Origin of the sequence: Variovorax sp. CCNWLW186, from assembly GCF_037203865.1 — a bacterium.
In the GTDB taxonomy this organism is placed as follows: domain Bacteria; phylum Pseudomonadota; class Gammaproteobacteria; order Burkholderiales; family Burkholderiaceae_C; genus Variovorax.
Genome location: NZ_JBBCBO010000032.1, coordinates 1 through 48,610, shown reverse-complemented (window position 1 = coordinate 48,610; position 48,610 = coordinate 1). Strand labels below are relative to the sequence as shown.

The window sequence follows — 48,610 nt, the reverse complement described above, 5'->3', positions numbered from 1 at the left end:
GCGCAGCGAAATAAAGGAGGAGGCCGCAGGCCGGGGGACATTCGCGGAGAAAGGTACCCCGTCGGCGGGTGCGCCCCTCGAACAAGGCAACCCACGCACAGCACCGCGACTGAAAAAACAAGTTCTCATCACGGTGCCTAGGCCACGGCCTTGGTGCCGCCAAAGGTCGTCTGCTTCACGAACTTGGAGGTCAGGTGGTCGCCCGATGAAATGGGTGCGTACTTCGGCTGCTCGCCCGGCGCAAGGCAGCTTGACAGGCACTCGACCATCGCGTCGTAATTGGGCTGGTGAAAGAACACCAGCGACTGCCGGCGGTTGGTGCTGGCCACTTCGAACGGCGGATTGACCACGCGGTGCAGCGTGGACACCCACTGGTCGTTGGTCCACTGCATCATCAGGTCGGCAATGTTGACCACCAAGCCGCCTTCCACCTGCGGTACGTCGACCCACTGACCCGCCTTGTTGAACACCTGCAGGCCCTTGTCATCGGGCAGCACGATGGTGAGGCTGCCGTAGTCGCTGTGCGCGCCGGCGCGCAACTGGCCCGGCAGCGGCGCTTCACGCTGCGGCGGATAGCTCAGCACGCGGAACATGCTGATGTGCTTGTCGATCTTGTCGTCGAAGAACGTCTCGGGCAGCGCAAGGCCGAGCGCGAAGATGCGCATCAGCGAGCGGGAGAGATCGCTCATGGCCTCGAAGTAGGCTTCGTACGCTTCGCGAAAGCCGTCGATCGGCGGCCAGCTGTTGGGTTCGAAATGCGGGCCGGCGGCGGGGCCGCGGTGGTAGTCGTCGGCGGGCACGTTCGAGGGGCCGACCGAGAACGACTCCTTCAGGTCGCCGGGCGCGGCCTCTTCCAGGCTGTACGAAAGCCCTTCTTCACCCACTGCGCTGTAGCCGCGCACCGCGTCTTCGCGCGGCCGGTCGACCTTGCGCTTCTCGGCCAGCGGCATGTCGAAGAACGCGCGCGAGAGCTTCGACACGCGCGCGATCAGTTCGGCCGGAATGCCGTGGTTGGTAATGACGAGAAAGCCGATGCTGCGGCAGGCCTCGTCGACTTTCTTCGCGACCTGTTCCTTGCCTTCGGCCGTGCCGGCGAAGTAGGGCGCGAGATCGATGATGGGTACGGACAGCAGGGTTGTCATGTGTCGGTCCTCTTGCTTGGCATGCCTTTCGCCATGCAACGTCTGTGCCAGTTGGACCAAATGGACAAAACGCATTTGTCGCGTCAGCATGGTGCGCACTGCGCGTGCTGGAAGGCCCGCCCGGCGCAACGCGATGCACCGCGGCCTTACAGTGGTGCGCGTTGAAAAAAGAGTTCGTAATCGAGAAGCGAGGGAAGATGCCGAAGACCAAGGCGCTGGCCGCAGCCAGCAGCACAAAGAAGACCCCAGCCAAGAGCGCTGTGAAGGGCGCCGTGAAGGGCCTGGTGCGCAAGTCCGCGAAGCCCCCGGTGCGCAGCGCCTCGGCGGTGAGCCGCAGACTGCGCCAGATCGAGGACAAGCGCAGCGCCATCCTCGGTGCGGCGCTGGGCCTGTTCTCGCGCTTCGGATTGCATGGCACCTCGATCGACCAGGTGGCGGCGCGCGCTGATGTGTCCAAGAGCAATCTGCTCTATTACTTTGCCAACAAGGAAGAGCTGTATGTGAACGTGCTGCGCGACCTGCTCGCGCTGTGGCTTGAGCCGCTGCGCGGCTTCAGCGCCGAGCAGGACCCGGGCGAGGCCATCGGCGGCTACATCCGCCGCAAGCTCGTGGTCTCGCGCGACCGGCCCGATGCGTCGCGCCTGTTCTGCCTTGAAATGATCCAGGGCGCGCCGCTGCTGCGCGACGAGCTCGACCGCGAACTGCGCACCTTGGTGGAGCGCAAGTCGGAGGTCATCCGTTCATGGGTCGCGTCGGGCAAGCTCGCGCCGGTCGATCCGCATCACCTGATTTTTGCGCTCTGGGCCGTCACGCAGCACTACGCGGATTTCGGCGTGCAGGTGCAGGCGCTGACGGGGCATACGCTGGAGGACCCGGTGTTTTTTGAGCAGACGGTGGAGAACGTGCAGCGGATCGTGCTGCAGGGGATTGCGCCGCGCTGATCGGTTTTTCTCCCTCTCCCAGAGGGAGAGGGGACACGACCAGGTCAATGCGGCGGCGCCGCGATCTCGTGATACCGCCGATCGAAATAGATCAGGCTCTGCGCCGCCCCGCCAATCGCAATCGCCAACGCCTCGCAGAACAGCACGTCATGCGTACCCGCAATCGTGGCCTGTACCACGCGGCAATCGAACGAGGCCGCGGCGTCCTCCAGCACCGGCGAGCCCGTGGCCTTGCGGCCCCAGCGGGCCGCGGCAAAGCGCTCGTCCATCGGCGTCTTGCCGCCGAACAGGCCCGAGAGCGCCTGGTGGCCCGCCGCGAGCACGTTCACGCACAGCACGCCATTGGCCGTGAACGCGGGATACACCGATGCCGACCGGTTCAGGCACACCAGCAGCATCGGCGGCTCGTCGGTCACGCTGCACACGGCCGATGCGGTGAACCCGGCACGGCCCGCAGGCCCGTCAGTGGTGATGATGTTGACCGCCGCGCCCAGCCGCGCCATGGCATTGCGGTAGTCGGCCTTGGGCAGCGCGTGGGGCAGGCCGCTCGGCGTGACGTGGTGGGAGGCCATTGCGTTCAGCAGCATGGGAGAGATTTCCGGAATGGTTTCAGGCGAGGACGCAGGCTTCTTCGAAGCTGAGCCGCGGCAGGCGGCCGAACACCTTGGCCGCATCTCCGTGGCCGAGGTTGATCAGGAAGTTGGTGCTCCAGTCGGTGCCCTCGAAGAACGCGGCATCCACCTTCGCCTTGTCGAAGCCCGACATCGGGCCTGCATCGAGCCCCACCGCGCGCGCGGCGAGCAGCAGGTAGCCCGCCTGCAGGCTGGCGTTGCGAAAGGCGGTTTCGTGCGCGGCCTCGGGGCTGCCGGTGAACCAGCTGCGCGCATCGGTATGCGGAAACAGCGTGGGCAGCTTGTCGTAGAACTTGCGGTCCCACGCTGCGATGACCGTGACCGGTGCGGCCATGGTCTTGTCGAGGTTGCCCTTGGAAAGCGCAGGCCCAAGGCGCTGCTTGCCCTCGGGCGTGCGAACGAACACGAAGCGTGCGGGCGAGCAGTTGGCCGATGTCGGGCCCATGCGGGCTAGCGCATAGACCTGACGGAGTTGCGCATCCGTCACGGGCTCCGCGGTCCAGCCGTTGTGGCTGCGTGCTTCGGTAAAGAGAAGTGCCAGTGCGGCGTCGTCGAGGGCTGAGGTGGTGGTCATGCGGGAACGCCGGGTGCGCTGACCCGGGAAAGAAAGTCGAGCAGGCTGCGGTTGAAGGCGTCGGCCTCGGTCACGCTATGCGCATGGCCGCCGTGCGGCATGAAGTGCAGCGTCACGTCGTGCAGGCCGTCGGCCAGGTGCTGGGAGCAGGTCCACGGCACCAGCGCGTCGTCCATGGCGGCGGCCACCAGCGTGGGCGCGGTGATGTCGCCAAGGTGCGCGTCGATGTCGAAGGCGCGCAGCGCGCCGATGCGCGCACGCATGTTGGCCTCGCCGGGAAAGTGCGCAAACGCATGGTCGACCTCGTCGGCCACGCGCTGCGCATGTTCCGCGCACCAGGCCGCGGGGTACAAGAAGATCGGCTGCGCTTCCACATACGCGCGCGGGCCGCAGGCGCCAAGCAGCGCAAGCCGCGCATCGAAGCAGCGCGCAGAGTGCGCATTGGGCCTGGACCACGCATTGACCAGCACCAGACTCGCCACGCGCGAGGGCTCGTCGAGTGCCAGCTGCAGCCCGACGAGCCCGCCGAGCGCATGCCCCACCAGGTGGCAGCGCGGCGTCGACGTGGCGTCCAGAATCTGCACCACGTCGCGCGCCATGTCAGCAATGGCGTAGTCCGCGCTCAGTGCGGCGGGGCTGCGGCCCGTGCCGCGCTGGTCGTACGCAATCACGCGATGGCCCGCTGCCACGAGTGCGCCGATCTGCGGTTGCCAGAAGACGGCCGAACCGCCGAGGCCCGACGACAGCAGCACCGCCTCGCCGTCGGCCGGCCCATGCACTTCGTAGTGCAGCGGCATGCTCAGGCCTTGTTGCCGACGTGGGCGATGGAGGCGATTTCGACCAGTGCATCAGGCTTTACCAGGCCGCACTGGATGCAGTAGCGCGCAGGCTTGGTGCCCGGAAAGAACTCTGCGTACACCGCGTTCACCTTCGCGTAGTCGGCCCAATCCTTGATCATGATCATGTTGAAGGTCACGTCGTCCATGGTGCCGCCGGCCGTTTTGATCACGTTCTGGATCGTCTCGAGCACGTGGCGCGTTTGCGCGGAGGCATCGCCCACGTGCACCACGTTGTTGTCCTTGTCGAAGGGCAGCGTGCCCGACACGTAGACCACGCCGTCGGCCATGGTGCCGGGCACGAACGGGGCGATGGGCGTGGTGGTTCCGGCGGGGATGATGGCTTGCTTGGGCATGAGGACGGGCTCCTTTAAAAAAATCAGGCAATGGCCGCTTCAGCCGCTACAGGCTGCGCGGCGGGCTCGGGGGCAAAGGTGGCGCAGAACTGGTCCACTGTCGAAACCCAGCCGAAGAAGGTCTCGACGTTGTAGACGGAGGCCTTTTGTATGGCCGCACCGCCAAGCTCGTGCGTGGCGTCTTCGAGCATCACGGCGAAGTATTCGAGGTGAAAGGCATCGCGCAGCGTCGACTCCACGCACACATTGGTGGCAATGCCGGTGAACACCAGGTGGCGGATGCCGCGTGCGCGCAAGGTGCTGTCGAGCGTGCTGTTGAAGAAGCCGCTGTAGCGGGTCTTGGGCACCACGATGTCGCCGGGCTGCGGCTTCATCTCTGCGATGAGTTCGTAGTCCCAGCCGCCCTTGGCGAGGAACTTGCCTGCGAGTTCGGGCTTGGCGCGCATGGTCTTGAGCGCGTTCGACTTGTGCCAGTTGGGCGAGCCCGGTCCGCCGGCCTCGACGTAGGCGGCGTCCCAGCCGTTCTGCAGAAACACGACCAGCATGCCGGCCGCGCGCGCCGCCGCAATCGTGCGCGCGATGTTGGCGATGGTGCCTTGCGCGCCCGAAATATCGAAGCCCGCCGAATCGACATAGCCGCCGATGGAGGCATAGGCGTTCTGCATGTCGACCACGATCAGGGCCGAATCGGTGGCATGCAGCGCCACCGGTTCCGGGCGCGCGGGCAGCACGAGCGGCGCGGGTGCGCCGGGCAGGCGTGGCGCGCCGACGGGCGTGGTCGAGGTGAGCGTGGTGTTGCGTGCGGGCGTGGCCATGCGCGTCTCCCTTCAGGCCACGAGCCGCTCGGGTTCGGCCTGCGAGGCCACAGGGCTCTGCACATGCGCGCGGCTCTTCATCAGCGGTTGGATGCGTTCGCCAAAGGCCGCAACACCCTGCAGGAAGTCGTCGAAAGTGAGCAGCACGCCTTCGGTGCCCGGCACCTCGGCCATCTCGTCGAGCAGGCGCGCAACGGTGGCGTAAGAGCCCACCAGCGTGCCCATGTTGATGTTGACGGCCGAGGTCGGGTCGGCCATCTGGCGCACATTGGTGTCGGCGCCCGACTTGGTGTCGGCCGCGCCCTGTTGGCCCAGCCAGGCAATGGCTTCGTGGTCGGCGCCCGCCTTGTAGTGCTCCCACTTGGCGCGCGCGGCTTCGTCGGTTTCGTCGGCAATCACCATCATCAGCACGTAGGTGGTCACGTGGCGGCCGGTCTTGCCCGTGGCCTCGATGAGCTTTTCGGCCGCGGGTGCAAAGGCCTTGGGCGTGTTCACGCCTTTGCCGAAGCAGAAGTTGTAGTCGGCGTATTTCGCGGAAAAGTCCATGCCGGCGTCGCTCTGGCCCGCGCAGATCACCTTCATGTCCGCTTGCGGCCGGGGGCTCAGGCGGCAGTCGTCCATCTGGAAGTGCGCGCCCTTGAAATCCGATTGGCCGGTGCCCCACAGGTCGCGCAGCACCTGGATGTATTCGGACAGGTATTGGTAGCGCGTGCCGAAGAACTGGTCGCCGGGCCACATGCCCATCTGTGAGTATTCGGGGCGCTGCCAGCCGGTGACAAGGTTCAGGCCAAAGCGCCCGTTGGAAATCGAATCGATGGTCGATGCCATGCGCGCCACGATGGCCGGCGGCATCACCAGCGAGGCCGCGGTGGCAAAGAGCTTGATCTTGGTGGTAACGGCCGCGAGCCCGGCCATGAGCGTGAACGACTCGAGGTTGTGGTCCCAGAACTCGGTCTTGCCGCCAAAGCCGCGCAGCTTGATCATCGACAGCACGAAGTCGACGCCGTAGCGCTCGGCCGTGAGCGTGATCTCCTTGTTGAGTTCGAAACTCGGCTTGTACTGCGGTGCGTTTTCGGAGAGCAGCCAGCCGTTGTTGCCGATGGGGATGAAGATGCCGACGTTCATGCAGAAGCTCCAGTTGCAGGGTCGCAAAGCCCTATGCATGGCCCGTGCCAGTTAAAAAATCCCTTTCAAATCAACGCGTTGAATGTTTTTTAATGTTTCGTTTTGACCATTTGGTCCAAAGTGGAGCAGATGAACCGCCCGGCTTGCGGCAGCACGGTGCGCGTCAAGGCCAAACCGGTGCAGCGCCGGCGTCATGGATCGCGCGGCAAAATCACCCCATGCCCAAGACCCCACTCCGTGCCGCCGCTGCCGTCGGCGGTACTGCAGACGACATCGAGGCCGCGTTTTATGAAGCGCTGCAGCGCGGCGACATCGAAGCGCTGATGGCGTGCTGGGCCGACGAGGACGAGGTGTTCTGCGTACACCCGGGCGGCCCCCGCCTGGTGGGCGCCACGGCGATTCGCGCGGCTTTCGAGCAGATGTTCGGCAACGGCGCCATTCACGCCATGCCCGCACGCGTGCGCAAGATCGAGTCGCTCGCAAGCGCGGTGCACAACGTGCTCGAACGCATCGAGGTGCTCACGGCCGAGGGCCCGAAGCACGCCTTTGTGCTGGCCACCAACGTCTATCACAAGACCGCCGAAGGCTGGCGCATGGTGGCGCACCATGCGAGCCCCGGCAGCGCGCGGGAACCCGTCGACGCGAACGACCCGCCCCAGATCCTGCACTGAGAAATGCCTGGCGACGTTTCTTCCCTGCACTCATCGATGGGCTACGCGGCGCCGCGCTGGCTGCCCGGCGGCAACCTGCAGACCATCTGGGCGGCGCTGTATGCGCGCCGCTTCACCGGCCTGGCGCCGGTGTACCGCCGCGAGCGCTGGAACACGCCCGACGGGGATTTCATCGACGTCGATTTCGCCGATTCGGTCCTGCAGGGCACAAGCGCCGGACCGCGTCCGCTGCTGGTGCTGTTCCACGGTCTGGAGGGGTCGTCCCGCAGCCACTACGCCGAAGCCTTCGCCGCCTTCGCGGCCGAGCGTGGCATGGACTTCGCGGTGCCGCATTTCAGGGGCTGCAGCGGCGAGCTCAACCTGGCGCCGCGCGCCTACCACTCAGGCGACTACGAAGAAATCGACTGGATCTTGCGGCGCATGCGCGACCTGCAGGCGCTCCATGGCGGCGGCCCGGTGCTGGCCGCGGGCGTGTCGCTGGGCGGCAATGCGCTGCTGCGCTGGGCCTGCGAGGCCGGCGACTCGGCCCATGCCTCGGTGGCCGCGGTGGCCTCGGTGTGCGCGCCGCTCGATCTTGCGGCCGGCGGCGAGGCCATCGGCCGCGGCTTCAACCGGCTGGTCTACACGCGCATGTTCCTGGCCACCATGAAGCCCAAGGCGCTGGCCAAGCTGGCCCAGTTTCCGGGGCTGTTCGACCGCGAGCGGCTGCTGGCGGCGCGAGACCTCTATACCTTCGACGACGTGTTCACGGCGCCGCTGCACGGCTTTCGCAACACCGACGACTACTGGGCGCGGGGCTCGTCCAAGCCGCACCTGAGCGCGATTCGCGTGCCCACGCTGGTGGTGAACGCGCTGAACGATCCGTTCATTCCGGCCCGCAGCCTGCCGGGGCCGGGCGAGGTGGGCCGGCACGTCACGCTGTGGCAGCCCGCGCACGGCGGCCATGTGGGCTTTCCGCTCGGCGTGCCGCCGGGTCATGTGCGCGGCATGCCGGAGAGCGTCGGTAGCTGGCTCGGGCAATTCGCCTAGGCCCGGTTGCCGCGCGGGCGCGCAGAATAGCTTTCATGGACGACATCGTTAAACAAGCGCTCGCCAAGTGGCCCAACGTGCCGCATTGCTACGGCTGGCTTGGCCTGGACGCGCGCGGCAACTGGTACATGCGCGACGACCGCACCCAGGCCCAGGGGCCGTTTCCGGCCGCCAAGGGCTCGATGCTGCGGCACGAGAAGCTCATCGACTTCATCCACCGCAACTACGACCACGACGGCGAAGGCCAGTGGTTCTTCCAGAACGGGCCCCAGCGCGTTTATGTCGAACTGGAGGCGGCGCCTTTTGTCTGGCGCATTGCCGACGACAAGGGCTTTGCCGTCACCGCCCATACCGGGCAGGCGGTGAACGTTTCCGGGTGCCTACTCGACGAGGAGGGCCGGCTCTACCTGGCCGCTCCCATCGGGCTGGGGCTGGTTCACACGCAGGACGTGGGCCTGGCCGCAGAGGCCATCGACCAGGGGCTGTGGACGCCCGAGCCGGTGCGCTCGGCCGACCTGCCGCAGCGCTTCGGCCATGTGCTGAGCCCCGCGGCGCGGCAACCAGCGACGCTATCAAAACAATAGCTGTTCAGGTCACGCGCATGAAAAAGCCGGCTCGAGGCCGGCTTTTTTATTGGGGCGAAGCCCTGGGTTACTTGCTGGCGGTGGGCGCCGCCGGTGCGGCGGCCGAAGCAGCGCCTTCAGCGGGTGCCGCTGCCGCGGCGGGACGCTCGGGCACCGGGAACTTGGCGCCACCGGCGTTGGCCAGGTAGACCACGGCACGGCCGATTTCGAGGTCTTCGAAGTCGCCGCCGCCCTGTGCCGGCATGGCACCCTTGCCATGCAGCGCATGGTCGAGCAGCGTTGCGTAGCCCTGGCCGATGCGCGGGCCCCAGGCTGCGGCGTCGTTCAGGTGCGGCGCGCCAGGAATGCCGGGCGGCGCATGGCAGGCAGCGCACTGGGCTTTGAACACGGTCTCGCCAGCTGCCAGGGGGCGGTTGGCATCGCGGATTTCGATGGTGCCGACCTTCTTGAGCCGCTCGGCCACTTCGCGGTTGCGCGCGTCTTGCGACACGCCGTAGAGCGCCATGTTGTCGCCCTCGGCCGTGCCCGCGGGCTTGTTGCCCGAAACCACATAGGCCACAAGGCCCACGATGATCAGGATGGGGGCAAGAAAAGAGAAAAATACCGCGAGCAGCAGTTGCTTCGGGTTCTTGATCGGGCCGGTGTGGGCTTCTTCTGTGGCCTGGTAGTGCGGGTCTGCGCTCATGGCGTCCTCAATAACGGGGGCTCGTCGGGGGGCTTTTTCGAATCAACCGGCGATTATAGAGAGGCCCTCCGCCCAAAGGACGGAAGGCCTCTCCGCGATGCTTCAATGCAACGAGCTCATTCCAGTGCACCCGCGGAACCGGCTTTGCCGGGCCGCCGGGTGCGCCCCCCAGTGGGGGGAGGCGCCGAAGGCGCTTCGGGGGGGCGTCAACCAGCCTTTGCCCAACCGCCACCCAGCGTCTTGTACAGGGTGACCTGGTTCTGCAGCTGCAGGAGCCGCGTGGTCACGGCCGATTGCTGCGCCGTGTACAGCGAGCGCTGCGCGTCCAGCAGGTCGAGCGCGCTGGCAATGCCGTTGCGGTAGCGCATGTCGGAGAGCTTGAAGCGCACCGCTTCGGCGTCGGCCTGCGCGCGTTGCGCCCGCACCTGCTCGCCCAGCGTGGCGCGGCCGGCCAGCGCGTCCGCCACTTCGCGGAAGGCGGTCTGGATCGACTTTTCGTACTGCGCCACGGCAATCTCGCGCCCGGCCTTGGCCGAGTCGAGCCCCGCAATATTGCGCCCCGCATCGAAGATGGGCAGCGTGATCTGCGGCGAAAAGGCCCAGGCCTTCGATCCGCTGTCGAACAGGCCCGAGAACTCGCTGCTGGCGGTACCGATCGAGGTGGTGAGCGATACGCGCGGAAAGAAAGCCGCACGCGCCGCGCCGATGTTGGCATTGGCCGCAATCAGCTGCTGCTCGGCCGAGCGGATGTCCGGCCGCTCGGTCAGCAGGTCCGAAGGCAGGCCCGCGGGCACCTCGGGCATCGGCTTGATGCCGTCCAGCCCCATGGCGCCGCCGGCCGTGGCTTCCGCCGGCACCGGCGCGCCGAGCAGCAGAGCCAGCGCGTTCTCGTCCTGCTGGCGCGTGCGCAGCTGCTGCGCATAAGAAGCGCGCGCGGTTTCGGCCAGCGAGTTCGCGGCCTGGAAGTCGAGCTCCGACGACACGCCGTTGTCGAAGCGCAGCTTGGTCAGGCGCACCGATTCTTCGCGCGTGACCATCGTCTGGCGCGTGAGCTCCAGCAGTTCGTCGTCCGCAATCAGCGTGAGCCAGCCCGTGGCCACGGCCGCGATCAGGCTGATTTGCGCGGCCTTGCGCGTTTCTTCGGTGGCGAGGTATTGCGCCAGCGCCTGGTCCTTCAGGCTGCGGATGCGGCCGAAGAAGTCGATCTCCCAGGCGGTAATGCCCAGGTTCACGCTGTACTGCGACGACACGCTCCCCGCGCTGCTGTCGAAGGCCTGGAGCTGGTTGGGGCTCGAACGCGACCCGCTGCCCGTGAGGCCCAGCGCCGGGAACAAAGCCGAGCGCTCGATCTGAAATTGCGCACGCGCCTGCTCGATGTTGAGCACCGACACGCGCAGGTCGCGGTTGTTGGCCAGCGCGGTCTGAATGAGCCCGGTCAGCCGCGGATCGGTGAAGAAGTCCTGCCAGGGCAGGGCGGCCGCGGCCTGGCCCGCCGGCTGCGCCGGGTCGCCCGGAAAGGTGGTGGGCACCGGCGCGGCGGGGCGCTCGTAGGTCGGAATCAGCGAGCAGCCGGCCAGCAGCATGGCCGCGGCCAGTGCCGTGGGAATCAGTTTCTTAGTCATGTGTCTTTTCCTCCGTGATGCCGGCGGCTTCGGCATGCCGCTTGTCGGCTTCATGTTGGCGCGCGCTGCCCTTGAACAGCGTGCGCACCACCACGAAGAACACCGGCACGAAGATCACGGCCAGGATCGTGCCCGTGACCATGCCGCCGAGCACGCCGGTGCCAATGGCGCGCTGGCTTGCCGAGCCGGCGCCGGAGGCAATGGCCAGCGGCACCACGCCCAGGCCGAAGGCCAGCGAGGTCATGATGATCGGGCGGAACCGCAGGTGGGCGGCGGCCAGCGCCGATTCGACGATGCCCTTGCCCTGCGCCTGCAGGTCCTTCGCAAACTCGATGATCAGAATTGCGTTCTTCGCCGACAGGCCGATGATGGTGATCAGCCCCACCTGGAAGTACACGTCGTTCGAGTAGGCGCGCAGCATGGTTGCCAGCAGCACCCCCAGTACGCCGAGCGGCACCACCAGAATGACCGACAGCGGGATCGACCAGCTCTCGTACAGCGCGGCCAGGCACAGGAACACCGCAAGAATGGCGAAGCCGTAAAGGATGATGGCCTGCGAACCCGCCAGCTTTTCTTCGCGCGACTGGCCCGTCCATTCAAAGCCGAAGCCTTGCGGCAACTGGCTCGCGAGCTTTTCCATCTCGGCCATGGCCGCACCCGTGCTGAAGCCCGGCGCCGCGTCGCCGCTGATGCGGATGGCGGGGTAGCCGTTGTAGCGCACCGTTTGCGTGGCGCCCGTCACCCACTTGGTGGTGGCAAAGGCCGACAGCGGCACCGGCTGGCCCTGCGAGTTGCTGGCGTTCAGCCGCAGCAGGTCGTCCGGCTGCATGCGGGCCGGCGCATCGGCTTGCACCACCACGCGCTGCAGGCGGCCGCGGTTCGGAAAGTCGTTGATGTAGCTCGAACCCAGGCCGGTCGACAGCGTGGCGTTGATCGCATCGAAGGTCACGCCCAGGGCGTTGGCCTTGTCGCGGTCGATGTCGATCTGCAGCTGCGGCGCGTCTTCCAGGCCGTCAGGGCGCACCTGCGTCAGCACCTTGCTCTGGCTGGCCATGCCCAGCAACTGGTTGCGCGCGTTGATGAGCGCGTCGTGGCCCGCGCCCGAACGGTCTTGCAGCCGGAAGCTGAAGCCGCTGGCGTTGCCCAGTTCAGGAATGGGCGGCGGGCTCAGCGGGTAGATGAACGCGTCGCGAATGCCCGAGAGCGCACCGAAGGCGCGGCCCGCGAGGGCGCTGGCCGAGTGGGCCGGGTCCTTGCGCTCTTCCCAGTCTTTCAGCGTGACGAAGGCGAGGCCGGCGTTCTGGCCCTGGCCAGAGAAGCTGAAGCCCATCACGCCCACCATGCTCTGCACTTCAGGCTGCTTCAGGATGAAGCCTTCGACCTGCTGCATGACCGACAGCGCACGCTCTTGCGTGGCGCCCGGCGGCAGCTGCACGTTCACGATGATGTTGCCCTGGTCTTCTTGCGGCAGGAACGAGCTTGGCAGGCGCATGTACGTGAACACCACCGCGCCGATGATCACGGCGTAGATGATCAGGTAGCGCGCGGCGCGGCGCAGAATGCGCGCGACCATGCTTTCGTAGCCCTTGGCCGTGCGCGTGAAGCCGCGGTTGAACCAGCCGAAGAAGCCGCGCTTCTCGTGGTGGTGGCCGGCTTCGACCGGCTTGAGCAGCGTGGCGCACAGCGCTGGCGTGAGCGACAGCGCCATGAAGGCCGAGAAGGCGATCGACGTCACCATCACCGCCGAAAACTGGCGGTAGATGTTGCCGGTGGAGCCCGCAAAGAACGCCAGCGGCACAAACACCGAGATCAGCACCACCGTCACGCCGATGATGGCGCCCGAGATCTGCCGCATGGCCTTGCGCGTGGCTTCGAGCGGCGACAGCCCCTCTTCGCTCATGATGCGCTCGACGTTTTCGACCACCACAATGGCGTCGTCCACCACGATACCGATCACCAGCACCATGCCGAACATGGTCAGCACGTTGATCGAGAAGCCCAGCGCCAGCAGCGAGGCAAACGTGCCCAGCAGCGCAATTGGCACCACGATGGTCGGGATGATCGTGTAGCGCCAGTTCTGCAAGAACAGGAACATCACCACGAACACCAGCGCAATGGCTTCGAGCAGCGTCTTCACCACTTCGGTGATGGAAATCTGCACGAAGCGCGAGCTGTCGTACGGAATGTTCCACTTCACGCCCTGCGGGAAGAAGCGCTCGAGCTCCGCCATCTTGGCGCGGATGGCCTTGGCCGATTCCAGCGCGTTGCCGTTGGGCGTGGGCTGCACGCCGACACCCACCGCCGGCACGCCGTTCAGGCGGGCAGAGGTGGCATACGACTGGCCGCCCAGCTCAACGCGGGCCACGTCCTTCAGCCGCACGGTCGAGCCGTCGGGGTTGGCGCGCAGCACAATTTCCTTGAACTGCTCCACGTTGGCCAGCTGGCCGTTCACCACCACAGTGGCCGCAATGGCCTGGCCGGGAACGTTGGGCAGGTCGCCAAGAGTGCCCGAAGACACCTGTGCGTTTTGCGCGCGAATCGCGTTGTTCACGTCGGTGGCCGACAGGTTGAAGCCCTGCAGCTTGGCCGGGTCGATCCAGATGCGCATTGCGTTTTCAGAGCCGAACAGCTGGGCCTGGCCCACGCCCACCACGCGCTGCAGCTCGGGCACCACGTTGCGCGCGGCGTAGTCGCCAAGCGCAATGGGGTCGAAAGCCGGGTTGTCCGAAGACAGCATCACGAACATCAGGAAGTTGTCGCGCGACTTGTCCACGCGCACGCCCTGCTGCGTTACGGCTGCCGGCAGGCGCGGCGTGGCGCGCGAGAGCCGGTTCTGCACGTCCACCTGTGCAAGGTCGTCGTTGGTGCCGGCCTCGAAGCTGATGGTGATGGTGCCGGTGCCGTCGGCCTGGGCCACCGATTCCATGTAGATCAGGCCCGGCGAGCCGTTCATTTCACGCTCGATGACGGACAGCACGCTGTCCTCGAGCGTCTGGGCCGAGGCGCCGGGGTACGCCACGTTGATCACGATGGCCGGCGGTGCCACCGGCGGGTATTGCGAGATCGGCAGCTGCGTAATTGCCACGCCGCCCATCACCAGGACGAACAGGGCAATCACCCAGGCGAAGATCGGGCGGTCGATAAAGAATTTGGCCATGCGGGCGCGCTCCTGCTATTACTTCTTCTCGGCCGGCGCAGCCGCCGCACCGCTGGCTGGCGCCGCCGCGGCAGACGCCGCCGGCGCTGCCGGTTGTGCCGCACCGTTAGGCGCGGACTTTTGCCAAGGCACCGCCTTCACCGGCGTGCCGGGCGGCATCATCTGCAGCTTCTGGAAGCCGTCGACCATCACCTGCTCGCCCGCCTTCAGGCCGTCGAGCACCACCCACTGGTTGTCCTTGGCGGCGCTGATCTTCACCGTGCGCTGGCTGATCTTGCCGTCGGCACTGACCACCGACACCGTGTCGCCCTGCTGCGTGCGCGTAACCGCCTGCTGGGGAATGGTGATTGCGTTGGTGGCCTGCGCCTGCTCGAGCTTTACGCGCACATACAGGCCGGGCAGCAGCTCGCCCTTCGGGTTGGGCACCTCGGCGCGCAGCGTGACCTGGCCCGTGGCCTGGTCGACCGTCAGGTCGGAGAACAGCAGCTTGCCCGGCAGCGTGTAGTCGGTGCCGTCTTCGAGCACCACCGTGACGCTGGCGGCCTCTTCGCCGCTTGCGCGCTTGTACTGGCCGGCGGCCAGCGCGCGGCGCAGCTTCAGCACGTCGGAGGCCGATTGCGTGAAGTTCACGTACATCGGGTTGATCTGCTGCACCACGGCCAGCTCGGTGGCGTCGCCCTGGCCTACCAGCGCGCCTTCGGTTACCAGCGCGCGGCCAATGCGGCCGGCAATGGGCGAGGTTACGTCGGCATAGCCCAGGTTGATCTTCGCGGTTTGCACCGCGGCGCGGCCTGCGGCCACGTCGGCCTCGGCCGTTTTTTGCGCGGCCACGGCGTTTGCATATTCTTGCTTGCTGACCGCATTGGCCTCGACCAGCGGCTTGTAGCGGTCGGCCAGTGCCTTGGCCTGCACGGCGTTGGCTTCGGCGCGCGCCAGCGTGGCTTGCGCGTTTTGCGATGCGGCCACCAGCGGCGCCGGGTCGATGCGGAACAGCAGCTGGCCGGCCTTTACATCGCTGCCTTCGCGGAATTCGCGCTTCAGCAGGATGCCCGATGCGCGGGCGCGAACCTGCGCCACGCGCGAGGCTTCGAGCCGGCCCGGCAGCTCGGTAACCAGGCCCACGTCCGTCGGCGTTGCAACCACCACGCCCACTTCAGGCGCCGGCGGGGCACCGCCACCGGCTGCACCTCCCTTGCCGGCGGGCGCATCGCCCTTGGAGCAGGCCGCAAGCGCCAGCACCACGGCAGCGGCCACGATCGCGAGGCGCGGCGAGAACGAAGATTGACGCGAAACATGCAGGAGAGGCATGCGAATCCTTTGAAGCAAAGACGGGAGATGGCGCGTTCGCAGAAAGCGAACAGAAAGCCAGCATAAACAGCCGGGCCATCGGGGAAGCCCGCTAGTTTACATACATTCATGGATGTATAGTGACAACATCGAATGGCCCCACGATGCGGAAAGGGCTTGGCTTTACAAATCAGGAGACTTGGTGGCACGTCGTACGAAGGAAGAAGCATTGGCCACGCGGCATCGCTTGCTCGATGCCGCGGAGCTGCTGTTTCAGGCGCAGGGCGTTTCGCAGACCTCGCTGCAGCAGATTGCACAGCAGGCCGGCGCGACCCGTGGCGCCATTTATTGGCACTTCAAGGACAAGGCCGACCTCTTCAACGCCATGATGGAGCGCGTCATCCTGCCGCTGGAGGCCGGCCCCCGGGCCGCCGCGGCGGCCGGCAACGACGACCCCCTGGCCGAGATCGAAGAGGGCATGGTGCATGCGCTTACCCTCATGACCACCGACCCCCAGGTGCGCCGCGTGTTCGACGTGGCCACCCACAAGGTCGAATACACGCACGACATGGCCTCGGTGCAGCAGCGGCACCTGGACGCACGCAACGCCTGCGTGACCGATTTTGAAAAAGCCCTGCGCCTGGCCGCCCGCCGCGCCAACATCAAGCTGCCCGTGCCCGGCCACGTGGCCGCGCAGGGGCTGCATGCGCTAATCAGCGGACTCATCCAGAACTGGCTGCTCGACCCGACCGCCTTCGACCTTGTGCCCAGCGGCCGGCGCACTTTCCGCGTTTACCTGGCCGGCCTGGGCTTTGTTCGGAACTCGGCCGCGGGTGCGAAGAACGAAGCTGAAGAAGTCGCCGCCTGATAGGCGATAATGCGGGGCTCCGGTTCTGCCGGAACCCAGATTCCTCGCTGTATTTCAACGGATAGAATTCGGCCCTCCGAAGGCTGAGATCCAGGTTCGATTCCTGGCGGCGGGACCAGATATGAAGCCGGACACTTGCAAGAGTGGCCGGCTTTTTTGTTTGCCAACTGGGGGGCGCTTTTTCAACCGCCTCTCTTCATTTTTTGATGCAGTGTCGGACGTGCGCGAAGCACGGCCCGCACATCAGCGCCTACTACGACAAATGAGGGTGGGGAACAGCGGCAATCAGTGAATCAGCACCTTCAAAGTGGTAGAGCAAAACGTCCCATCCTCATCGTTCCAGTTGTACTGGATGGACTGCGGGCCGAACACACCATACCAGTTGGTGGCCTTAATATCGAAGGAGTGAGCCGAGTCAAGACGGGCGACCGGCGTGATCTGGTCAATATCCTCGTCTTCCAGTAGAGCATTCCCGTCCTCGTTCTTTGCGCACCTCACTGTGACCGCGTACGCGGCGCCCTGGCCGACGTTCGTGGTTCGAAGGATCCAGTTCTGCGGCGTCTCTTTGATCAGTTCGGCTCGGAGACTCACTACCCTGCGTTCTGCCTGTTCGCGTTCCTTTTCCGCAACCAAGATCTTGTTGAGTTTGTGCTGGGTGCGCGCGAAGAAGACCGTATAGCCGAGGCTCGTCAAGGCGATGAGGGCAGAGCCCGAAGCGATCCAATCACTGGTGTCCACATGCCCTCCGGCACCTGAAAGACGTGGGCAATCAAAAAAGGGGGGCAGATTGCTCTGCCCCCCACCTCATGCTGACCTTTACTTGCGTCGAGTTGGAGGAGGCGACGGCTTTCTCACCGGCGAAGGCCGGGGGATCGTTTCGATCACAGTGGTCGCAGGGCGCCGGAGCGCCTCGCGAACTGGGATGAACTCGCCTGTACGGGCATCTCGCCCACGCTGATTGCTCATGATTACCTCCTGGGAATGAGCACTAACCCGCTGTCGCCCGGATGGCATTCATGGCAAAATTGCTGTGCTGCAACAAGTTTTGTTGGAACGCCCCTGACAGCGATGGAAGGGCGAGAGGGGCCAGGTCTGACCACCTGGCCCTTTTCGTTTCCGGGCATAGCCAATATATCTGGCGCTGGCTCTTCAGTCAAGCTAAACTAAATTCGATGTATAGTTTGTCAAACTGGAGATCTCCATGGAAAAGCCTACGGGACTGGGGCGATGGCCCAACGCGCCGCTCGCCTATCTGACTGCCGAGATCAAGTTCCAACGCGTCTTGGATTTCGAGGTTCAGTTGCCGGCATTGACGGCGCATCTGTCGGATCGTTACCCACTTGAGGAGAGTTCGTCGGCTCTGGAGATCGGTGGCCCTGGATCCTCGCCGTCCATGGAGCCGTTGCGCGACTTCAAGAACTTCACCTCAACAATGGGCGTCAGGCTGGCTCGGGGTAGCCTTTCCCTGCATTGCACGGACTATGCGGGATCGGGCAGTTTCCAATCCCAGTGGTTCCAGTTGCTGGACTTGCTGGCTGATTTGCTGAAACCCCGCGTGTTGCTTCGCAGTAGCCTTCGATGCGTCGACCTTCTGGTGCCGCAGGGTGACGAGTTGCCTGACCACTATCTGGTGCCGAGTCTGAGACCGTGGCGCGAAGGCAGCAAAGTGCTTGGCGATTTCGAGCAGGGCAATACGGTCTCGCGCTTCAAGTATCAAGATATATCAACCACGGTCTTGATCTTGGCTCGGATCAAAGGACAGTTCGTGCTTCCCCCAACTTTGGCCGCAATGTCGCTCGCCTTTTCCCCTGTCCAGGCCAAGGCGCTGCAGTTTCACCAAAGCACCGGTCGTCCGTTCGCGATTATGGATACTGACGTTGCTCATGAGGCTGCGAGGCCGTTTGACCTAGAGGCGCTGAAAGCACAGTTCAAGCAGATTCATCAGCTGGCCTCGGCGAGTTTCAGGGCCGCGACGACCGAAGAGGCTCAACGGTTTTGGCAGACGCCATGAGCAACGCTCTCTCCATTTACACCTCAGGTCATTTGTCAATCGATTTGACTGAACAAGCGAACGAGCTCACTCTGCTTGCAAAGCTGCGCGGGCGTGTCCAGTGCGCCATGCCGGACGCGCTGATCGAGCTTGATAAGCTGATCACTAGCACGTCGACACTGTCCGACATGACGGCTCGCTACATGGAGACCTATCGATTCCATTCTGCGCCCATCGTGCAAGTCGGTGAAGAATTTCTAGGATATGAGTGCCAGAGGAATGCTGGTCTGTCCAAGTTTGCAGGTGGCGATCTGACGCTCTATTCGAGTCACCTGGATCATCAAAGTTTGAAGGCCGCCGACTCAGGCCGTCTTCTGCTTGATTGGTACAAATCAATCGGTCGATATAACTCTGATGAACTCCTAGATGCAGTGTTGGTCGACGTGTCGAGGGTGGACAGGTTTGACGTGTTGCCAGAAGTGAACGTCGTCGGCATCGCGAAGCCCGACGTGCTCCCACGAACGACTAGCTCAAGCAATGCGCTTGATGAGAGGGCCGTGGCAGTCCTAAGGTCCCGACAGCAGCGTGATGCCATCTTGCTGGCGAAAGACTTTCGCAATGCATTGGAAACACTAGTCGAGGAAGAGCAGCTTAGCTACTACGACTTAACTCGCATCATCGGCGTTACACGAGCAATGTTGAGCCAGTGGCGCGAACGCCCCCTCGAGAAGATACGGTCGGCGAGTCATGAACGAATGGGGCGGCTTCTGTTCGCGTGGAAATACTGGCTTCACGTTACTGAAGGCGACATGTTGGGGCGCTACCTTCGACATGTGCCTGAAGGCAGCACCGTGTCCTTGATGGATTTGCTTTCTGACGAGGACCCTTCCGACGAAGAAATCACCAATCTCGTTGATCGACTGGCTCGATATGCAGTTGAGGATCGCAAAGCCGGGACGCAACGCCGCCGCGACGTCGGTGGATTGCCCTACGGAACTCATAGGTCAGACCTCGCATTCGACTGACAATGTCAGACCCAACCGAGCACGATCAGCAAATCGCTGTAGCCATTCATCACGCGGGATGGCGCACCGGCAGCGCGTGTTCGACAGAGTGCTTGGATTGGCATCGTCAACGGATGCCGCAATGGGTAAGCGAGGAACTCGACGCAAGGCCTAGCGAAATTTGGGTTCCGTTTGTGTCCTCGCAGGCTTGCGACATCGTGCACGGCAGTCTGGTAGACGAACCGCACGCCGAGTTTATTCTTGGGCGCCTTGGCGTTCCCGAGAACACAGGTATCGCGTTGAAGAAGTCATATCGCCGGCTTCAACTACGGCATCCTACTAAGCAATTCGCTGAGTTCCGCGTGCACGATCGTTGGCTAGTCGGTCGCGCCGATTTGGTCGGCTTGCCCCGTGCCGTGGACTTGGACCTCGCCTGGAACGATGGAATTGACTTGGCGAAGTGGATCGGCGGTAGGTATTCGCGCTACCCACTGCCAAACAGTCTCGCTGAAAGAATGCAGTACAACGCAGGAAAGCAGCGTGAATGGCTCAAGCGGTTGACCGCTGAGGTAGAGGAAATCCGCGTTCTCGTCTCGCCGCCGGAACGTGAACTGGAAGACCATGAGACATACAACGTCGTTCTTTATGTCATTGCGCGACGGCCGTTGAGCGAGAAGGCAAAAGTAGCCTATGACAGTTTCAAGGCATGGATAAGTGGGCTCAAGGGGGTAACTGCGCAAGTCCACCTAGAAACTGCTGATAAGTTCTCCTATGCGACATTCAAGGGCACGCAGCGCTTGGACCTTGACGCGCTGACATTCGGCTACCTTGGTGGTCCCAATGGTGCAGTGCCAGTTGGCGAGTAGGCGCTAAGAAGAGCGGAAAAGCCAGATCAATCATGTTCATTGATTGTTAGATTGGTCTCGCAAGAACTCAGCGAATCGTAGAAGCTGACCAGTGAACTTCTTTTTGGCGCTCTGCTATGGGGGCGGAGCCCAACGCTCGTGCGGTCGGCCGCAATCCCGATCGTCTGCCATCCCCAATGAAGAGGTCGATTAGTCAGGCGTCGCTGAAGGTCGGCTTCGCCGTGCATCGTCGCGGCTGCAGCAGAAACGAGGTATCAAAATTTGTTCAGACAACGGCCGGACTGCTCTCGGGGCCGGATTGTGGACCGCTAGATCTGTGTCCCTATTAATTTGTCCAAGGTTTTGCCCGGCTTGACCCCGCAGGCCGAACACCACCGGGCAAACAGCAGCACGTCGACAAAGTTCTCGCCACGTTCAAGCTTGGAGACGTAGGACTGGCCCACACCCAGAGCTTCGGCCATCTGCACTTGCGTTAGGCCGGCCTTCACCCGAACGTCGTGCATCAGGTTGCGCAGCGCCTCGTATTCGGCGTGATAAAGAGAAACGGACATGCGTTCATCGTCTAGTCCGATACGGAATAGTCGTAACGCGACTTTTCAAGATACGATCCAGCACGCAACGGCGAAGACCGAGCGGTGTAAAAAAATCAGTCAGGGATCGGATCGAAATGAAAAGCGGGATGTTTCTCGCAGGCGCAGCCTTTGTGCTGGCGGCCTGCATTGCAAGCGGCGGAGTCGATGGACCAGCGACGGGGGTCAGAAGGCCGTTCCCATGAAGCGACCCGAAGGCTGCCTCAGGCGGCTCCCTTGCTTCTCTTTAGCTACAACCTCCTACAGGGCTTACACGGAATGCCAGACCTTGGCGCAATTGGCGGACTGGTATGACCGCACCATGCCATCCAGTCGCCGGATGTCAGGCGATGAGTTGGGTTCTCTCGTCGAGCGTGTCTCCAGCCTCCGGGCCAGAGACAGGGCGGCACGGAGCAAACGAGCCGCGGAGAAGAAAGCCGATGAGTTCGCTGAATTCTTCTACGGCCGGGACCATCGCAACTTCGGTGCAATCCGCGGAAGGCAGATCGCGATCAAAGAGGCGCGGTGCGACGAGGTTCCGCGCCACACGGTGTGGACGCTCGGCTCCAGGCTTTGGTGTCTGCGGGTGCCGAAGGAAAGTACCGCAACTGCATCTACCCACACACTGAAGCTCATGGAGCTTGGCGGCCAACTGATCCGCGGCAGCTTGGGGAGTACCGAGCACGCGGAGCCGCTGATCTTGGCATTCGCGCAAGGGGTGGTCCTGGGGTTCTCTCTGCTCGCGAATATCGACATTACCAATGCGTTGGAAGGCCTGGATTTCTGGCGACGATGCGAGTTGGCCAGCATCTACGACGTAGGCGTCGATCGCGGCCAGCGGCTTCGCTCGATGGATGATCGAGATAGGAGCCGCTGATTTGCGAGGCGCTATACCCCGGTCGCTCCCGCATGCGACCCCCTCCATCGAAAGCAGGCCTCCCGAACCTCATCGGCCAGAGCCGATAGGGCTTCAGGCGCGGTGCCGCTCCCACCGCGCTGAATCACAAACCGCGCCGGCGGTAGCGCCGGCAAAAAGCTCCCCGCCGGAATCGCCTTCAGCCCCGGCGACATGCCCGAAGGCGTCAGCACGGTAATAGCCAGGCCGGTGACGGCTGCCGCCGTCAACGCGCTCGAGCCCTGCGCGGTCAACACGATCTGCCAGTTGGCCGCGCCATGGCCCGCCAGCGATGACAGTGCGGCTTCGCGAAAAGGGCAGGGCTCCGAAAGAAAGGCGAGCGGAATCGGCCCCTCGGGGTCGAGCAGCGACTTTTCTGAAAACGCCCAGACGAGCGGTTCCATCCACAGGGTTTCGGTGTCGCTGCCGGCATCGCAGACGGTGCCGACCATCAGGTCCAGCGAGCGTTCGCGCACCTGCCTGGCAAGCATGGTGCTGATGCCGCAGGTCACTTCCACATGCACGCTCGGCCTGCGGCTGCGAAAGCTCGCGAGCGCGGCAAACAGCCATTCGCTCGGGAACCCTTCGGAGCACCCTAGGTGCAGCGTGGTCGGCGCATGCCGCGGCGCCGCAACTCTGGAGACGGCCTGCTGCTGCAGGCTGAGAATGCTCCTGGCATAACTCAGCAGCACGCTGCCTTGCGCCGTGAGCTGCAGCGAGCGGGTGGTGCGGTCGAACACGCGGCAACCCAGCTGCTCTTCCAGCCGCTTGATCTGCGCGCTCACGGCCGATTGGGTCAGGTGCATGGCGTCGGCCGCGCGCGTCACGCTGGCGTGGTCGGCAACCGAGACAAAAGCGCGCAGCTGTTGGGAGTCGAGCATGGGTTTCAGTGCGATTGGTTCTGAATCGGTGCAAATTATGTTGCTTGTGTGCATTGCGTGCGATGCCTAGCCTCGGCTTTCCTGAACCATTCACTCACCGCATGCCATGAAAGAACTTCTGTACATCGAGACGTCGCCGAGGGCTGCGCGCTCCGCCAGCATCGAGGTCGCCGGGGCATTCATCGACGAGGTGACGCGCGTCCACCCCGGCTGCCGCGTAACCACCCTGAACCCCTGGAGGATGGAGCTTCCGGAGCTGTCGCAAGACATGCTCGATGCCAAGTACGCCGGCATCAACGGCGTGCCGCTTACCGCCGCGCAGCAAACGGCGTGGGACGAAGTGCGGCGCATTGCCGCGCCCTTTCACGCGGCGGACCACATCGTGCTTGCCGTGCCGCTCTGGAACTTTGGCATTCCCTACAAGCTGAAGCACCTGATCGACCTGGTCTCGCACAAAGACGTGCTGTTCCGCTTCGACGAATCGGGCCTCTCGGGCATGCTGCAGACGCGCATGGCAACGGTGGTCTGCGCGCGGGGGCTCGACTATCCGCTGGGCGAAAACGGCTCCGCGCATGAACTCGACTTTCAGCTGCCGTACATTGAGACTTGGCTGCGCTTTATCGGCGTGCGCGAGGTGCGCTCGGTCGTCGTCGAAAAGACGCTGATGGGGCCGGAGGTCGACGCCGGCGCAAGAGCCGATGCAAAGCGCAGGGCCACAGAGCTTGCCGAGGGGCTCTAAGGGGCTAAGCGCAGGGCGGTTGCAGGGCCGCGCGGACCCTGACACCATGACCGCATGACCTACCAACTTCACTACTGGCCCACCATCCAGGGCCGAGGCGAATTCGTGCGGCTCGCGCTCGAGGCGGCCGGTGCAGACTATGTCGACGTGGCGCGGCTGCCCGAGTCGAAGGGCGGCGGCGAATCTGCATTGGGCGAGCGGCTCGATGACCCGGAGATCGTGCGCCCCGCCTTCGCACCGCCGTTCCTCATCGACGGCGACATCGTCGTCGGGCAGACCGCCGCCATCCTGCTGTACCTGGGGCCACGGTTGGGGCTCGCGGGCGTCGGCGAATCGGACGGGCTGTGGACTCATCAGCTGCAGCTCACCATTGCCGACGTGGTGGCCGAGGCGCACGACACGCACCATCCCATTTCCACCGGCGCCTACTACGAAGACCAGCGCGACGCGGCCGTGCAGCGGGCGCGCGCCTTCCGCGAAGAGCGCATTCCAAAGTTCTTGAACTGGTTCGAACGGGTGCTGCAGCGCAACCCCGCGGGGTCTTCGCACCTGGTGGGCGACGTGCTCACCTACGCCGACCTGTCGCTGTTCCAGCTGGTGGACGGCCTGCGCTATGCGTTCCCGAAAGCCGCCGCAAGGGCGCTGGCCGACACGCCCCGGGTCGAGCAGCTGCACGACAACGTCAAGCGCCGCCAGCGCGTGCACGACTACCTGCAAAGCCCGCGCCGCATCGCGTTCAATGAAGACGGGATCTTCAGGCGCTATGCGGAGCTGGATGGTTGAGGTTATTCGGCGTCGTCGTCCGCCGAGCCGCCGTCGTTGCGGATGCGCAGCGCCGTTTCATACAGCGCATTGCGCGGCGCGCCGCTGATCTCCGCCGCCAGGCGCACGGCGGTTTTCACCGGCAGTTCGGCCAGCAATAGCCGCAACACGCGTTCTCCCTCGGCGCCGTCGTCGCCGACCACTGCCATGGGGTGCAGCACCAGCGCGAACTCGCCGCGCGTGCGGTCGCGGCCGGCCGCGAACCAGTCGGGCAGGGCGTTGGCGGGCACGGTGGCTATTTCTTCGAATTGCTTGGTGAGCTCGCGCCCGACGGTGACGTGGCGCTCGCCCAGCACCGCAAGCGCACGGGCCAGGGTTTCGATGCGGTGCGGCGCCTCGAGCAGCACCACGGCGCGGGGCTCTTGCGCGAGCGCCTGCACGGCGGTGTCGCGCTCGCCCGCCTTGCTCGGCAAAAAGCCCGCGAACACGAAGGCGCTGCTGGCGTTGCCGTCGCCGCCGTCGGCCACCAGCCCGGCCGCACCGATGAGCGTGGTCACGCTGCTCGCGCCCGGCAGCGGCAGCACGCGCTGGCCGGCCGCTCGCACGGCCGCCACCAGCCGCGCGCCGGGGTCGCTCACGCCGGGCGTGCCGGCGTCGCTCACGTAGGCGATGCGTTCACCCTGGGCAAGCCGTGCGGCCACGGCCTGGGCAGCCTCGGCCTCGTTGTGCTGGTGCACGGCCAGCAGCTGGGCATTGGGCCGGTCGATGCCGTAGGCGCGCAGCAGGCTTTGGGTGTGGCGCGTGTCCTCGCAGGCCACGGCGTCGACAAGCTGCAGCACATGCAGCGCCCGCAGGGTGATGTCGGCCAGGTTGCCGATGGGCGTGGCCACGACGTAGAGCGTGCCCTGCGGATAATGCTGCGCACCCGAGGCATCGCGCGCGGCCGCAAGAGCGGCGCCGAAGGTGGCGGGTGCGAGTGAAGCCAATGGGTTTCTCCGAAGAAACAAAAAGAAAGCCGGCAGGGAGCCAAGCATGAAAACCATCACGACGAAGCATCGGGGCGATGCGGCGGAAGACGCCGCGCTCGACCATCTTCAGAACGCCGGCCTCGCGCTGGTTGCCCGCAATTATCGAACGCCCGGGCGCGGCGGCGGCGAGATCGACCTGATCATGCGCGATCCGCGCGACGGAACGCTGGTGTTCGTCGAGGTGCGCCAGCGCAGCACGGCCTCGCATGGCGGTGCCGGCGGCAGCATCACGGGCATCAAGCAGCGGCGCATCGTCTTTGCGGCGCGGCATTACCTGAACGGGCTGCGCACGCTGCCGCCGTGCCGCTTCGACGTGGTGCTGGTCGAAGAGCGCATCACCTGGCTGAAGGGGGCGTTCGACGCGGGCTAGCGTCTTGGCGGCGGCGCGGGAACTCGGCGCGCGCCGAAGGCTCCACACCGCAAACGTCTTGTTTCATTGCCCCCCGGTATCATCCCGCCCCATGCTCGAGCAACGGATTCAGCAACATTTCATCGATAGCGCCGACCTTAAATACCAGGCCGGCCCAGTCCTCAGCAAACCCATATCGCAAGCCATGCAGGCCATCCTGGCGTGCGTGACGAGCGGCGGCAAGGTGCTGGCCTGCGGTGCGGGCGTGTCGGGCCTGCTTGCGGCCCAGTTCGCGGCGCAGTTTGTCGGCCGCTTCGAGCGCGAGCGGCCCGAGCTGGGCGCCATTGCGCTGCCCGGCGACAGCACCGACCCCTTGGCCGACAGCGCCAACGCCATCGACGCCGACCGCTTTGCCCGCCAGGTGCGCGCGCTCGGCCAGGCCGGCGACGTGCTGCTTGCCCTCAGTGCCAGCGGGCAATCGGCGGCCGTGCTGGCTGCGGTGCTGGCCGCGCATGAGCGCGACATGACCGTTGTGGCCCTGCTCGGCAATGCCAGCATCGGCCAGCCGGCCTCGCCTGCCGCGGGCAGCACCGGAACCGGCGGCGCCATTGGGCGCGCGCTGCGCGAAACTGACGTTCAGATTGGTGTGTCGCACGAACGTGCGGCACGCATCCACGAAGTCCACCTGCTCGCACTGCATTGCCTGTGCGACGGCGTGGATGCCCAGCTACTCGGAGAACAGGAAGCTTCCACATGACGACGACACCATTCCAACGCCTCGCCATTGCATTCGCCTCGGGAGCCGTTCTGGTTGCCGGGCTTTCCGGCTGCGTGCCGCTTGTGGTGGGCGGCGCGGCCGCAATGGGCGTGGGCATGGTGGCGACCGACCGCCGCAGCTCCGGCGCCCAGCTGGACGACCAGGGCATCGAGCTGCGCGCGGCCGCCCGCGTGCGCGAGATTGCCAACGACAACATGTACGTGAGCGTGACCAGCTACAACCGCCAGGTGCTGCTGACCGGCGCCGTGGGCAACGAGGCCGACCGCCGCCGCGTCGAAGAGGTGGTGCAGCGCGTGGACAACGTGCGCTCGGTGGTCAACGAGCTCACCATCGGCCAGCCCAGCACCTTCCAGGACCGTTCGAACGACGTGTTCATCAGCGGCAAGATCAAGGCCTCGCTGCTCGATGCCAAGGACATCTTCGCCAACTCGTTCAAAGTGGTGACCGAGCGCGGCGTGGTCTACCTGATGGGCATTGCCACGCGCCGCGAGACCGACCGCGCGACCGAAATTGCGCGCGGCATCTCGGGCGTGCAAAAGGTGGTGCGCGTGGTCGAGATCGTGAGCGAGGCCGAGCTGGCCAACCAGGCCCAGCGCGGCGGCACGGGCGCTGCTCCTGCGCCGGCGCCAAGCTCGGTGGCTCCGGCGCCTTCTTCATCGTCTTCGCGCGTGCCGCTGCCGCCGATGGAGCCGCTGCCGCCGGCCGGCCAGCCGGGCAGCGTGACCACCTCGCCCGTGCGCTGACCTGTCTCTCGACAGCCCCAGCTCCAGGCCAGCCAGGCCCAAAGCAAAAAGCCCGCTTGCGCGGGCTTTTTTCATTTGAGCCGGATGATCAGGCTCGAGGTGTCCCACCGGCTGCCGCCGGCCTGCTGCACGTCGGCATAGAACTGGTCGACCAGCGCCGTTACCGGCACGCGCGAGCCGTTGCGCTTGGCCTCGTCGAGCACCAGGCCCAGGTCCTTGCGCATCCAGTCGACGGCAAAGCCATAGTCGAACTTGCCTTCGATCATGGTCTTGCCGCGGTTGTCCATTTGCCAGCTTTGCGCGGCACCCTTGCCGATGACTTCGAGCACCGCCTTCATGTCGAGGCCGGCGCGCTGGCCGAAGGCAATGGCTTCGGAGAGACCCTGCACCAGGCCGGCAATGGCGATCTGATTGACCATTTTGGCGAGCTGGCCCGCACCGCTGGCGCCCAGCAGCGTAACGGCGCGCGCAAAGGCGTTGATCGCCGGCTTCACGCGCTCGAAGCTTGCCTTGTCGCCGCCGCACATCACGGTGAGCGCACCGTTCTGCGCGCCGGCCTGGCCGCCGGAAACCGGTGCGTCGATGAAATGCAGGCCCAGCGCCTGCGCCGCGCTCGACAGTTCGCGCGCCACATCGGCCGAAGCGGTGGTGTGGTCGACGAACACGGCGCCTTTTTTCATGCTTGCGAAGGCGCCGTTGGGGCCCAGCACCACGGAGCGCAGGTCGTCGTCGTTGCCCACGCAGCTGAACACGATGTCGGCGCCGGCGGCGGCGTCGCGCGGCGTGGCGGCGTAGCGACCCGGCGGGCCGAATTCGGCAACCCATGCCTCGGCCTTGGCCGGTGTGCGGTTGTAGACCGTGACGTTGTGTCCGGCCTTGGCCAGGTGGCCGGCCATCGGCCCGCCCATGACGCCAAGGCCCAGAAAGGCCACCGTCTGCGCGGGGGTGGATTCGTAGGTTCGGGTGTTGATGCTGCTCATGGGCGAGAGCTTAAAGCCAATGAGCGGCCTTCGTCTCGCAGCGGATTCACCCAGCGCACCGAAGGCGCTTCGGGGGGGCGTCTAAACGATCGCGAAATGCTCCGTGCCGGCCGAAAGGTCGGTGCTGCGCGCGCGCTGGCTGTTGAGCTTGATCTGCAGCCGCAGGTCGTTGGCCGAGTCGGCGTTGCGAATGGCGTCTTCAAAGGTGATCGAGTGGCTTTCGAACAGGTCGAACAGCGCCTGGTCGAAGGTCTGCATGCCGAGGTTCCGGCTCTTCTTCATGATCTCCTTGATCTCGCCGACTTCGCCCTTGAAGATCAGGTCCGAGATGAGCGGCGTGTTCAGCAGCACTTCCACTGCGGCCACGCGGCCCTGGCCGTCTTCGGTGGGAATCAGGCGCTGCGAAATCAGCGAACGCAGGTTCAGCGACAAGTCCATCAGCAGCTGCGCGCGGCGTTCTTCGGGAAAGAAGTTGATGATGCGGTCCAGCGCCTGGTTGGCGCTGTTGGCGTGCAGCGTGGCCATGCAAAGGTGGCCGGTTTCGGCAAAAGCCACCGCGTGCTCCATGGTCTCGCGGTCGCGAATTTCGCCCATCAAGATGACGTCGGGCGCCTGGCGCAGCGTGTTCTTGAGCGCCGCTTCCCAGCTGTCGGTGTCAATGCCCACTTCGCGCTGCGTCACCACGCAGTTCTTGTGCGGGTGCACAAACTCCACCGGGTCTTCCACGGTGACGATGTGGCCGTAGGAGTTTTCGTTGCGCCAGTCGATCATGGCCGCCAGCGTGGTCGACTTGCCCGAGCCCGTGGCGCCCACCATGATGGTGAGGCCGCGCTTGGTCATCGACACGTCCTTCAGCACCTGCGGCATGCCCAGGCCGTCGATGGTCGGCAGCTTGGCCGGAATGGTCCGCAGCACCATGCCCACTTTGCCCTGCTGCACAAACGCGTTCACCCGGAACCGGCCAATGCCGGTGGGCGAGATTGCAAAGTTGCATTCCTTGGTGCGCTCGAACTCAGCCGTTTGCCGGTCGTTCATGACCGAGCGCGTCAGCGCCAGCGTGTGCTGCGCGCCCAGCGCCTGCTGCGACACCTTGGTGACCTTGCCATCGACCTTGATGGCGGGCGGAAAGTCCGCCGTAATGAACAAGTCGCTGCCGTTGCGGCTCACCATGAGCTTGAGCAGGTCGTTGATGAACTGGCTGGCTTGATCGCGTTCCATGATGTCGGTACTCCGAAGGGCTGTGGATCAGCCAGGGAAATTTTCTGGGATCTTGGCCTTGCCGCGTGCTTCCGCCGCCGAAATGGCATTGCGGCGCACGAGGTCGGTCAGGTTCTGGTCCAGCGTCTGCATGCCCGAGCCCTGGCCGGTCTGGATGGCCGAATACATCTGCGCCACCTTGGCTTCGCGAATCAAATTGCGAATGGCGGGCGTGCCCAGCATGATCTCGTGCGCCGCCACGCGGCCCTGGCCGTCCTTGGTCTTGCACAGCGTTTGCGAGATCACGGCCTGCAGCGACTCCGACAGCATGGCGCGGATCATTTCCTTTTCCTCGCCCGGGAACACGTCGATGATCCGGTCGATGGTCTTGGCGGCCGACGAGGTGTGCAGCGTGCCGAACACCAGGTGGCCCGTTTCGGCCGCGGTCATGGCCAGGCGAATGGTTTCCAGGTCGCGCAGCTCGCCCACCAAGATGGCGTCCGGATCTTCGCGCAGGGCAGAGCGCAGGGCGTTCGAGAACGACAGCGTCATCGGCCCCACTTCGCGCTGGTTGATCAGGCACTTCTTCGATTCGTGCACGAACTCGATCGGGTCTTCCACCGTGAGGATGTGGCCGTACTCGTTTTCGTTCAGGTAGTTGACCATCGCGGCCAGCGTGGTCGACTTGCCCGAGCCCGTGGGGCCGGTCACCAGCACCAGGCCGCGCGGCTTGAGCGCCAGTTCCGCGAAAATCTTGGGCGCGTTGAGCTGCTCCAGCGTCAGGATCTTCGAAGGAATGGTCCGGAACACGGCGGCCGCGCCGCGTGCCTGGTTGAAGGCATTCACCCGGAAGCGTGCCAGGCCGTCGATCTCGAACGAGAAGTCGACCTCCAGAAACTCTTCGTAGTGCTTGCGGTGGGTGTCGCTCATGATGTCGTACACCATGGCGTGCACCGCCTTGTGGTCGAGCGCATCGACGTTGATGCGCCGCACGTCGCCATGGACGCGAATCATGGGCGGCAGGCCGGCCGACAAATGCAGGTCGGAGGCTTTGTTCTTGACGCTGAATGCCAGCAGTTGGGTAATGTCCACGGGAATCCTCGGCTCGAGTTCGGTGACGTTTTGATACGATTTTGGACGATTATGACGATGATTGGCGACGACCTCCAGCAAGTAAAGAACCGGATCGAAAGGGCCTGCGCCTCCGAGGGGCGCAACCCGGCCGAAGTCCGGCTGCTGGCGGTGTCCAAGACCTTCGGTCCGGAGGCCGTGCGCGAGGCCCATGCAGCGGGCCAGCGGGCCTTCGGCGAGAACTATGTGCAAGAGGGCCTGGACAAGATCGAGGCACTTTCGGATCTGCGTGCGGAGCTCGAGTGGCACTGCATCGGCCCTCTGCAAAGCAACAAGACGCGGCCCGTGGCCGAGCATTTCGACTGGGTGCACAGCATCGACCGGCTCAAGATTGCCGAACGGCTTTCGGCCCAGCGGCCGGCGCATTTGCCGCCGCTCCAGGTGTGCCTGCAGGTCAATGTGGACGGCGGCGCCAACAAGTCAGGCGTGCCTCCGGAAGAGGCTTTGCCGCTTGCGCGCGCTGTGGCGGCTTTGCCACATTTGCAGCTGCGCGGGGTCATGGCCATTCCCGAGCCGGCGCCGGATTTCGCCGCGCAGCGCGAGCTGTGTCTGCGCGCACGCGCGGTTTACGACGGCATTCGCGCCGCGGGCATCGACATCGACACGCTTTCGCTGGGCATGAGTGCGGACCTGGAAGCGGCCGTCAGCGCGGGTAGCACGATGGTTCGCATCGGCACGGCCATCTTCGGCGGTCGTCCGCGCAAGCCGGCCTGAGCCTATCGGTGAGCTATAGGGCGAGCGGCAGCCGCGCGCTGCTCTTCACTTCTTCCATCACCGCGTAGGTGCGCGTCTCTCGCACGCCGGGCAGTTGCCACAGCACCGTGCCCGCGAAATCGCGGTACGCCGCCATGTCGGCCATGCGGGTCTTGAGCAGGTAGTCGAAGCCGCCCGCGACCATGTGGCATTCCATGATTTCGTCGCGCGCGTGAACGGCGGCCTTGAACTGGTCGAACACGTTGGGGGTGGTGCGGTCGAGCAGAATTTCCACGAACACCGTAAGGCCCCGCCCGAGCTTGTGCGGATCGAGCCGCGCCTCGTAACCCTGGATGAAGCCCTCGCGCGTGAGCCGCTGCACCCGCGCCAGCACCGCGGTGGGCGAGAGCGCCACCGCCTCGGCCAACTTGAGGTTGGTGATGCGGCCGTCTTCCTGAAGAATCTTCAGTAGCCGGAGATCGATGCGGTCCAGGTCCAGGTCGGGCATTGGTGAATTATCCGGTTCGCACCTTGTTTTTTGGCAAAAGATTCGGCCTATATCCAAAGACCATAGGGGATAGAACCAAGGAACTGCCATGCACCTGCCCACCCCTTACCGCCCTGAAGCGGATGTCGTATCTCACCGGCTCGCCTCGCTCGAAGGCGCACTCGATTGGGCTGCGGCGGCCATTGCCGCCAGGCCGTGGGTGGAGGCGGTGCGCCGCCACCCGCCGCCGTTCTGGGCCATGGAAAGCCTGCTGCGCGAATACCCGATTTCCAGTGCCGAGGGCCTGGCGCTCATGCGCCTGGCCGAGGCGCTGCTTCGCGTGCCCGATGCCGCCACGGCCATTGCGCTCACGGCCGATCAGCTGGGCCGCGCCGATTTCGAAGGCACGGCCGATTCAACACTGTCGCGCCTGTCTTCCGCCGCCATCGCGATGTCGAAGAAGTTCTTGCCCGAAGGCGACCACCCGCCCGGGCTCATGGCCAAGCTGGGCGCACGCACCGTGGTGGCCGCCACGCTGCGCGCGGTGCAACTGCTCGGGCGCCAGTTCGTGCTGGGCCAGACCATTGCAGAGGCCATGGACGAGGCCCGCTCGGCGCACCGCAAGCAGGATGCGCTGCGCTTCAGCTACGACATGCTGGGCGAAGGCGCGCGCACCGATGCGGATGCGCTGCGCTACTTGGACAGCTACACGCACGCCATCGGCGCCATTGCGGCCGGTGCCGATGCGGCGCGTGCGCCCGAGCACAACGACGGCATTTCCATCAAGCTGAGCGCGCTGCACCCGCGCTACGAATATGCGCAGAGCGAGCGCGTGATGCGCGAGCTGGTGCCGCGCGTGTGGCAGCTGTGCGAGTTGGCAGCGGCTGCCAACCTCAACCTCACCATCGACGCCGAAGAGGTCGACAGGCTCGAGCTTTCGCTCGATGTGTTCGAGGCGCTGGCCGCGCGCGTGGCCGCCGAACAGCCGCAGTGGCGCGGCTTTGGCCTTGCGCTGCAGGCCTACCAGACGCGTGCGCTCGAACTGATCGAGCATGTCACGTCGGTGGCGCGCAAACACGGCTTGCGCCTGATGTGCCGCCTGGTGAAGGGTGCCTACTGGGATGCCGAGATCAAGCGTGCGCAGGAGCTCGGCCTGCCGCACTACCCGGTCTTCACGCACAAGCACCACAGCGACATCAGCTACCTGGCCTGCGCGCGCGCGCTGCTTTCGGCGCCCGACGCGATCTATCCGCAGTTCGCCACGCACAACGCGGGCACCATCGCCGCCATCCTGCAAATGGCCGAGGCGGCGCAGGCACCCTTCGAACTGCAGCGCCTGCATGGCATGGGCGAGGGCGTCTACCGCGAAGTGATGAAGAGCACCGCCGCGCCGGTGCGCGTGTATGCGCCGGTGGGCCAGCACAAGGACCTTCTCGCCTACCTTGTGCGGCGCCTGCTCGAGAACGGCGCCAATTCATCGTTCGTGAACCAGCTGGGCGACGAAGACGTGGACATCGACGAACTGCTCATGTCCCCGCTCTGGCTCGAACCGACGAACCCCGCCTTGCCGCTGCCGCCGGCGCTCTTCGGCCCGCCGCCCGCGCGGCGCAACAGCGAGGGCGTGGACCTTGCTGTCGAGTCGATGCGCGCGCCGTTGCTCGCGGCGCTGCATGCCACCGCCGTGCCGCGGGTCGAAGAGTTCGACCCGACCAGCGCGGCGAAAGCCGTTGCCCACAGTGCAGCCAGCTTTCGCCACTGGCGCAAGACGCCGGTCGAGACTCGCGCCGCCATGCTGCGCCAGGCCGCCGATGCACTGCAGCGCGAGCTGCCGCGTTTCTGCGCGCTGCTGGTGAAAGAGGCGTTCAAGACCTGGGGCGATGCGGTGGCCGAAGTGCGCGAGGCCATCGACTTCTTGCGCTACTACGCGGACGAAGCCGAGCGCATCATGCAGCCCGCGGCGTTGCCCGGCCCCACGGGCGAGAGCAACGAACTGCGGCTCACCGCGCGCGGTCCCTGGGTGTGCATCAGCCCGTGGAATTTTCCGCTGGCAATCTTCATGGGCCAGGTGGCGGCCGCGCTTGCCACCGGCAACACGGTGCTGGCCAAGCCGGCCGAGCAAACGCCCGCCGTCGCGCTCGAAGCCGTGAAGCTGCTGCACGCTGCCGGCGTGCCGGCCGATGCGCTGCAACTGCTGCACGGCCCGGGTGAAACGGTGGGCTCCGCGCTGGTCGCCGCGCCGGGCGTGGCAGGGGTGGTGTTCACCGGCTCGACGCAGGTGGCGCGCATCATTCACCGCGCGCTGGCCGCCAAGGACGGCCCCATCGTGCCGCTGATTGCGGAGACCGGCGGCATCAATGCGATGCTGGTCGACTCGAGCGCGCTGCCCGAGCAGGTGGTCGATGCTGTGGTGCAGAGTGCATTCCGTTCGGCCGGCCAGCGCTGCTCGGCATTGCGGCTGCTGGTGCTGCACGACGGCATTGCGGACGCGGTGATCGAAATGATTCGCGGCGCGGCAGGGGAACTGGTGGCTGGCGACCCGGCGCTGCTGTCGACCGACGTGGCCCCGGTGATCGATAGCGAAGCGGCCGACAACATCCGGCGCCATTTGAAGCGGCTGGATTCGGAGGCCAAGCGTCTTCTTGCGCCGGCTTCTTCTTCAACGGATGCGGAAGGCAACCTGATTGCGCCGCAGGCCTACGAGGTGTCTTCCATCGAAAGCGTGACCAGCGAGATCTTCGGCCCGGTGCTGCAGATTGCGCGCTGGGGCCACGGTGCGCTGAGCGACCCCGCGGAGGTGATCGAACGCATCAACGCGCTGGGCTACGGCCTCACGCTCGGCATTCAGACCCGCATCGATTCGCGCGCCCAAGCGCTGGCCTCGCGCGCGCATGTGGGCAACATCTACGTGAACCGCAACATCATCGGCGCGGTGGTCGGTGTGCAGCCTTTCGGCGGCGAAGGGCTGAGCGGCACGGGGCCCAAGGCCGGCGGGCCGCACTACCTGTATCGGTTCTGCGCCGAGCAGACGGTCACGGTCAACACCACGGCGGCCGGCGGCAATGCCGCGTTGCTGAGCGCCGTTGCCTAGCGCGGCGGAAGGAGCGCCTTTGTTTTCGCCGGGCCGGCACGGGCGCCCGCAGGGTCAAACCTCTCTTGCATAACCGCCTTCGCGGCGCGCATAAGCCATGGCGCACCGGGCGCGAGAGGTCTATCGTTGCGGCCATCCGTTCAAACCAAGGGTTCTCTCATGAGTGAAAAGCTCTCCTTCGTCAATCCGACCGCCAACAGCCCCTGGGGCACGTACCTCTCGCAGGTCGACCGCGTGGTGCCGTACCTCGGCCCGCTGGCCCGCTGGGTCGAAACGCTCAAGCGCCCCAAGCGCGCGCTGATCGTCGACGTGCCGATCGAGATGGACGACGGCACCATCGCCCACTTCGAGGGCTACCGCGTGCAGCACAACATGAGCCGCGGCCCGGGCAAGGGCGGCGTGCGCTTTCACCCCGACGTCACGCTCGAAGAAGTGATGGCCCTGTCGGCCTGGATGACCATCAAGACGGCCGCCGTCAACCTGCCCTACGGCGGTGCCAAGGGCGGCATCCGCGTCGACCCCAAGAAGCTTTCGCTGCAAGAGCTCGAAAAGATCACCCGCCGCTACACCAGTGAGATCGGCATCATCATCGGCCCGCACACCGACATTCCCGCGCCCGACGTCAACACCAACGGCCAGATCATGGCCTGGATGATGGACACCTATTCGATGAACGTCGGCGGTACGGCCACCGGCGTGGTCACCGGCAAGCCGCTGCACCTGGGCGGCTCGCTGGGCCGCGTCAAGGCCACGGGCCGCGGCGTGTTCGTTACCGGCCGCGAGGCGGCCCGCCGCCTGGGCATGGACCTGCGCGGCGCGCGCATTGCGGTGCAGGGCTTCGGCAACGTGGGCTCGGTTGCGGCCGAACTCTTTGCCGAAGCGGGCGCCAAGATCGTCGCGGTGCAGGACCACACCGGCACCATCGTCAACACTAACGGCCTCGACCTGGCAAAGCTCATTCCCATTGCCAACAAGGAAGGCGTGGTCGCCTTCAAGGGCGGCGATGTGGTGCCCAACGAAGCCTTCTGGGACACGGCGTGCGACATCCTGATTCCGGCCGCGCTCGAAGGGCAGATCACGGCCGAGCGCGCGCAGAAGACATCGGCCAAGCTGGTGCTCGAAGGCGCCAACGGCCCTACGGTATCGCAGGCCGACGACATCCTGGCCGAACGCGGCGTGCTGGTGGTGCCCGACGTGATCTGCAACGCCGGCGGTGTCACGGTGAGCTACTTCGAATGGGTGCAGGACTTCTCGTCCTTCTTCTGGGACGAGGACGAGATCAACGTGCGGCTCGACCGCATCATGATGAACGCGCTCAACCAGATCTGGGACACGGCGGACAAGCACAAGATCACGCTGCGTACGGCCACTTACGCGGTGGCTTGCGAGCGCATCCTGATGGCTCGCCAGGAACGCGGCCTGTATCCTTGACCCACCCCCGAAGCGGCTCACTTCGTGTAGCCGCCTCCCCCTCAAGGGGGCAACACCAGCGGCCCGGCAAAGCCGGTTCCGCGGTGTTTCTGGAATAGGCCTTTGGTACCCTTGGCGGCATGACAGTTGCTCTATCGCCAACGGATCTTCCGCCGCTTCCCGCAGACGGCCTGGCCCGCCTGCGGGCCCTGATGGCCGGCGGCCAGCGCAAGCTGCTCGGCCTCATCGGCGCGCCCGGCGCGGGCAAGTCCACGCTTGCATCGGCGTTGCTCCGGGCTGCAGGCGCAGACCGCGCGCAGGTCGTGCCGATGGACGGTTTTCACCTGGCCAATGTCGAGCTGCAACGGCTCGGCCGCGCCGGCCGCAAGGGTGCCCCAGACACCTTCGACAGCGCCGGCTACGTCGCCCTGCTTCAGCGGCTGCGCGGGCAGGGGCCGGGCGATCCCATCGTGTACGCGCCCGAATTCCGCCGCGAGATCGAGGAGCCGATTGCCGGCGCCATCGCGGTGCTGCCAGAGACCCAGCTGGTCATCACCGAAGGCAACTACCTCCTGCACGATGCCGGGCCCTGGGCGGGCGCCGCGGGCATGCTCGACGAGGTCTGGTATGTGGACATCGACGATGCGGTGCGTGAAGAGCGCCTGCTGAAGCGCCACCAGCAGTTCGGCCGCAGCCCCGAAGCCGCACGCGACTGGGTGGCCGCCACCGATGCGCCCAATGCGCGGCTCATTGCCGCAACGCGGGGGCGCGCGCACTTCGTGCTGCACTGGTCCTGAAAATTCTCTTGCGCTGCCGGGAACACTGGCGCGGCGCAATGCTCGAAGCTTCGCCGGCGGCGCTGCAAGGCCAGCCGGTTAGCATTCGCCGCCGCTTCAAGACGACCATGCACCCCAATTTCTCTTCTTCTGCCTTTTCTGCTTTTCGTTTCAAGGTTCTCGCGCTCGGGCTGCTGTCAGCCTTGGTGCTCGCCGGCTGCGGCAGCAGCAGCTCGCGCCGCGTTTCCTACGAGACCGAGGAGTTCGACTCCACCACCACCCACACGCGCACCTACGCCGCCACAGAAGCCCAGACCTGCGAAGCCGCGCGGCGCGCGCTGCTGAGCCAGGGCTACATGATCAACGCGGCCAACACCGACCTGGTGACGGGGCGCAAGAGCTTCCAGCCGGCGGCCGAGGTGCATGTGGAAGTGGAGTTTCGCGTGGTGTGCGCGCGCGAAGGCGGCAAGTCCGGCAAGCGGAGCACCGTGGCCTTTGCCACCGCGCTGCAAGACCGCTACGGCATCAAGAAGGTCAACAACTCGGCCAGCCTGGGCGTGGGCGCCATCGGCTCGCTCTCGCTGCCTTTTGCCGGCAGCGACGACGCCATGGTCAAGGTGGCCAGCGAAACCCTCACGGACGAGCTCTTCTACGACCGCTTCTTTGCGCTGCTCGACCGCTTTCTGGAAGGCCAGGACGGTGAAGAGCCCGAGGCGCCCAGCGTGGCGCCCGAGGCGCCGCGCCCGGCCGCGCCGCTGAACCCCGGAGCGCCCGCCACCACCTTTCCGGTGAAGCCGGTGCCCAGCCCGGGCTGACCGCGCGCCCACGCCCGCGCCAGGGCGGTCAGCGCACCAGCGTCGACTTTCCGAACAGGCTCTCGATCAGCTCTACAGCCACTTCGCCGGTCTGGTTGCGCACATCGAGCGCCGGGTTGAGCTCCACCACGTCGAGCGAGCCGAGCCGGCCGGTGTCGGCAATCATCTCCATGCACAGCTGCATTTCTCGGTAGGTGGGGCCGCCGCGCACGCCGGTGCCTACGCCGGGCGCAATGTTCGGGTCGAGGCAATCCAGGTCGAAGCTCACGTGCAGGTGGGTGTCTTCGTCCACGTCCTGCAGCGCCTCGGTCATGGTGGTGCGCATGCCGTGCTCGTCGATGTGGCGCATGTCGAACACGTTGAGCCCCAGCGTGCGAATGGCTTCCTTCTCGTCGGCATCGACGCTGCGGATGCCGATGAAGCGGATGGCGTCGTGCTCCAGCGCCGCGCGCTCGCCGCTCCAGCCGGTGAGCACCGCGGGCCCGTGGCCCAGCAGGCACGACACCGGCATGCCGTGCAGGTTGCCGCTCGGGCTGGTGGTTTCGGTGTTCACGTCGGAGTGCGCGTCCAGCCACAGCACGCGCAGCTTCTTGCCGCGTTTGCGCGCATGCCAGGCCACCGCGCTGATGGAGCCGATGGCCAGGCAGTGGTCGCCGCCCATCATGAGCGGCACATGGCCGAGGCCCAGTGCCGTGTCGACCGCGGCATAGACCGAGCGGTTCCACGCGATCACTTCGTCCAGGTGGCGCAGGCCGTTGGCAGGGGCGGTCCACGGTGTGGCCGGGCCCGCGAGGTTGCCGCGGTCGAGCACCGCAAAGCCCTGCCGCGCCAAGGCCTCTGGCAGGCCGGCCACGCGCAGGGCGTCGGGCCCCATGCCGGCGCCGCGCACGCTGGCGCCGATGTCGGTGGGTGCGCCGATCAGTTCGAGGGTGATGCCGTTGTCATTGCTCATGTCGATGGCCCGATGTGCTTCCACAGGTAGGCGTAGCCCAAGGCGTCCATGAAGGCGGATTCCTTGTTGTCAGTTGCCGCGCTGTGGCCGCCTTCCATGTTCTCGTAGAAGCTGGCGTCGTAGCCCATGGCGGCCAGCTTTGCGTACATCTTGCGCGCATGCACCGGGCCCACGCGGTCGTCGCGGGTCGATGTGGTGAAGAGCGCGGGCGGGTAGGGCTGGCCCTTCTTCGCGTTCTCATACGGCGAGAAGGCCTTGATCCACGCCCATTCTTCCGGCTGGTCGGGGTCGCCGTATTCGGCAATCCACGAGGCACCGGCCGACAGGTGCGTGTAGCGCTTCATGTCGAGCAGCGCCACCTCGCTCACGATGGCGCCGTAGAGCTGCGGGTACAGCGTGAGCATGTTGCCCATCAGCAGGCCGCCGTTGCTGCCGCCCATCGCGCCCAGGTGCCGCGGCGATGTGATGTTGCGCGCAATCAGGTGCTCTGAAACGGCCGCGAAGTCTTCGCAAGTGCGCAGGCGGTTCTCTTGCAATGCGGCCTGGTGCCAGCGCGGCCCGTACTCGCCGCCGCCGCGGATGTTGGCGACCACGTAGACGCCGCCCTGCTCGAGCCATGCGCGACCGATGGCGCCGCTGTAGCTGGGTTGCAGCGAGATCTCGAAGCCGCCGTAGGCGTATTGCAGAGTGGGGTTCTTGCCGTTGGCCTCCAGGTTCTTCGGCGCGATTTCGAAATACGGCACGCGCGTGCCGTCCTTCGACGTGGCGAAGTGCTGGCTCACGCGGTAGCGCGAGGCGTCGAAGAAGCCGGGGCTGTCTTTCAGCGGCTCGGGCTCGCCTTTGCCGATGGTGCCCATGTACAGCGTGGTCGGCTGCAGGAAGCCGCTCACGGTCAGAAAATAGTCGTCGTTCTCGTCTTCGTCGATGCCGCCGGCCGCAATGGTCGAAAGCTCGGGCGCGCCGCCCAGGCTTTCGCGCTTCCATTCACCGGCCTGCGGGGTGAGCACTTCGAGCTTGTTCACCACGTCGTGCATCACGTTCAGGATCAGGTGGTTGCGGGTCCACGAATGGTCGTCGAGCGCGGTGGTGTCATTGGGCTCGAACAGCACGGTGAGCTCGCGCTTGCCCGCCATGTAGTCGTCGAACTTCGCGGCCAGCAGCGAGCCCGGCTTGTAGGTGGTGCCGCCCACGGCCCAGGGGCTGCGCGGCTCGACCAGCATCCATTCGCGGGTGATGTCGGCGTTGGAATCGTCGGGCACGTCGATCTTGACGAGCCGGCCGTCGGCATGGCGCAGCCAGGTTTCGCTGTCGTAGAAGTCCATCTGGCGCGAGACGAAGTCACGCTCGAAGCCCGGCGTGTTGTCGCGCCAGGCGCTCACGGTCATGTCGTCAGCGCTGCCTTCGTACACGGTCAGTGCGCTCTCCAGAGGCGTGCCGCGCTTCCATTCCTTCACGATGCGCGGGTAGCTTGAGCTGGTCATCGAGTCCGGGCCGAAGTCGGTGGCCACGTAAAGGTGGTCGATGTCTTTCCACGCCACGTTGCTCTTGGCCTCGGGCAGCGTGAAGCCGCCTTCGACAAACTGCTTCAGCTCCAGGTCGAACTCGCGCACCACGTTGGCGTCGGCACCGCCGCGCGAGAGCGAAACCAGGCAGCGCTTGTATTCGGGCTGCAGGCATTGCGCGCCGTGCCACACCCAGTTCTCCTTGTCGGCTTCGGCCAGCGCGTCGAGGTCGATCACGGTTTCCCAGGCGGGCTGCGGCTTGCGGTATTCGGCCAGCGTGGTGCGCCGCCACAGGCCCTTGGGGTTCTTCTTGTCGCGCCAGAAGTTGTAGAACAACGGGCCGATCTTGCGCACCATCGGAATGCGGTCGTCCGAATCGAGCACTTCGAGAATGCCTTTCTCCAGCCGCTCGAAGGCGGGCGACTGCGCGTAGCGCTGCACCGTCTTTGCGTTGTGCTGCCGGGCCCAGTCGAGCTGTTCGGCTCCGTCGATGTCTTCGAGCCACAGGAACTCGTCGGTCTGCATGGAAGAAGAAGTTGAGGTCATGGCCGCAGTGTACGAATCCGGTGTGAAAGCGTGCATGTCCCCAGCGGCCGGGCGGAAGCTATTGAATTCATAGCGCGTGCATGGGCTCGGGACAAACCCGCGTTCGACGGATTCGCCCCTATTGGAGAGGCTGCCCACGGGTATCCTGCCGAACGGCGCCTGCGCACACAAGGAGACATGTCACATGAAACACCTGAGCGGTCTTGATGCCACCTTCCTGCACCTTGAGACCCCCGAAATGCCGATGCACGTGGGCTCGCTCAACGTGCTCGATCTGCCCAAGGACTACAAGGGCGATTTCTACGAAGACGCCAAGCAGTTCATGGCCAGCCGCATCCATCTGGCCGACGTGTTCACGCGCAAGCTCGCGCTCATGCCTTTCGACATGACCAACCCGGTGTGGGTGGAGGACGACGACATCGACATCGACTACCACGTGCGCCACATCACGCTGCCCAAGCCCGGCACCAACCGGCAGCTGCAGCAATACGTGGCGCGGCTGCATTCCACGCTCATCGACCGCAGCCGCCCGATGTGGGAGTTCTTCATCATCGACGGGCTCAAGAGCGGCCAGGTGGCGCTGTACACCAAGGTGCACCATGCGGGCATCGACGGGCAGGCCGGCGTGGCGCTCGGCAAGGCCATCTTCGACCTGGAGGCGACGGGGCGCGTGGTGAAGCCGCCGCGCGCACGCCCGCGCAGCAGCGGCTACCAGCTTGGCATGGCCGAGCTCGCGACGGCGGCGCTGCGCAACACGGCGCAGCAGTACGTCAAGCTCTTCAAGATGGCGCCGGCCATTGCGCGGGCGATCGGCGGACTTGCCAAGCCTGACGAAAAAGCGGCCGAGAAAGACGCCGCCACCGCGCCGAAGAAGTTCAACCTGTTTGCGCCGCGCACATCGCTGAACGTGTCGATCACCAACCAGCGCACGTTTGCAGGCCGCACCATTTCACTGGCCGAGACCAAGCACATTGCCAAGCACTTCGGCGTGTCGCTCAACGACGTGGTCATGGCCACGGTGGCCGGCGCGCTGCGCCACTACCTGGCCGACAACAACGAACTGCCCGCCAAGCCGCTGGTGGCCGGTGTGCCCGTGAGCCTGCGCGAAGCGGGCGACGACACGGCCAACAACCAGGCCAGCATGATCCTGGTGAGCCTGGCCACCGACATCACGGACCCGGTGCAGCGGCTGAAGGCCATCAACGCGTCGTCGAACGCATCGAAGTCGACGATGAACCGTTTCAAGGCCATGATCCTGGACGACTTTCCGACCTTTGCGGCGCCCTGGCTGGTGTCGGGCATCGCGTCGATGGTCGGCCGCTCGGGCCTAGTGAACCTGCTGCCGCCGGCGGCCAACGTGGCGATTTCGAACGTGGCGGGTGCACCATTCCCGATGTACTTTGCGGGCGCACTGGTCACCAGCTACTACCCGGTGTCCATTGCGAGCCACGGCACGGCTTTGAACGTAACCGTGCAGAGCTACAACGGGCGCATGGACTACGGCCTCATCGCCTGCCGACGGGCGGTGCCCGACATCACCGAGATCGGCGACTACATGCTGGCCGAGCACAAGCTGCTGATGGACCTGACGCAGACGCATCCGGCGGCTGCGGGTGCTGCGCCTGCGAAGGCTGCGGCTGCCCCTGAGCCGGCGCCTGTCGTGAAGGCTGCGGCCAAGCCCGCTGCAAAGGCTGCCCCGAAGGCCGTGCCGAAGCCCGCGGCAAAGAAGGTGGCAGCGAAGAAGCCGGCGGCGGTAAAGACAACGGCCGCCAAGGCCCCCGCCAGGAAGGCGCCAGCCAAGACGGCCCCGACCAAGGCCGCGCCACGCAGGCCCGCCGCGCCGGCCAAGCGCGCCAGGGTGGCTGCTGCGGCATGATGATCGGCAGGCCCCTGGCCGGAAATTGGGGCAGTTGGACTAGTTTTCCCACAGTTCTAGCTTTTCAGGCCTAGGCACTCCGGAAGAAGATCACTCCATCGCGAATCCCGCGAACGTTCAACTTCCAGGAAATCGACACATGACCACGCAAGCTTCTTTCTCTTCCGCCGCCATCCACGTCATCGGCCAGTACAACGACGCCGGCAAGACCCTGGTGGGTGCCTACCGCGCCGGCGTGCATCGCCTGCTTGGCGGTGCTGCTTCGCGCTACAGCGAATTCCTGGGCAGCCGCCAGATTCCGCTGGTGAGCGAGCAGGTCAAGGCCAACCTGATCGGCGCGCAGGAAAAGATCAACGGCTTCCTGGCCAACCGCCTGGACATCGACACCGGCCGCATCGTCTCGGTGATGGACCGGGTGGCCGCGGGCACGACCAGCGGCATCGAAGCCGTGGCCGGCCGCGTGGCAGGTGTCGAGTCGCCTGTGGTCACCTCGGTGGTCAAGACCTTCAACGCGCTGAACCAGCCCATCGCCAACGTGTCGGTGCAAATCGCCGACAAGGTCGCGGCCGGTGCCAAGCAGATCGAAGTGCGCGTGAGCGGCACCGAAGAAACCAAGCCCGTGCGCACCGTGAAGGCCAAGGCGGCAGCCGCCAAGAAGCCGGTTCGCCGCACCGCCGCCCGCAAGGCGGTCTGACCTGACCCTGGAGCAAACAACGCATGGCGACCCGGCCCCGTTCGACTGATTCGACTGAAGATCTGAAGAAGAGGGCGGTGCCTGCGAAGAAAGCCTCCGCGGCCAAAAAAGCGCCTGCAGCCAGGAAAACGGCTGCGGCGGCAAAGAAGAAATCTGCTGCTGCACCCAAGCCCCGGCCCGCCGAAAAGACCGGCGGCGCCGAGGGCCTGCTTCGCGCGGGCCTGAAAGCCCTTGGCAATGTGCGCGACGACGTCGCCAAGCGCCAAGCCAACGTGATTGAAGGCTTGCTCGGTATCGGCCAGGGCAAGTTCGACGCAACCGCCGGCGCCACCAAGGCGCCGCTCACGCGTGGCTTTCCAAGCCTCGACAGTTTTGGCCTTCGCAAATTCGAAGACGTGTTCGACCAGCGCGTAGCCACCGCCCTGGAGCGGCTCGGCATGCCCAGCGCGCAAGAGGTGCAGGCACTGCGCGCGGAAGTGGCCCAGCTGCGCGAACGCCTCGCCCAACTCGACCCGAAGAACGCCGGCCCGCGCGGCAGCGGCAAGCGCTGAGCCCCGGCCCAGCGAACACCGACGCACGCACCAGCCGGTTGTGGCCAGTTCCAACACCACGCGCGATCGCATCCTGCAGGCCAGCCTTGCGCTGTTCAATGCGGAAGGCCTTGCGGCGGTGTCCACCCACAAGATTGCGGCCGAGCTCGGCATGAGTCCGGGCAACCTGCACTATCACTTCAAGGCCAAGCAGCTGATCGTCGAGTGGCTGTTCAGGCGCTTCGAGCAGCGGCTCGAAGTGCTCAATGGATCTTCGGATTCGATTGCCGCCATCGACGACCTCTGGCTTGCGCTGCACCTGCGCTTCGAGGCCATCGACGAGTACCGTTTCATCTACCGCGACATGGCTTTCCTGGCCGGCGAATACCCTGCGCTGGGCCAGCGCGCGCAGGCGCTCACCGCGCAGAACCTGCTGGCGGCCCAGGCGCTTTGCGAAGGCTTGGTGGCCTCGGGCGTTATCCAGACCAGCGCGGAGCAGGCGCGCATCCTGGCCTTGCAGATGGTTTTCACCACCACCTGCTGGCTCTCGTTCGAGCGCCTGGTGCCGGGGCGCGATGCGCTGGCGCAGGCCGACCCGGGACTGGCGGCTTTTTACACGCTCACCTTGATTTCCCCGTATGTTTCCAGCGAATCGAGGGCTTACCTTGATTACCTGCGGGGCAAATACCTCGGATAAACATCGCTGTTGTCCGACGAAGCGGTGAAACTTTGGTTCGCCATGCTCGTCCCACACAACAGCGAAACAGAAGACATAGGAATTCCGCCCTCATGACCACCGCCACCCGAGACCACATTGCGCCACCATCGGGCCTGCTGATGCTGGCCGAAGCACGCGCACTCTGGGAAACAGGTGCCGGCGTGGCGATGTGGCCGCTGCTGCAGCTCACGCCGCGCGGCGACGGGCACCCGGTGATCGTGTTGCCGGGGCTCGTGGCGGGCGACGGCTCCACGCTGCTGCTGCGCCGCTACCTGCGCAGCCGCGGCTACGACGCGCATGGCTGGGGCCTGGGCCGCAACTTCGGTCCGCGCGAAGGCGTGGAAGACGGCATGCTGGCGCTCCTCAAGTCGCTGCATGAAAAGAGCGGCCAGAAGGTCAGCGTGATCGGCTGGAGCCTTGGCGGCATCTATGCGCGGCTTCTGGCGTCCGCGCAGCCCGACTTGGTGCGCAACGTCATCACCCTGGGCAGCCCGTTCTCCGGCAGTCCGCGCGCCACCAACGCCTGGCGGGTGTACGAAGGTGTGAGCGGCCAGAGCTCGCACGACCCGCGCCGCATGAAGTTCGTGCAGCCCACGCCGCCGGTGCCCACCACGTCGATCTTCAGCCGCACCGACGGTGTCGTCGCATGGCGCTGCAGCCTTGAGAAGCCCGGCCCCAAGGCCGAGAACATCGAGGTGGTGGCAAGCCATCTGGGGCTCGGCGGCCATCCCGCCGTGCTCTACGCGGTGGCCGACCGCCTTGCGCAGCCGGAGGGCAAGTGGAAGCCCTTCAACCGCGGCCTGCTCGGGCCGCTGGTCTATCCCGATCCAGACCGCGAGGTCTGAGCTGAGCCGAAGGGGCTAGGCCCCGGCCCACACGTCGAGCACGTAGCGCTGGTCGGCAATCATCCTGTCCATCCAGGCATTGCTGTCGTGCCCATGCTCGCGGGCCAGGTCGGCGAGCGTGCGGCGCACGTCGGGCTCCATGCGCGAGCCGTCGCCGCAGACGTAGATCACCGCGCCCGCTTCCAGCAGCTTCCACACGGCCGCGCCCTGCTCGCGGATGAGGTCCTGCACATACACCTTGCGTTCGCCCGAGCGCGAGAAGGCCGTGTGCAGCTTCATCAGCCCGCGGTGCGACCAGGCCTTGAGTTCTTCCGCGTAGATGAAATCCTGCTCCGGGTGCCGGCAGCCGAAGAACAGCATCGCATCGCCCAGCGCTTCGCCCCGCTCGACCCGTGATGCCCGCTCCTGCAGAAAGCCGCGAAACGGCGCAAGGCCGGTGCCGGGGCCGATCATGATGAGCGGGCGCTGCGCGTCCTCGGGCAGGCGAAAGCCTTCGGCCGTGGTTTCGCGAATCACGCCGTGCACCGTGTCGCCCGCTTCCGCGCGCGCCAGGTAGTTGGAGCACACGCCCTCGAAGGTGCCGTTGCCCGAAAGCGCCGGCGCGCTCACCACGCCCACCGTGACGCTGCACCGTCCCGGCGTCATCGAGGGCGACGACGAAATTGAGTAATACCGCGGCGAGAGCGGCGAGAGCATTTCAAGAAACACCGCGAACGGCACCTGGCAGGCGCGGTGCTCCTCGAGCAGGTCGAGCAGCGACTTGCGCTTGTGCAGCACCTCGGCCCTGTAGGCGGCCTGCGAAGCCTCGTCGCTGCCGGAGAGCGCCATGAGCCTGGGCTTGGTGAACGGGCACTCCGTATAGGCGGCGAGCGTGGCAATCTGCTTGCGCGTGGCCACGTCCTGCAGCTCGACGTAGTCGCCCAGCAGGCGGTCGACCGCCACCACCTGGTCGACCGGCAGGGCGGCCTTGCGGCCGGCTGCGGCATGCAGCCGCACATGCGCGGAGCGGTCGAACCCGAAGCGGGCCATCGCGCGCTCCACCTGCGCGGGGCTGTTGCGCGGCACCACGCTCAGGTGATCGCCGGGCACGTAGTCGACGCCTTCGGGCAGCATCAGCTCGACATGGCGCGTGGATCGGCTGCTCCCCGCATCGCTGCCGGGGCTCTGCAGTTCGCGGTTTTCCACCACGCGCAGCGCCACCGCGCCGAGCGCATCGACCAGCGCGTTCTTCTGTGGCGGCGGCAGCTCTTCTAGTGTGTAGAGCGGCTCGGCCTCGACGGGCGTGTCGGCGCCGGCCTGGATGCCGAAGGTCTTCACCAGCTCGGGCCAGAGCGCGTCGCTCCAGTCCTGGAAGGCGCCATCCATGTCTTCGCGCGCGTCGCCTTCGCCGCGTGGATGCACGCGCGTGGCGCCCAGCGCCCCGAGCCGCTCGTCGATGCGGCGCGGCACCGCCTGGTAGGTGGCGGCCCAATCGGTATTGCCGCAGCCGAACACGCTGAAGCGCACGCCGTTGAGCGAGTCGTCGGCCTTGTCGAGCCAGCGGTGGAACTCAGCCGCGTTGTCCGGCGCCACGCCGTTGTAGGAGGCGCAGACGATTGCCACCGCGCCGTTCGCCGGCAGCCGCTCAGCGTAGTCGTCGAGCGAAGCCACTTGCGTGGAGAAGCCGCGCAGCTCGCCGGCCTCGGCCAGTTGGCGCGCCAGGTCTTCGGCCGTGCCCAGGTTGGAGCCCTGCAGCACCAGCAGGGATGTGCCGTGGCGCGCGGCCTGCGGCTTGCGCGCCGCGGGTTTGGCCGGCGCATCCGGCGTTGTGGCGGCAATCTCGCCGTTGCCGCGCGGGCGCGACGCCGGGTCGCGCAGCAGCGCCTTGATCTTGAAGTTCTCGGGCTTGATCGTCAGCGCTTCCTTGATCTTGAGCTTGTAGCCCGTGTGATCGACCAGGTGGAAGCGCTGCAGGATCATGCCCAGCGTGAGCACCGCCTCCTGCAGCGCAAACTGCCGCCCGATGCAGGCGCGTTGCCCGTTGCCGAAGGGCTTGAAGGCGTTGACCGGCCGCTCGCGCTCGGCCTCGCGGCTGAAGTTGTCAGGGTTGAACTGGTCTGCGTTCTCGCCCCAGATGCCCTTGTCGCGATGCAGCGCGAGCGCATGCATGATGACCATGTTGTTCTTCTTGATCGTGTACTGCCCGCCAATCGTGGTGTCTTCCTTCGCACGCATCGAGATCGCGGGCGCGGTCGGGTACAGGCGCAGCGACTCCTTCAGCACCTGCAGCACGTAGGTCAGCCGGTTCACCTGCGCATAGGTGGGCTTCTGCGAGGTGTCGCCGCCCAGCACGCTGTCGACCTCGGCTTGCGCCTTGGCCATGGCCTCGGGGTTGTTGAGCAGGAAGTAGATCGCAAAAGAGAGCAGGCCGCTCGTGGTCTCATGCCCGGCGATAAGAAACTCGATGCACTCGTCGCGGATCATCTTGTCGGTGAGCTGCTCGCCGCTCTTCTTGTCCACGCCGGCGATCATGTAGCTCAAAAGGTCGGGCTTGGTGGCAATGTCGGCGCCGCTCGCGCGTCGCTCCTCGATGATGTCTTCCACCATCTTGTGCATGTAGCGGATGTCCTTGCGCTGCTGCGCAAGCTCCTTCTTGAGCATGAGCTCCTCGAGCGGCAGGCCGCGGCGGTTCTGCACCGTTTCGAGCGTGCGCACCATCGCATCGACGAAGGGATGAAAACCTTCGCGGTAGAACGAATTGAAGCGGTAGCCAAAGCCGCACAGGCCGATGGTGTCGAGGGTGAGCGCGGTCATGTCGCGCACCACGTCCACCTCTTCGTCGAAGTTCAAGCGCTCCCACTTGGTGACCAGCTGGCTCGCAATGTCCAGCATCATCGGGTGATAAGCCTGCATTGCGCGCTGGCTGAAGTTGGCCAACAGGATGTTGTGCGGCTTGGACCAGGTTTCCTCGTGGGTATCGGAGGTAAAGAGCCCGTGTGACGCGGCACGCAACCGGCGCAGCGCACCGCGCGTGCTCTTGTCGAAGCGCGCCTCTTCGCACAGCTCGTCGACCAGCGCGGGCGACGACACCACGATCACCGGCATGCCCGGCATGTCGAGCCAGTAGATTCCGCCAAGCTCCTGCGCGATCCGCCACATGTCCAGCACGGGAGAGTCGGACCCGATCGACAGCAGGTTGCCGACGAACGGTTTCTTTGCCGGATGCGGAATCGGATAGAGCGAGTTCTTGCCTGCCATGGGTTTGCGCCTTTGGAGTGGACCCGCTTCGGGGTGTCCGGGTGTGACTTCCGGAGTATCTCGGGGGCGTGAGGGCGAGGCAGACGGGGTTTCCCTTAGCTGATTCGGTGCTTCGCGTTGGGAGCGTTGCTGTTCAGGGCGGCGCACCCGCCGACGGGGTACCTTTCTCCGCGAATGTCCCCCGGCCTGCGGCCTCCTCCTTTAT

Annotated in this window: 46 protein-coding genes and 1 tRNA gene; 25 read left to right on the top strand and 22 right to left on the bottom strand. The window is 65.6% G+C overall.

Annotation, left to right across the window (positions count from 1 at the left end; translation table 11 throughout):
- Window positions 1-137 precede the first annotated feature (137 nt).
- Window positions 138-1,142 carry an isopenicillin N synthase family dioxygenase gene (locus V9K97_RS25715; protein ID WP_337321567.1) on the bottom strand — a complete coding sequence of 335 codons (1,005 nt, stop codon included), beginning with the start codon at window positions 1,140-1,142 and terminating at the stop codon, window positions 138-140.
- Between the two features lie 197 nt (window positions 1,143-1,339).
- Between V9K97_RS25715 and rutR the strand changes: the two genes are divergently transcribed.
- A complete protein-coding gene (gene rutR, locus V9K97_RS25710; RefSeq protein ID WP_337321565.1) occupies window positions 1,340-2,083 on the top strand; it encodes an HTH-type transcriptional regulator RutR in 744 nt (247 codons plus the stop codon).
- A 44-nt stretch (window positions 2,084-2,127) separates the two neighbouring features.
- Here rutR and rutF read toward each other — a convergent pair whose 3' ends face one another.
- Genes rutF through rutA form a run of 6 tightly spaced genes read right to left on the bottom strand, consistent with a single transcriptional unit; the run spans window position 2,128 to window position 6,421 of the window.
- Window positions 2,128-2,670, bottom strand: a complete 543-nt coding sequence (rutF, locus tag V9K97_RS25705) for an NADH-dependent FMN reductase RutF (protein ID WP_443304229.1) — start codon at window positions 2,668-2,670, stop codon at window positions 2,128-2,130.
- 22 nt (window positions 2,671-2,692) lie between these two features.
- On the bottom strand, window positions 2,693-3,289 hold the full coding sequence (locus V9K97_RS25700; protein WP_337321563.1) for a malonic semialdehyde reductase: 597 nt from the start codon (window positions 3,287-3,289) through the stop codon (window positions 2,693-2,695).
- Window positions 3,286-4,086: a pyrimidine utilization protein D gene (rutD, locus tag V9K97_RS25695; protein ID WP_337321561.1), complete on the bottom strand. Its 801-nt coding sequence runs from the start codon at window positions 4,084-4,086 to the stop codon at window positions 3,286-3,288. Before rutD ends, V9K97_RS25700 begins: the two co-directional genes overlap by 4 nt.
- A gap of 2 nt (window positions 4,087-4,088) precedes the next feature.
- Window positions 4,089-4,481: a pyrimidine utilization protein C gene (gene rutC / locus V9K97_RS25690; RefSeq protein WP_124958891.1), complete on the bottom strand. Its 393-nt coding sequence runs from the start codon at window positions 4,479-4,481 to the stop codon at window positions 4,089-4,091.
- A gap of 23 nt (window positions 4,482-4,504) precedes the next feature.
- Window positions 4,505-5,296 (bottom strand): pyrimidine utilization protein B, encoded by a 792-nt coding sequence (rutB, locus tag V9K97_RS25685; RefSeq protein ID WP_337321559.1) that lies wholly within the window; start codon window positions 5,294-5,296, stop codon window positions 4,505-4,507.
- Window positions 5,297-5,308: 12 nt separating this feature from the next.
- On the bottom strand, window positions 5,309-6,421 hold the full coding sequence (gene rutA / locus V9K97_RS25680) for a pyrimidine utilization protein A (RefSeq protein WP_337321557.1): 1,113 nt from the start codon (window positions 6,419-6,421) through the stop codon (window positions 5,309-5,311).
- 218 nt (window positions 6,422-6,639) lie between these two features.
- Here rutA and V9K97_RS25675 point away from each other — a divergent pair, with 218 nt between their 5' ends.
- From V9K97_RS25675 to V9K97_RS25665, 3 genes are read left to right on the top strand one after another with little or no spacing between them, the layout of a single operon-like run.
- Window positions 6,640-7,092 (top strand): YybH family protein, encoded by a 453-nt coding sequence (locus V9K97_RS25675; RefSeq protein ID WP_157616167.1) that lies wholly within the window; start codon window positions 6,640-6,642, stop codon window positions 7,090-7,092.
- A gap of 36 nt (window positions 7,093-7,128) precedes the next feature.
- The gene (locus V9K97_RS25670) at window positions 7,129-8,121 is read left to right on the top strand and encodes a YheT family hydrolase (RefSeq protein ID WP_337321570.1); all 993 of its coding nucleotides are present in this window, start codon (window positions 7,129-7,131) and stop codon (window positions 8,119-8,121) included.
- 35 nt (window positions 8,122-8,156) lie between these two features.
- Complete coding sequence (locus V9K97_RS25665; protein WP_337321555.1) at window positions 8,157-8,705, top strand: DUF2946 family protein; 549 nt, start codon at window positions 8,157-8,159, stop codon at window positions 8,703-8,705.
- Between the two features lie 67 nt (window positions 8,706-8,772).
- On the opposite strand, the gene V9K97_RS25660 is transcribed toward V9K97_RS25665, so the two are convergent.
- From V9K97_RS25660 to V9K97_RS25645, 4 genes are all read right to left on the bottom strand, one after another.
- Entirely contained in the window at window positions 8,773-9,390 is a 618-nt protein-coding gene (locus tag V9K97_RS25660) for a c-type cytochrome (protein ID WP_258502612.1), read from the bottom strand.
- 206 nt (window positions 9,391-9,596) lie between these two features.
- The gene (locus V9K97_RS25655; RefSeq protein ID WP_337321553.1) at window positions 9,597-11,012 is read right to left on the bottom strand and encodes an efflux transporter outer membrane subunit; all 1,416 of its coding nucleotides are present in this window, start codon (window positions 11,010-11,012) and stop codon (window positions 9,597-9,599) included.
- The gene (locus V9K97_RS25650) at window positions 11,005-14,169 is read right to left on the bottom strand and encodes an efflux RND transporter permease subunit (RefSeq protein WP_337321551.1); all 3,165 of its coding nucleotides are present in this window, start codon (window positions 14,167-14,169) and stop codon (window positions 11,005-11,007) included. Before V9K97_RS25650 ends, V9K97_RS25655 begins: the two co-directional genes overlap by 8 nt.
- A gap of 18 nt (window positions 14,170-14,187) precedes the next feature.
- Complete coding sequence (locus V9K97_RS25645) at window positions 14,188-15,477, bottom strand: efflux RND transporter periplasmic adaptor subunit (RefSeq protein WP_337321549.1); 1,290 nt, start codon at window positions 15,475-15,477, stop codon at window positions 14,188-14,190.
- A 178-nt stretch (window positions 15,478-15,655) separates the two neighbouring features.
- On the opposite strand from V9K97_RS25645, the gene V9K97_RS25640 reads away from it, so the two are divergent.
- Entirely contained in the window at window positions 15,656-16,324 is a 669-nt protein-coding gene (locus V9K97_RS25640; protein WP_337321547.1) for a TetR family transcriptional regulator, read from the top strand.
- A 43-nt stretch (window positions 16,325-16,367) separates the two neighbouring features.
- Window positions 16,368-16,442 (top strand) — tRNA-Arg (locus V9K97_RS25635).
- 167 nt (window positions 16,443-16,609) lie between these two features.
- Here V9K97_RS25635 and V9K97_RS25630 read toward each other — a convergent pair.
- Complete coding sequence (locus tag V9K97_RS25630; protein ID WP_337321545.1) at window positions 16,610-17,062, bottom strand: hypothetical protein; 453 nt, start codon at window positions 17,060-17,062, stop codon at window positions 16,610-16,612.
- A gap of 463 nt (window positions 17,063-17,525) precedes the next feature.
- Here V9K97_RS25630 and V9K97_RS25625 point away from each other — a divergent pair, with 463 nt between their 5' ends.
- From V9K97_RS25625 to V9K97_RS25615, 3 genes are read left to right on the top strand one after another with little or no spacing between them, the layout of a single operon-like run.
- Complete coding sequence (locus V9K97_RS25625; protein ID WP_337321544.1) at window positions 17,526-18,335, top strand: TIGR04255 family protein; 810 nt, start codon at window positions 17,526-17,528, stop codon at window positions 18,333-18,335.
- Entirely contained in the window at window positions 18,332-19,339 is a 1,008-nt protein-coding gene (locus tag V9K97_RS25620; protein WP_337321542.1) for a hypothetical protein, read from the top strand. The genes V9K97_RS25625 and V9K97_RS25620 overlap by 4 nt, the downstream gene beginning before the upstream one ends.
- Before the next feature lie 2 nt (window positions 19,340-19,341).
- Window positions 19,342-20,184, top strand: coding sequence for a hypothetical protein (locus V9K97_RS25615; protein WP_337321540.1), 843 nt, complete (start codon window positions 19,342-19,344; stop codon window positions 20,182-20,184).
- Between the two features lie 308 nt (window positions 20,185-20,492).
- Here the strand turns inward: V9K97_RS25615 and V9K97_RS25610 are convergent, their stop codons facing one another.
- Window positions 20,493-20,735: a helix-turn-helix domain-containing protein gene (locus V9K97_RS25610; protein WP_337321538.1), complete on the bottom strand. Its 243-nt coding sequence runs from the start codon at window positions 20,733-20,735 to the stop codon at window positions 20,493-20,495.
- Window positions 20,736-20,955: 220 nt separating this feature from the next.
- Here V9K97_RS25610 and V9K97_RS25605 point away from each other — a divergent pair, with 220 nt between their 5' ends.
- Window positions 20,956-21,630: a hypothetical protein gene (locus V9K97_RS25605; protein ID WP_337321537.1), complete on the top strand. Its 675-nt coding sequence runs from the start codon at window positions 20,956-20,958 to the stop codon at window positions 21,628-21,630.
- 11 nt (window positions 21,631-21,641) lie between these two features.
- Here V9K97_RS25605 and V9K97_RS25600 read toward each other — a convergent pair whose 3' ends face one another.
- Window positions 21,642-22,529, bottom strand: coding sequence for a LysR family transcriptional regulator (locus V9K97_RS25600; protein WP_337321536.1), 888 nt, complete (start codon window positions 22,527-22,529; stop codon window positions 21,642-21,644).
- Between the two features lie 106 nt (window positions 22,530-22,635).
- On the opposite strand from V9K97_RS25600, the gene V9K97_RS25595 reads away from it, so the two are divergent.
- The gene (locus V9K97_RS25595) at window positions 22,636-23,268 is read left to right on the top strand and encodes an FMN-dependent NADH-azoreductase (RefSeq protein ID WP_337321534.1); all 633 of its coding nucleotides are present in this window, start codon (window positions 22,636-22,638) and stop codon (window positions 23,266-23,268) included.
- 54 nt (window positions 23,269-23,322) lie between these two features.
- Window positions 23,323-24,051, top strand: coding sequence for a glutathione S-transferase (locus V9K97_RS25590; RefSeq protein ID WP_337321532.1), 729 nt, complete (start codon window positions 23,323-23,325; stop codon window positions 24,049-24,051).
- Window positions 24,052-24,053: 2 nt separating this feature from the next.
- Here V9K97_RS25590 and rsmI read toward each other — a convergent pair whose 3' ends face one another.
- Window positions 24,054-25,016: a 16S rRNA (cytidine(1402)-2'-O)-methyltransferase gene (gene rsmI / locus V9K97_RS25585; RefSeq protein WP_337321531.1), complete on the bottom strand. Its 963-nt coding sequence runs from the start codon at window positions 25,014-25,016 to the stop codon at window positions 24,054-24,056.
- A gap of 46 nt (window positions 25,017-25,062) precedes the next feature.
- Between rsmI and V9K97_RS25580 the strand changes: the two genes are divergently transcribed.
- The 3 genes from V9K97_RS25580 to V9K97_RS25570 all read left to right on the top strand — a co-directional run bounded on the left by V9K97_RS25580 (window position 25,063) and on the right by V9K97_RS25570 (window position 26,928).
- Window positions 25,063-25,428 carry a YraN family protein gene (locus V9K97_RS25580; protein WP_157616148.1) on the top strand — a complete coding sequence of 122 codons (366 nt, stop codon included), beginning with the start codon at window positions 25,063-25,065 and terminating at the stop codon, window positions 25,426-25,428.
- Window positions 25,429-25,519: 91 nt separating this feature from the next.
- Window positions 25,520-26,164, top strand: coding sequence for an SIS domain-containing protein (locus tag V9K97_RS25575; RefSeq protein ID WP_258502589.1), 645 nt, complete (start codon window positions 25,520-25,522; stop codon window positions 26,162-26,164).
- Window positions 26,161-26,928 carry a BON domain-containing protein gene (locus V9K97_RS25570; protein ID WP_337321527.1) on the top strand — a complete coding sequence of 256 codons (768 nt, stop codon included), beginning with the start codon at window positions 26,161-26,163 and terminating at the stop codon, window positions 26,926-26,928. Before V9K97_RS25575 ends, V9K97_RS25570 begins: the two co-directional genes overlap by 4 nt.
- A 71-nt stretch (window positions 26,929-26,999) precedes the next feature.
- Here V9K97_RS25570 and V9K97_RS25565 read toward each other — a convergent pair whose 3' ends face one another.
- From V9K97_RS25565 to V9K97_RS25555, 3 genes are all read right to left on the bottom strand, one after another.
- A complete protein-coding gene (locus V9K97_RS25565; protein WP_337321525.1) occupies window positions 27,000-27,908 on the bottom strand; it encodes an NAD(P)-dependent oxidoreductase in 909 nt (302 codons plus the stop codon).
- Window positions 27,909-27,989: 81 nt separating this feature from the next.
- On the bottom strand, window positions 27,990-29,126 hold the full coding sequence (locus tag V9K97_RS25560) for a PilT/PilU family type 4a pilus ATPase (protein WP_157616144.1): 1,137 nt from the start codon (window positions 29,124-29,126) through the stop codon (window positions 27,990-27,992).
- A gap of 27 nt (window positions 29,127-29,153) precedes the next feature.
- Window positions 29,154-30,197, bottom strand: coding sequence for a type IV pilus twitching motility protein PilT (locus V9K97_RS25555; protein ID WP_258502587.1), 1,044 nt, complete (start codon window positions 30,195-30,197; stop codon window positions 29,154-29,156).
- 51 nt (window positions 30,198-30,248) lie between these two features.
- Here V9K97_RS25555 and V9K97_RS25550 point away from each other — a divergent pair, with 51 nt between their 5' ends.
- On the top strand, window positions 30,249-30,950 hold the full coding sequence (locus V9K97_RS25550) for a YggS family pyridoxal phosphate-dependent enzyme (protein WP_337321523.1): 702 nt from the start codon (window positions 30,249-30,251) through the stop codon (window positions 30,948-30,950).
- 13 nt (window positions 30,951-30,963) lie between these two features.
- Here V9K97_RS25550 and V9K97_RS25545 read toward each other — a convergent pair whose 3' ends face one another.
- Window positions 30,964-31,437, bottom strand: a complete 474-nt coding sequence (locus tag V9K97_RS25545; protein WP_258502584.1) for an Lrp/AsnC ligand binding domain-containing protein — start codon at window positions 31,435-31,437, stop codon at window positions 30,964-30,966.
- Window positions 31,438-31,525: 88 nt separating this feature from the next.
- Here V9K97_RS25545 and V9K97_RS25540 point away from each other — a divergent pair, with 88 nt between their 5' ends.
- From V9K97_RS25540 to V9K97_RS25525, 4 genes are all read left to right on the top strand, one after another.
- Window positions 31,526-34,504, top strand: coding sequence for an L-glutamate gamma-semialdehyde dehydrogenase (locus V9K97_RS25540; protein ID WP_337321522.1), 2,979 nt, complete (start codon window positions 31,526-31,528; stop codon window positions 34,502-34,504).
- A gap of 159 nt (window positions 34,505-34,663) precedes the next feature.
- The gene (locus tag V9K97_RS25535) at window positions 34,664-35,935 is read left to right on the top strand and encodes a Glu/Leu/Phe/Val family dehydrogenase (protein WP_337298857.1); all 1,272 of its coding nucleotides are present in this window, start codon (window positions 34,664-34,666) and stop codon (window positions 35,933-35,935) included.
- A gap of 119 nt (window positions 35,936-36,054) precedes the next feature.
- On the top strand, window positions 36,055-36,711 hold the full coding sequence (locus V9K97_RS25530) for a nucleoside/nucleotide kinase family protein (RefSeq protein WP_337321520.1): 657 nt from the start codon (window positions 36,055-36,057) through the stop codon (window positions 36,709-36,711).
- Window positions 36,712-36,749: 38 nt separating this feature from the next.
- The gene (locus V9K97_RS25525; protein ID WP_443304216.1) at window positions 36,750-37,505 is read left to right on the top strand and encodes a DUF2242 domain-containing protein; all 756 of its coding nucleotides are present in this window, start codon (window positions 36,750-36,752) and stop codon (window positions 37,503-37,505) included.
- A 28-nt stretch (window positions 37,506-37,533) separates the two neighbouring features.
- Here the strand turns inward: V9K97_RS25525 and rocF are convergent, their stop codons facing one another.
- Together rocF and V9K97_RS25515 are read right to left on the bottom strand one after the other, a co-directional pair.
- Window positions 37,534-38,457 (bottom strand): arginase, encoded by a 924-nt coding sequence (gene rocF / locus V9K97_RS25520; RefSeq protein WP_157616132.1) that lies wholly within the window; start codon window positions 38,455-38,457, stop codon window positions 37,534-37,536.
- Entirely contained in the window at window positions 38,454-40,541 is a 2,088-nt protein-coding gene (locus V9K97_RS25515; RefSeq protein ID WP_443304214.1) for a prolyl oligopeptidase family serine peptidase, read from the bottom strand. The genes rocF and V9K97_RS25515 overlap by 4 nt, the downstream gene beginning before the upstream one ends.
- 148 nt (window positions 40,542-40,689) lie before the next feature.
- On the opposite strand from V9K97_RS25515, the gene V9K97_RS25510 reads away from it, so the two are divergent.
- The 5 genes from V9K97_RS25510 (at window position 40,690) to V9K97_RS25490 (ending at window position 45,168) form a co-directional block, all read left to right on the top strand.
- A complete protein-coding gene (locus tag V9K97_RS25510) occupies window positions 40,690-42,381 on the top strand; it encodes a WS/DGAT/MGAT family O-acyltransferase (RefSeq protein ID WP_337321516.1) in 1,692 nt (563 codons plus the stop codon).
- 139 nt (window positions 42,382-42,520) lie between these two features.
- Window positions 42,521-43,075 (top strand): hypothetical protein, encoded by a 555-nt coding sequence (locus tag V9K97_RS25505; RefSeq protein ID WP_337321514.1) that lies wholly within the window; start codon window positions 42,521-42,523, stop codon window positions 43,073-43,075.
- Window positions 43,076-43,152: 77 nt separating this feature from the next.
- Entirely contained in the window at window positions 43,153-43,626 is a 474-nt protein-coding gene (locus tag V9K97_RS25500; RefSeq protein ID WP_337321513.1) for a phasin family protein, read from the top strand.
- Between the two features lie 40 nt (window positions 43,627-43,666).
- The gene (locus tag V9K97_RS25495; protein WP_258502574.1) at window positions 43,667-44,302 is read left to right on the top strand and encodes a TetR/AcrR family transcriptional regulator; all 636 of its coding nucleotides are present in this window, start codon (window positions 43,667-43,669) and stop codon (window positions 44,300-44,302) included.
- Window positions 44,303-44,394: 92 nt separating this feature from the next.
- Window positions 44,395-45,168: an esterase/lipase family protein gene (locus tag V9K97_RS25490; RefSeq protein ID WP_258502573.1), complete on the top strand. Its 774-nt coding sequence runs from the start codon at window positions 44,395-44,397 to the stop codon at window positions 45,166-45,168.
- A gap of 15 nt (window positions 45,169-45,183) precedes the next feature.
- On the opposite strand, the gene V9K97_RS25485 is transcribed toward V9K97_RS25490, so the two are convergent.
- Window positions 45,184-48,405, bottom strand: coding sequence for a bifunctional cytochrome P450/NADPH--P450 reductase (locus V9K97_RS25485; RefSeq protein ID WP_337321510.1), 3,222 nt, complete (start codon window positions 48,403-48,405; stop codon window positions 45,184-45,186).
- Window positions 48,406-48,610 lie beyond the last annotated feature (205 nt).

Coding starts and splice junctions, on each gene's coding strand:
- V9K97_RS25715 (WP_337321567.1), bottom strand. CDS start 1,142: ATGACAACCCTGCTGTCCGTACCCATCATCGATCTCGCGCCCTACTTC.
- rutR (WP_337321565.1), top strand. CDS start 1,340: ATGCCGAAGACCAAGGCGCTGGCCGCAGCCAGCAGCACAAAGAAGACC.
- rutF (WP_443304229.1), bottom strand. CDS start 2,670: ATGCTGCTGAACGCAATGGCCTCCCACCACGTCACGCCGAGCGGCCTG.
- V9K97_RS25700 (WP_337321563.1), bottom strand. CDS start 3,289: ATGACCACCACCTCAGCCCTCGACGACGCCGCACTGGCACTTCTCTTT.
- rutD (WP_337321561.1), bottom strand. CDS start 4,086: ATGCCGCTGCACTACGAAGTGCATGGGCCGGCCGACGGCGAGGCGGTG.
- rutC (WP_124958891.1), bottom strand. CDS start 4,481: ATGCCCAAGCAAGCCATCATCCCCGCCGGAACCACCACGCCCATCGCC.
- rutB (WP_337321559.1), bottom strand. CDS start 5,296: ATGGCCACGCCCGCACGCAACACCACGCTCACCTCGACCACGCCCGTC.
- rutA (WP_337321557.1), bottom strand. CDS start 6,421: ATGAACGTCGGCATCTTCATCCCCATCGGCAACAACGGCTGGCTGCTC.
- V9K97_RS25675 (WP_157616167.1), top strand. CDS start 6,640: ATGCCCAAGACCCCACTCCGTGCCGCCGCTGCCGTCGGCGGTACTGCA.
- V9K97_RS25670 (WP_337321570.1), top strand. CDS start 7,129: ATGGGCTACGCGGCGCCGCGCTGGCTGCCCGGCGGCAACCTGCAGACC.
- V9K97_RS25665 (WP_337321555.1), top strand. CDS start 8,157: ATGGACGACATCGTTAAACAAGCGCTCGCCAAGTGGCCCAACGTGCCG.
- V9K97_RS25660 (WP_258502612.1), bottom strand. CDS start 9,390: ATGAGCGCAGACCCGCACTACCAGGCCACAGAAGAAGCCCACACCGGC.
- V9K97_RS25655 (WP_337321553.1), bottom strand. CDS start 11,012: ATGACTAAGAAACTGATTCCCACGGCACTGGCCGCGGCCATGCTGCTG.
- V9K97_RS25650 (WP_337321551.1), bottom strand. CDS start 14,169: ATGGCCAAATTCTTTATCGACCGCCCGATCTTCGCCTGGGTGATTGCC.
- V9K97_RS25645 (WP_337321549.1), bottom strand. CDS start 15,477: ATGCCTCTCCTGCATGTTTCGCGTCAATCTTCGTTCTCGCCGCGCCTC.
- V9K97_RS25625 (WP_337321544.1), top strand. CDS start 17,526: ATGGAAAAGCCTACGGGACTGGGGCGATGGCCCAACGCGCCGCTCGCC.
- V9K97_RS25620 (WP_337321542.1), top strand. CDS start 18,332: ATGAGCAACGCTCTCTCCATTTACACCTCAGGTCATTTGTCAATCGAT.
- V9K97_RS25615 (WP_337321540.1), top strand. CDS start 19,342: ATGTCAGACCCAACCGAGCACGATCAGCAAATCGCTGTAGCCATTCAT.
- V9K97_RS25610 (WP_337321538.1), bottom strand. CDS start 20,735: ATGTCCGTTTCTCTTTATCACGCCGAATACGAGGCGCTGCGCAACCTG.
- V9K97_RS25605 (WP_337321537.1), top strand. CDS start 20,956: ATGAAGCGACCCGAAGGCTGCCTCAGGCGGCTCCCTTGCTTCTCTTTA.
- V9K97_RS25600 (WP_337321536.1), bottom strand. CDS start 22,529: ATGCTCGACTCCCAACAGCTGCGCGCTTTTGTCTCGGTTGCCGACCAC.
- V9K97_RS25595 (WP_337321534.1), top strand. CDS start 22,636: ATGAAAGAACTTCTGTACATCGAGACGTCGCCGAGGGCTGCGCGCTCC.
- V9K97_RS25590 (WP_337321532.1), top strand. CDS start 23,323: ATGACCTACCAACTTCACTACTGGCCCACCATCCAGGGCCGAGGCGAA.
- V9K97_RS25580 (WP_157616148.1), top strand. CDS start 25,063: ATGAAAACCATCACGACGAAGCATCGGGGCGATGCGGCGGAAGACGCC.
- V9K97_RS25575 (WP_258502589.1), top strand. CDS start 25,520: ATGCTCGAGCAACGGATTCAGCAACATTTCATCGATAGCGCCGACCTT.
- V9K97_RS25570 (WP_337321527.1), top strand. CDS start 26,161: ATGACGACGACACCATTCCAACGCCTCGCCATTGCATTCGCCTCGGGA.
- V9K97_RS25565 (WP_337321525.1), bottom strand. CDS start 27,908: ATGAGCAGCATCAACACCCGAACCTACGAATCCACCCCCGCGCAGACG.
- V9K97_RS25560 (WP_157616144.1), bottom strand. CDS start 29,126: ATGGAACGCGATCAAGCCAGCCAGTTCATCAACGACCTGCTCAAGCTC.
- V9K97_RS25550 (WP_337321523.1), top strand. CDS start 30,249: ATGACGATGATTGGCGACGACCTCCAGCAAGTAAAGAACCGGATCGAA.
- V9K97_RS25545 (WP_258502584.1), bottom strand. CDS start 31,437: ATGCCCGACCTGGACCTGGACCGCATCGATCTCCGGCTACTGAAGATT.
- V9K97_RS25540 (WP_337321522.1), top strand. CDS start 31,526: ATGCACCTGCCCACCCCTTACCGCCCTGAAGCGGATGTCGTATCTCAC.
- V9K97_RS25535 (WP_337298857.1), top strand. CDS start 34,664: ATGAGTGAAAAGCTCTCCTTCGTCAATCCGACCGCCAACAGCCCCTGG.
- V9K97_RS25530 (WP_337321520.1), top strand. CDS start 36,055: ATGACAGTTGCTCTATCGCCAACGGATCTTCCGCCGCTTCCCGCAGAC.
- V9K97_RS25525 (WP_443304216.1), top strand. CDS start 36,750: ATGCTCGAAGCTTCGCCGGCGGCGCTGCAAGGCCAGCCGGTTAGCATT.
- rocF (WP_157616132.1), bottom strand. CDS start 38,457: ATGAGCAATGACAACGGCATCACCCTCGAACTGATCGGCGCACCCACC.
- V9K97_RS25515 (WP_443304214.1), bottom strand. CDS start 40,541: ATGCACGCTTTCACACCGGATTCGTACACTGCGGCCATGACCTCAACT.
- V9K97_RS25510 (WP_337321516.1), top strand. CDS start 40,690: ATGAAACACCTGAGCGGTCTTGATGCCACCTTCCTGCACCTTGAGACC.
- V9K97_RS25505 (WP_337321514.1), top strand. CDS start 42,521: ATGACCACGCAAGCTTCTTTCTCTTCCGCCGCCATCCACGTCATCGGC.
- V9K97_RS25490 (WP_258502573.1), top strand. CDS start 44,395: ATGACCACCGCCACCCGAGACCACATTGCGCCACCATCGGGCCTGCTG.
- V9K97_RS25485 (WP_337321510.1), bottom strand. CDS start 48,405: ATGGCAGGCAAGAACTCGCTCTATCCGATTCCGCATCCGGCAAAGAAA.